We start from the raw sequence: 55,252 nt of genomic DNA on the forward strand, positions 1-55,252 counted from the left end.
AAAATCACCACGTCATGCCCGTGCTTCGCGCTGCGATGGGCGCAGGACAACCCGGCCGGCCCGGCGCCGACCACGGCGATACGTTTGCCCGTGGCCGGGGCGCGCTGGAAAGGGTGCTGGGCGAAATGCGCGTTGTCCACGGCGTAACGTTGCAGCAGACCAATCAGCACCGGCGCACATTCCTGCGCGTTGTTGCGCACGCAGGCCTGCTGGCAGAGGATTTCCGTCGGACAGACCCGCGCGCAACTGCCGCCGAGGATGTTTGCCGAGAGGATCTTTTGCGCCGCGCCCTGTACGTTGTCCTGATGGATGTTGCGGATGAACGACGGGATATCGATTTCGCTGGGGCACGCATTGACGCAAGGCGCGTCGTAGCAATACAGGCAGCGCGAGGCTTCCAGATGCGCCTGACGGGCATTGAGCGGCGGCGCCAGATCAGTGAAATGGCCGGCGAGGGCGGCCGCGCTTTCGTGCGGGTGGGGGAGGTGGTTCAGGGTCTCGATCACGGTTCATGGCCTCATGGCTAATTGAGGTGCTGCCTCTGGTGGGCAGTGGTTTTATGGCGTCAGGGAGGGCCTCTTCGCGAGCAGGCTCGCTCCCACATTTGCAATGCGCTCACCTGTGGGAGCGAGCCTGCTCGCGAAGGCCGAAGGCCTGGATTTCAGCGTTTAACAGCGCTCGGCTTGTGCAACTCCGCCCGCTTGCTCAACAAATCAAACACCGCCGGGTAGGCCGGCCGTTCGATGTAGCGCCCGGCGCCGCGTTCGGCGCGCAGGTCGCCGTCGGCCCAGACCACACGGCCCTGGCTGACGGTGTGGCTCGGCACGCCGCGCACGGTCTTGCCTTCGAAGATGTTGAAGTCCACCTGCTGATGGTGGGTCTTGGCGGAAATGGTCCGAGTGCCTTGCGGATCCCACAGCACCAGATCGGCATCGGCGCCCACGCGGATCGCACCTTTGCGTGGATAGAGATTGAAAATCTTCGCTGTGTTGGTGGAGGTCAGCGCAACGAAATCCTGCATCGACAATCGTCCGGAGTTGACGCCTTCATCCCACAACACTGCCATGCGGTCTTCGATACCGGCGGTGCCGTTGGGAATCTTGCTGAAGTCGTCGCGGCCGGCGGCTTTCTGCTCGGCGCAAAAGCAGCAGTGGTCGGTGGCGGTGGTGTGCAGATTGCCGTTCTGCAGCCCGTGCCACAGCGCCTCCTGATGGCCGCGTGGACGGAACGGCGGACTCATCACGTAGCCGGCGGCGGTCTGCCAGTCCGGGTGTTGATAGACGCTGTCGTCAAGCAGCAAGTGCCCGGCCAGCACCTCGCCGTAAACCGGCTGGCCCTTGCTGCGGGCATAGGTGATTTCGTCCAGAGCTTCCTTGGTGGAAACGTGCACCAGGTACAACGGCGTACCGATGGTTTCGGCAATGCGGATCGCCCGGCTCGCGGCTTCACCTTCGACCTGCGATGGCCGCGACAGCGGATGCGCTTCCGGCCCGGTAATGCCCTGGGCCATCAGCTTGCGTTGCAGGTGATAGACCAGCTCGCCATTTTCCGCGTGCACGGTCGGCACCGCACCAAGTTCCAGGCAGCGCTCGAAACTCGCCACCAGAGTGTCGTCGGCGGCCATGATCGCGTTCTTGTAGGCCATGAAATGCTTGAAGCTGTTGATGCCGTGGTGGCTGACCAGCTCGGCCATTTCCTCGCGCACCTGCTCGCTCCACCAAGTGATCGCGACGTGGAAGCCATAGTCCGACGCAGACTTTTGCGCCCAGCCGCGCCACTGATGAAACGCTTCCATCAGCGATTGCTGCGGATTGGGAATGACGAAATCGATGATCGAGGTAGTGCCGCCGGCCAGGCCGGCAGCGGTGCCGCTGTAGAAATCCTCGCTGGCAACGGTGCCCATGAACGGCAGTTGCATATGCGTATGCGGATCGATGCCGCCGGGCATCAGGTACTGGCCACTGCCGTCGAACATTTCTGCGCCGGCGGGAATGTCGAGGTTTTCACCAATGGCTTTGATCACGCCGTCAGCGCAATAGACGTCGGCGCGGTAACTTTCATCATGGGTAACAACGGTGGCGCCACGGATCAACAGAGACATTCCGGATTCCTCGCAGGCATGACCGACTTGTGCCGGTTCTAGATGTTTTATTGAAGTACAGCGGCGCAGTTCGTATTCCTGTCATCGCTGTCAGGAATAGAAACTAGTCGCGATTTCAAGAATGATCAAGAATATTTTTTATAAGCTTATAGCTATTTCAAGCTATTGATAAATAAGGATAAATAATGGAATTCACCAAAATGGTGAGGCTGCTCACCATTTTGACGCACTTGACAGGATGGAAATATGAGCAAGATTTCCTATGTGAAATCAGCCGCTTGAAGTTGTGCTGCGGTTGCGGGTTCACCGACAAAAATAAATGCAGTGCACCAGTTTGAGTCCTGACACTTCGGACAACTTGCCCGACGTTTAGCCTGAGCGTTCAGACAAGTTTTCCCGGACTCATCGAATATTCAATTAAAACTGATGAATATCAGAAAGTTGCAAAGCATCCAGTGCACCGCCCAAGAGTTTAGCGCCAGACCCGGCACGTTTATTGATGCCGCCGCTGACACCATGGCCGGTGCATGAAAGTTGTCAGTTCCTCCGGCCATCGTCCGGCTGGCGCCGTATGCGCCAGCCGCCTGATGAGCAAAAAATAATCAGAAGAACAGTGGAGCGGCCATGCAACAGACCAGATCACAAGTGACCGAGCGCGACGGCTTGTACGAGCTCGAAGCAGGCAGTGATGTCCTCGACAGTCCCCGTTACAACCACGACATGGCACCGACCAAGGTGCGCGAACGCACCTGGAACAAATGGCACATCACCGCGCTGTGGGTCGGGATGTCGATTTGCGTGCCGACCTACACCCTCGGCGGCGTGCTCACCGCTTATTTCGGGTTGAGCGTCGGCGAAGCACTGTTGGCGATTCTGTTTGCCAACGTCATCGTGTTGATTCCGCTGACCCTCAATGCCTTCCCCGGCACCAAGTACGGCATCCCGTTTCCGGTGCTGCTGCGCTCGTCGTTCGGCATTCTCGGCTCCAACGTGCCGTGCCTGATTCGCGCGTTGGTGGCGTGTGGCTGGTTCGGCATCCAGACCATGTTCGGCGGACTGGCGATTCACCTGTTTCTCGGCTCGGTGTTCGAGGGCTGGAAATCCCTCGGCGGCACCGGCGAGGTGATCGGTTTCATGGTGTTCTGGGCGCTGAATCTGTGGGTGGTGATTCGCGGTGCCGAGTCGATCAAATGGCTGGAAACCTTGTCGGCGCCGTTACTGGTGGCGGTGGGCATAGGCCTGCTGGTGTGGGCGATGCCCAATGTGTCGATGACTGAGTTGCTGGCGATCCCGCCCAAGCGTCCGGAAGGCGCCAGCGTGGTCAGTTACTTCGCGGCAGGGCTGACGGCAATGGTCGGGTTCTGGGCCACGCTGTCGCTGAACATTCCCGACTTCAGTCGCTACGCCAAGAGCCAGAAGGATCAGATCCTCGGGCAGATTTTCGGCCTGCCGCTGACCATGTTCCTTTTCGCTGCGCTGGGCGTAGTGATGACCGCCGCATCGGTGAAACTGGTCGGCGTCACCGTGTCCGACCCTGTCACGCTGATCGGCCATATCCAGAGCCCAGTGTGGGTCGCTGTGGCCATGGCGCTGATCATCGTTGCCACACTGTCGACCAACACCGCCGCCAATATCGTCTCGCCAACCAATGACTTCCAGAACATCGCGCCGAAGGTGATCAACCGCACCAAAGCGGTGTTGCTCACCGGTCTGGTCGGGCTGGTGCTGATGGGCCATGAACTGCTGAAAAAGCTTGGCCTGATCGTTTCCGACATCAGCCTGGAAACCGTGTATTCGAACTGGCTGCTGGGCTACTCAAGCCTGCTCGGGCCGATCGCCGGGATCATGGTGGTGGATTATTTCCTGATCAAGAAACAGCGACTGGACCTCGCCGGGCTGTACCGCGATGACGTATATCCGGCGTGGAACTGGGCGGGTTTTCTCGCCTTTGGCGTGCCGGTGGCGCTGACCTTGCTGTCGCTGGGCAGCGATGCGTTCAGCTGGTTCTACAGCTATGGCTGGTTCACCGGCTCGGCGTTGGGCGGGGTGATTTATTACGGGCTGTGTGTGATGCGCGCGCAGCCTTCTGCCGTGAAAACAGCGGTGTGAGCAAGGGCCTTTTCGTTAGCAGGCGATACGCCATACACCGCCGAAACTGATCGTTCCCACGCTCTGCGTGGGAATGCAGCCCGGGACGCTCTGCGTCCCAACAGCGGACGCAGAGCGTCCATGGATGAATGCCCACGCAGAGCATGGGCACTATCGGCATCAGCATTGAGGAGATCCCCATGAACGCAGCCGTAGACGTTCTGCAATCCACCCATCAGCACATCAACCGCGATCGCCTCTGGGCCTCGCTCATGGAACTGGCCAGACTCGGCGCCACGGTCAAGGGCGGGGTCTGTCGCCTGGCCCTGACCGACCTCGACCGCCAGGCCCGCGACCTGTTCGTGCAGTGGTGCAAGGACGCCGGTTGCAGCGTCACGGTCGATGCCGTCGGCAACATTTTCGCCCGCCGCGCCGGGCGCAACCCGAGCCTGCCGCCGGTGATGACCGGCAGCCACATCGACACTCAACCCACCGGTGGCAAGTTCGACGGTTGCTTCGGCGTGCTCGCCGGCGTCGAAGTGCTGCGCACCCTCAACGACCTTGGCGTGGAAACCGAAGCGCCGCTGGAAGTGGTGGTCTGGACCAACGAAGAGGGCTCACGCTTCGCCCCGTGCATGATGGGCTCCGGAGTCTTCGCCGAGAAATTCACCCTCGAAGAAACCCTCGCCAAGGTCGATGCCGACGGCGTCACCGTCGGCGAAGCGCTGAATGCGATCGGCTACGCCGGCCCGCGCAAGGTCAGCGGGCACGCGGTCGGCGCGTATTTCGAAGCGCACATCGAGCAAGGCCCGATCCTCGAGGACGAAGAGAAAACCATCGGTGTGGTACTCGGCGCGCTCGGGCAGAAGTGGTTCGACCTGAAATTGCGCGGCGTCGAAGCCCACGCTGGCCCGACGCCGATGCACCTGCGCAAGGATGCCCTGGTCGGCGCCTCGGTGATCGTCGGCGCTGTCAACCGCGCCGCCCTCGGTCATCAGCCCCACGCCTGCGGCACGGTTGGCTGCCTTCAGGCCTATCCCGGCTCGCGCAACGTCATCCCCGGCGAAGTGCGCATGACCCTCGACTTCCGGCATCTGGAGCCGGCGCGGCTGGATTCGATGATTGCCGAAGTGAAACAAGTGATCGATGCGACCTGCGAAGAGCACGGCCTTACCTACGAATTGACCCCGACCGCCGACTTCCCACCGCTGTACTTCGAAAAGGGCTGTGTGGAGGCGGTGCGCGGCGCCGCGAAAGCGCTGGGTCTGTCGCACATGGACATTGTCAGTGGCGCCGGGCATGACGCGATTTTCCTCGCCGAGTTAGGCCCGGCGGGAATGATTTTTGTGCCATGCGAGGGTGGGATCAGCCACAACGAAATCGAAAATGCAGCGCCGGATGATCTGGCGGCGGGGTGCGCGGTGTTGCTAAGGGCGATGCTCGCGGCTTCGGCGATGGTGGCGGACAGCGAGCGTGCCGCCTAAGGTAAACACTCCCACAGGGGATTTCTGGCGATTTTGAGGCCGTGGCACGATCCCGAACCGCTGCGGTCGTACTCTTCACCTAGCCGCATCACAGTGTGGAGATCCAATGAGCCAGGAAGTCCTGACCACCGAAACCAACCGTCGCCAGTTGCAGCAGATCATCGCCGGGCTGTCGGACGGGGTGATTCTGCTGGAACTCGACAAAAGCATCCTCTGGGCCAACGAAGCGGCGCTGACCATGCACGGTGTCAGCACCATCGGTGATCTGGGCAGCAACGCCGACGAGTACGCCAAACGCTTCACGCTGCGCTATCGCAACAATCATGTCTTGCCGCCGGACAACTACCCGATCAGCCGCGTCGCCCGCTGCGAGGCGTTCAATGATGTGCTGATCGAAGTCTCGTCCGTGGACGACCCGGAGCGGGTCTGGGTGCACAGCGTGCGCAGCATGGTGCTGACCGACCGCGTCGGCCAGCCCGAGTCGCTGGTGCTGATCATGAGCGACGTCACCGATTGGGCCAACGCCGAGCTGCGCTTCGAAAAAACCTTCAACGCCAACCCCGCGCCGGCAGTGATCTGTCGTCTCAGCGATTTGCGCTACATCAAGGTCAACCCGGGCTTTCTGGAAATGACCGGCTATTCCCGCGATCAGGTGATCGGCACCTCGGCGTATGAAATCGATATTTTCGAACAGGCCGATCAGCGCGATCTGGCCGTTCAGCGCTTGCGCGATGTCGCGACCATTCCGCAGATGCAGGCAGAACTGCGCCTCCCCGACGGTGGCAGTAAACAGGTGATCGTTGCCGGTCAGCCGCTGCTGCTCAATGACGAGAATTGCATGCTGTTCTCCTTCGTCGACATGGAGCCTCGGCGCCGGGTCGAAGTGGCCTTGCGTCAGAGCGAGGAGCGCTTTGCCAAGGCTTTTCGTCTGACTCCGGTGCCGATTCTGATCTGCACCGCTGAAAAGCAGGAGGTCATCGACGTGAATCAGGCGTTCCTAGATACCCTGGCCTATGACAGCGATGACGTACTCGGCAAAACCGTGACGCAATTGAGCTTCATCCACGATGACGGCGCGCGCACCCGGTTATTGTCGGCGTTGGCGAAGAACGGTCGGGTCGATCGGGTCGATGTGCCGGTGCGCAAGAAGGACGAGGAGTTGCTGGAGTGTGCGGTGTCGGCCGACACCGTGAACATTCACGACACCTCCTGCTATCTGCTGGTGCTGATGGACATGACCGAGCGCAAGCGCACGGAGCTTGAGCTGGTCGCGGCGATTGAAGAGGTGATGAAGGATGCATCGTGGTTCAGCCGGACGCTGATCGAGAAGCTGGCCAACGTGAAGAAGATCAACTCGCCGCAGCTGCCCAGTGCCTCGTTCACTGACCTGACGGCCCGTGAACGCGATGTGCTGGGCTTGATCTGTGAAGGACTGGCGGACAAGGAGATCGCCGCGCGGTTGAAACTGGCGCCCAATACCGTGCGCAATCATGTTGCCACTGTGTACTCGAAAATCGATGTGCATAGCCGCAGCGAGGCGATCGTCTGGGCTCGGGAGCGCGGTTTGTTTTCGGGAGAGTGGGGCACCAAGGGCCAGCGCTGAGGGGTGCAAATGCACTAGTTACAAGGGTGCAAATTCATGTATTGGCCAAGGCGTTGTGTTCTTAGGCTGGTGGGGTGCGGTGTAGACCATTTCGGGTTTGCGATCGTGCCCCTTTTGAAACAGTCATAGGAACAACGTCAATGATGAATCTTGCGCAGTTGCGCGCTCGGCTCGAGCACAGTTTTGCGCCGCTGGCTTGTGAGTGTTCGGTGGATGGTGATCATTCGCTGACGGTCAAGTTGTATCACCGGGATTCGGGGCAGGTGGATCTGGTGATCAGCGGGCTGGATCTGGCTTCGCTGCGTACGCCTGGGGCGGTCGAGGCGTTGGTGGATGAGTTGCGGTATGAGCTTGAGAGCAATTCCTTGCGTTCTTCGCGGGATCCGGATTTGGCTTAAGCGCGCTTTGGTCTTGGCGGCCTTTGGGCCGGCCATGCTCTGGGGGGTTGGGTGTATATCCGTTTCTGCGGGTGTTGCGATTTACGGTTTCGCCCTTACGGCGAGGCACTTTTTCCAGACGCCGAAAAAGTACCCAAAAAGGCTTCGCCCTGACGTTCGGCCCGCTCGCTGAGGCTCGGGGTTCCTTCGCTCCGGGATCGATCCTGGCGCAGCGGCTACGGTTTGCTTCGCTGCACCTCCTTCCGCTGTGTACGACTGCGTCGTACGGTCGCTGCGCTCCCACGCCCGGATCAATCCCTCCGCTCAGCCTGCCGACGGGCTCTGAGATCAAGGTCAAAAGCGGTACTCGAGCTAATGCTCATCGTGTGTAGGAGTTGCCGAAGGCTGCGATCTTTTGATTTTGATTTTGATTTTCTGTGGGAGCGAGCCTGCTCGCGATGAGGCCCTCGCCGACGACCATAATCCCAATCCAGCCCTCTGCCGGAAAATCCCCGCAAAAACCGACAGCCCAAACCAGCCAATCTCCCCAATCCACTGGCGCTAACAAGGCACTCAGCTATAAAGAATGAGTGGTCAGGTCTTCCGCGGCCGGTTGGGTTGCGGGAGTTTGTCTCTCTTTACCGCGGGTCGTCCTATGAATAATCCTGGGAAACGCGTATTGCCGTTGGCTTTTCTTGCAGTGTTGTTGGCCGGTTGTGCCAGTCCTCCACCCCCTGCGCCTGTCGCGCCGCCGCCTCCGCCGGAACGTCGGTGTGAGGTGCTGGAGAATACTGAGGTTGCCGGGGATATGTATGTCGATGGGCAGGTAACGCGCCACATCACCACTACCCGTTGCATAACCCAATAACACTCGCGATTCCTCGATTGCACGAGGCCTGGAACCCAGCAGTGACCCTGTGGGAGCGAGCCTGCTCGCGAAGGCGTGGTATCAGTCAAAACACAGCTGACTGACCCAACGCCTTCGCGAGCAGGCTCGCTCCCACACGGGACAGATATCAGGACAGGAACCCGCCATCCACATTCAGCGCCACGCCGGTGGTGTAGCTCGACGCATCGCTGGCCAGGTACAACACCGCGCCGGCCATTTCGCTTGGGTCGGCTACGCGTTTGAGCGGGATCTGCGTCAGTGCCTGTTTCAGAATCGCATCGTTCTTGACCAGCGCCGAGGCGAATTTGGTGTCGGTCAGGCCGGGGAGCAGGGCGTTGCAGCGGATGCCGAATTGCGCGCATTCCTTGGCGAAGACTTTGGTCATGTTGATGACCGCCGCTTTGGTCACCGAATAGATGCCTTGGAAGATACCCGGGGAGATGCCGTTGATCGAGGCGACGTTGATGATGCTGCCGCCACCGTTTTCGCGCATCAGCTTGCCGGCTTCGACCGACATGAAGAAATAGCCACGAATGTTCACATCGACGGTCTTCTGGAACGCGCCCAGATCGGTGTCGAGTACGTTGCAGAATTGCGGGTTGGTCGCGGCGTTGTTGACCAGGATGTCGAGGCGGCCGAATTGTTCCTTGATCCCGGCGAAGACCTGGCTGATCTGCTCCATCTCACCGATGTGGCAGGCCACGGCTGTTGCCTTACCGCCGGCGGCGGTGATGGCGTCGGCGACGTGTTGGCAGCCTTCGAGCTTGCGGCTCGAGACGATCACATGGGCGCCTTGCTGGGCCAGCAGTTTGGCGATGGCTTCACCGATGCCACGGCTGGCACCGGAGACGAAAGCGATTTTGCCGTCGAGGTCGAACAACTGAGTCTTGGACATGGGTTTCCCTTGTTGGAAGTCTTGTTATTGGCCCGGATCAGAGGCTGGATTTCTGGATGACCTGCAGGCTCATCTGCTCCAGCAGTTTGTTCATGTGAATGAACTGCGCGAAGCGTTTGTCCTGCGTCTGGCCATGGTAGAAGCGGTAGTAGATCTGCTGCACGATGCCGGCCAGGCGGAACAGGCCGTAGGTGTAGTAGAAGTCGAAATTGTCGATGCGGATGCCCGAGCGCTCGGCGTAGTAGTCGACGAATTCGCGGCGGGTCAGCATGCCCGGTGCGTGGCTTGGCTGGCGGCGCATCAGTTGCACCGGTGCCGGGTCGCCGGCTTCGATCCAGTAGGCGAGGGTGTTGCCCAGGTCCATCAGCGGGTCGCCGAGGGTGGTCAGTTCCCAGTCGAGCACGCCGATGATCTGCATCGGATTGGCCGGGTCGAGGATGACGTTGTCGAAGCGGTAATCGTTGTGGACGATGCTCGAGGTCGGGTGGTCGGCCGGCATCTTGTCGTTGAGCCAGGCTTTGACTGCTTCCCAGTGCGGCGCGTCCGGGGTCAGGGCTTTTTCGTAGCGCTCGCTCCAGCCCTTGATCTGCCGCGCGACGTAGCCTTCGGGCTTGCCCAGATCGCCGAGGCCGCAGGCGTTGTAATCAACCCGATGCAGTTCGACGAAGCGGTCGATGAAGCTTTTGCACAGCGCTTCGGTTTTCGCCGAATCAAGGCCCAGTTCCGGCGGCAGTTCGGCGCGCAGGATGATGCCTTTGACCCGTTCCATCACATAAAACTCGGCGCCGATGACGGCCTCGTCAGTGCAATGCACGTAGGCCTTCGGGCAATACGGAAAGCCGTCGCGCAGTTGGTTGAGAATGCGGAACTCACGTCCCATGTCGTGGGCGGATTTGGCCTTGTGGCCAAACGGCGGACGGCGCAGAACGAATTCCTGCTCCGGGTATTCCAGCAGGTAGGTCAGGTTCGACGCGCCGCCGGGAAACTGGCTGATCTGCGGCGTGCCGGTCAGGCCGGGAATGTGCGCCTTGAGGTACGGATCGATCAGGCTGGCATCGAGTTCTTCGCCCGCGCGGATCCGGGTGGACTGGTCAGTAAGCGCCATGCTTATCCCTTCTGCTTATTTTGGAGGCCAGACATCATTGGCTAATCTAATGGCGCGCTCGGGTGCTCACAAGCGCGGGTCGGTCTTATAGGTTAGCGTGTTGCTTGATAATCAACTTTGAGAATGGGGCGAGCAGCGGCGCAGACCGAGGATCCTGCGCGCTTTAATGCACGCGCTGGTTACTGAGTTTTGGCGGCAGGGCGACAGGCGTCAGCACCGGTTGCCCGGAGAAAAACGCCATCAGGTTTTTGCCGACCAGTTCGACAGTGCCTTGCGTGGCTTCAGGGGAAAGCCCAGCGACGTGGGGAGTCAGCACAACGTTGCTGAGGTGTTTCAGGGCATCGGGCACTTCCGGTTCGTGATCGAACACATCCAGTGCAGCGCCGGCGATACGACGTTGTTCAAGTGCGGTGATCAGGTCTGCCGTTGCGATAACGCTGGCGCGGGCGATGTTGACGATAAATCCCTTGGGGCCGAGGGCATCGAGCACGGCTCGCGTCACCAGATGTTGAGTAGCAATGCCACCGGGCGTGGCAACGACCAGAAAGTCCGAGGCTCGCGCCAGATCGGTCGGTGTCGAGCAGAACGCATAAGCGACGTCGCTGCGCACCTGGCGGTTGTGGTAGCTGATCTGCATGTCGAAACCCAGCTCCGCACGCTTGGCAATCGCCATGCCCACGGCGCCCAGCCCGAGGATGCCCAGACGCTTGCCGGCCAGCGACGGGCGCATGATTTTCGGCCATTCACCGCGGCGCACGGCGGCATCGCAGCGCGGGATGTCGCGGACCAATGCCAGCAGCAATGCCATCGCATGATCGGCCACTGACGAGGCGTTGACTCCGGCGCCATTGGTGACGGTGATCCCGCGGTCGCTGGCTGCTTGCAAATCGACCTGTTCATAACCTGCACCGATCACAGTGATGATTTTCAGGGCGGGCAGGGCGCTGATCTCTTGCGCAGTCAGGCCCAGTGGGCCGCGAGTGAGCACGGCGTCGATGCGACTGCCATGAGTGGCGATGGCTTGCGCGCGTTCGGCTGGCGTTGGTGCAAGGATCAGGTGGAATCCCTGATGCTCAAGAATCGGCAGATAGTCATTGATCGTTTCAACCAGTACCAGAACGGTTGCGGGCATTGCGCGGCTCCTGTGATTGGCGGCGGGTGGGTCGCGAAAGTCGACTCAGAGTGCTGAATCCGCAGCGGCTTGGCAATCGTTGCATTCACACAGTGGTGCTTTGATTCTGGACGGGTTCGTGGAACAAGCAAGTACGCAGGCATGGCGCGCGACCCATCAGCTGACGTATTGCGCAACACCATTACCGAACGACCAGTTCTCTTTCTTTACCTCCAGCAGATTGATGAACACATCCTCCAGGCGAATACCCAGTTGCGCATGCAGGCTCTCGGCAATGGTTTTGAACAGCAATTGTTTCTTTTCCACGCTGCGCCCTTCGCTGATGGTGATCTGGATGAACACCACGCCGTCGCTGCGCTGGATGCCGAGGTATTGCGCGTCATAAACGACATGCTGGGCGTCATGTTCGTTGAGGATCTGGAAATTGTCGTGTTCGGGGACATCGATACAGCTGCGCAGGGCGGCGTAGATCTGTTCGCCGACGCGCCTGGCGAAAGTGGGGTCGGGGTTTTGCTGGATGTCGACGCGGACCAGTGGCATGGGAGGCTCCTTGGGTTATGGCTTCTCACACGCTAGATCAAGGGCAGGGTTCTGGCAGGTAGTTGGTCTGGAATATTGCAAATTCCGTGTATGAGGAGGCTTACGTGACTCGCGGATTTTGCCTACGGGAATGGCAGATGCGTCTGCTGGTCAGCACCCGTATGGATGCGAAATCATCACGCCACAGAGCAGCTTGCGCGATAGCTGCCACCAGCCAGGGAAGGCGAATGCTTCAAAACGATCGGGAAAACCTCGAACTGGACAAGCTGATCAATGAAATACGCAAGCTTGTGGCCGAGAGGAAAAAACTTGTGGCGGAAGAAAAAAAGATGAAATGGGAAACCTATTTCTACCCGGTTGCGGTAGTGGCCGGAATGTTGACCGCGACAGCGGCCTTGATCGGCCTTTCGCTCAAGTTATGAATGTGCGCGTTTCGCTCTATCCAACCCGTTACCCGCGAAAAAGGAAATCACCATGAGTACGTTCGACCGCCAAGCCATGATTGACCGTTCCGATCGAGAGCACGACGAGTACGTAGAAAGGTTACGCCTCAAGCAGCGAGGCGACATCGTTCCGATCCTCGCATTGCTGAGTCTTGCCTTGCTTTGCATGTCGTTTGGCTTTCTGGTCGCTCGATTGATCTGATCGTTCCGGCTGCGCACGGTGCCGGAAAAACTGCCAGAGAACGACATGCAGCGTAGCTGGAAACGGCCAAAAGCATTCCGAAAACGACTCCCCATCGGTCTGCTCCGCACAACCATTCCTCAGCTAAGTCTTTGCTTGCATTGATTTATCACGGAGAATCGCGCCCCTGTTTCGGCCGGAGCATGTCTGTCGGTTTTTTCCGACGCGTCCTGACCGAGTGGCAAGTGACCGGAAAGCGGAGATCCGACCGGATGAATGATCAGGCCAATAGCCTCGAAAAGCGTTTCGACGCAGCAGCACCCGCTGAACTTTCGAGCTGGAATCGCCAGGACACCACCTGGATGCTGGGACTGTTTGGGACGGCCATTGGCGCCGGCACCCTGTTTTTGCCGATCAACGCAGGGCTGGGGGGCTTCTGGCCGCTGGTGATCCTCGCGCTGCTGGCCTTCCCGATGACGTTTTACGCGCACCGTGGCCTGACCCGTTTTGTGCTGTCCGGTCGCGAAGGTGCCGATATTACCGAAGTGGTCGAGCAGCATTTCGGTATCAAGGCCGGTGCCTTGATCACGCTGCTGTACTTCTTTGCCATCTTCCCGATCCTGTTGATCTACAGTGTCGGCCTGACCAACACGGTCGCCAGTTTCCTCGAACACCAACTGCACATCACGCCGCCACCGCGCGCGTTGCTGTCGTTCGTGCTGATTCTCGGCCTGCTGGCCGTGGTGCGTTGCGGTGAGCAGGCGATCGTCAAAGCCATGAGCCTGATGGTCTATCCGTTCATCGTTGCGCTGCTGTTCCTTGCCGTGTACCTGATTCCGCACTGGAATGGCGGCATCCTCGCCACCGCGTCGCAAGTGCCGGCGCCGTCAGCGCTGCTGCACACGCTGTGGCTGGCGATTACGGTGATGGTGTTCTCGTTCAACCATTCGCCGATCATCTCGGCGTTCGCGATGGACCAGAAGCGTCGTTACGGTGTGCACGCCGACGAGCGCAGCTCACAGATCCTCGCGCGCGCTCATGCATTGATGGTCATTTTGGTGCTGTTCTTCGTATTCAGTTGCGTGCTGACCCTGTCGCCAGAGCAACTGGCTGAGGCGAAAGAGCAGAATCTTTCGATCCTGTCGTACCTGGCCAACCACTTCAGCAACCCGACCATCGAGTTTGCGGCGCCGTTGATTGCGTTTGTGGCGATATCCAAGTCGTTCCTCGGTCATTACATCGGGGCCAGCGAAGGCCTCAAGGGCCTGATCGTCAAGAGCGGCAAACGTCCGGGCGCCAAGGCGCTGGATCGCATCGTGGCGGCGTTCATGCTGGTGATCTGCTGGATCGTCGCAACGCTTGATCCGAGCATCCTGGGCATGATCGAAACCGTCGGTGGGCCGGTGATTGCGGCAATCCTGTTCCTGATGCCGATGTACGCGATTCGCAAGGTGCCAGCGATGGCGCGCTATCGCGGTCAGGCGTCGAACGTGTTTGTTACGGCGGTGGGACTAGTGGCGATTTCGGCGCTGGTTTACAAGCTGGCTGTGTAATGACTGATCGTTCCCACGCTCTGCGTGGGAACGCCTCTTGTGACGCTCTGCGTCACGCTTGGGGACGCAGAGCGTCCGGGGCTGCATTCCCACGCGGAGCGTGGGAACGATCAAAAAAAACGCCGCTCATCTCACGATGGGCGGCGTTTTTTATTGCTTTGCAGCGTTAGGCTTGAACGACCGGGATCTTGGCGTTCGCAGCAGCTTCACGGAACTCGGCGATCTGGTCGAAGGACAGGTAGCGGTAGACATCGGCCGCCATGCTGTCGATCTTGCCAGCGTATTCCATGTACTCCTCGACGGTCGGCAGGCGACCCAGGATCGAAGCAACGGACGCCAGCTCGGCCGAGGCCAGGTAGACGTTCGCGCCGTCGCCCAGACGGTTCGGGAAGTTACGGGTCGACGTCGAGACCACGGTGCTGTTCGGCTCAACGCGTGCCTGGTTACCCATGCACAGCGAGCAGCCTGGCATTTCCATGCGAGCGCCGGCCTTGCCGTAGATGCCGTAGTAGCCTTCTTCGGTCAGTTGGTGAGCGTCCATCTTGGTCGGCGGCGACAGCCACAGACGGGTTGGCAGCTGACCCTTGACCTGATCCAGCAGTTTACCGGCAGCGCGGAAGTGACCGATGTTGGTCATGCACGAGCCGATGAACACTTCGTCGATCTTCTCGCCAGCAACGCTGGACAGCAGACGGGCGTCGTCCGGGTCGTTCGGCGCGCAGAGCACAGGCTCGTTGATCTCGGCCAGATCGATTTCGATGACTTCGGCGTATTCGGCGTCGGCATCGGCTTCCATCAGCTCAGGATTGGCGATCCAGGCTTCCATCGCTTGAGCGCGGCGTTCCAGGGTACGCGCATCGCCGTAGCCTTCGCCGATCATCCAGCGCAGCAGGGTGATGTTGGACTGCAGGTACTCGGTGATCGACTCTTTCGACAGCTTGATGGTGCAACCGGCAGCCGAACGTTCGGCCGAGGCGTCGGACAGTTCGAACGCCTGCTCCAGGGTCAGACCTTCCAGGCCTTCGATTTCCAGGATGCGGCCGGAGAAGGCGTTTTTCTTGCCTTTCTTCTCGACGGTCAGCAGACCGTTCTGGATAGCGAAGTACGGAATGGCATGAACCAGGTCACGCAGGGTGATGCCAGGTTTCATCTTGCCTTTGAAGCGCACCAGGATCGATTCCGGCATGTCCAGCGGCATGACGCCAGTGGCAGCGGCGAACGCGACCAGACCGGAACCGGCCGGGAACGAGATGCCCATCGGGAAACGGGTGTGCGAGTCACCACCGGTACCGACGGTGTCCGGCAGCAGCATGCGGTTCAGCCACGAGTGGATGATGCCGTCGCCCGGACGCAGGGAAACGCCGCCGCGGGTCATGATGAAGTCAGGCAGGGTGTGGTGGGTGGTCACGTCGATCGGCTTTGGGTAAGCCGCGGTGTGGCAGAACGATTGCATCACCAGATCAGCGGAGAAGCCCAGGCACGCCAGGTCTTTCAGTTCGTCACGGGTCATGGGACCTGTGGTGTCCTGCGAACCCACGGTGGTCATCTTCGGTTCGCAGTAGGTGCCAGGACGCACGCCCTGGCCTTCTGCCAGACCGCAAGCCTTGCCGACCATTTTCTGCGCCAGGGTGAAACCCTTGGTGCTTTCAGCCGGAGCTTCAGGCTTCTTGAACAGATCGAACGCTGGCAGACCCAGTTCGGCGCGAGCCTTTTCGGTCAGACCACGGCCGATGATCAGCGGGATACGACCGCCGGCACGGACTTCGTCCAGCAGCACCGGGGTTTTCATTTCGAAAGTGGTGATGACTTCGTCGGTACCGTGCTTGCAGACTTTGCCAGCGTGCGGGTACAGATCGATCACGTCGCCCATGTTCATGTTCGACACGTCGAACTCGATCGGCAGGGCGCCGGCATCTTCCATGGTGTTGTAGAAGATCGGAGCGATCTTGCTGCCGAAGCAGAAACCGCCAGCGCGCTTGTTCGGTACGTACGGGATGTCGTCGCCGAAGAACCACAGCACCGAGTTGGTCGCCGATTTACGCGACGAACCGGTACCGACCACGTCACCGACGTAGGCGATCGGGAAGCCCTGGCCGCGCATTTCTTCGATCTGCTTCATCGGGCCGGTCTTGCCTTGCTCGTCCGGAACGATGCCGTCACGGGCCATTTTCAGCATGGCCAGGGCGTGCAGCGGGATGTCAGGACGCGACCAGGCGTCTGGCGCAGGGGAGAGGTCGTCGGTGTTGGTTTCGCCGGTGACCTTGAATACGCGCAGGCTGATCTTGTCGGCCAGAACAGGGCGCTTCTTGAACCACTCGCCGTCAGCCCAGGATTGCAGCACGGCCTTGGCGTGAACGTTGCCGTTCTTGGCTTTTTCAGCGACGTCGTGGAAGGCATCGAACATCAGCAGGGTGTGCTTGAGTTCTTCGGCGGCGACTGGCGCCAGCTCGGCATCGTCCAGCAGTTCAACGAGGGTGACGATGTTGTAGCCGCCCTGCATGGTGCCGAGCAGTTCTACAGCGCGTTTCTTGTCCAGCAGAGGGGAGGTGGCTTCGCCCTTGGCCAGGGCAGACAGGAAACCGGCCTTGACGTAAGCGGCTTCGTCCACTCCAGGTGGTACGCGATTGGTGATCAGGTCAACGAGGAAAGCTTCTTCGCCAGCCGGAGGGTTCTTCAGCAGCTCGATCAGGCCTGCTGTTTGTTCGGCGTTAAGCGGCTGGGGAACGATACCCAGGGCTGCACGCTCTTCGATATGTTTGCGGTAGGCTTCAAGCACAGTTATTACCCTCATCAGTGGTCCCAAATGGGTGTCCGGGACGCTCATCCCGAAATTGCCGTACTCATGCGCCTCACGACGTTGTGGGTCGTTCGGCCAGAATTACCGGCAATTCCTTACAGAAGCTGCTTTCAAAGTTTTACGCCTGCAGAACGGGGAGCTGATGAGGGTTGGCGTTGAGCTTTTCCCCGCTGGAAAAACCCTTCGCCAACACCGCTCTGAAGGAACGACTGTGCTCGTGACGCTTTGAAAACAGCTTCTAACGGACATTGGCGCCTTAAAAGGCTGGCTGATTCTACGGCAAAAAAAATTTAAAGGTAAGTCGCGCTCTATTGGACTTTCGTGGCAATCAGCGCGGCCGGAGCAAACCTGCGACGCTGGCGAGACCTTGCTGTTTGAGGGGTGATCAATGCCCGACAAAGGGCTAACATGCCGGCCTGTTCCGCGTTTCAGTGTTCTGCCCATTTATGCCCAATCAGACCATCAAGACCCCCTGCGTCGGCCTCTGCTCCACCGTTTACGGTGACCTGGTGTGCCGTGGCTGCAAGCGTTTCCACCACGAAGTGATCCATTGGAACGGGTACAACGAGGAGGAAAAGCGTGCGGTCTGGCTGCGTCTGGAGCAATTGCTGTCACAAGTGATGGCGAGCAAAGTCGAGATCTTCGATCCGGCGCGCCTGCGCGAGCAGCTCGAACAGCGCAAGATCCGCTTCGTACCGCATCAGTCGGAATATTGCTGGGCCTATCAGCTGATTGCCCGGGGCGCGCGGGTGATCATTAATCTTGAGGCGTACGGGATGGTATTGCTGCCGGAGTTCCGCGACTGGAACCTGCCGGAACTGCGCGATGCCATTGATCGGGAATTCTTCCTGCTGTCGGAAGCGCATTATCAGCGCTATATCGCCCCGGGCTTTCTGAAAGACGCCTTCGGCGCCTGAACAGCAAAAGATCGCAGCCTTCGGCAGCTCCTACATGGGAATGCGTTCTACCCGTAGGAGCTGCCGAAGGCTGCGATCTTTTGCTCTTAATGTTTCACGGCCAGTTCCACCAGATGATCCTCAACCTCCTGCGGCTTGAGCACCAGCACATCGCTTTCCAGCGTATCCAGCACCGCTTCCGCCGTATTGCCGATCAACGCGCCTGACAGACCACTGCGCGCCACCGTGCCAATTACCGTCACCGCTGCCTGGAGCTTGTGCGCCATGAACGGGATCAGCACATCTGCCGGGCCTTCCTCGACGTGCAGGTGCTCGTCATCGACATCGAACTCCGCCTGAAACGCCCGGCACTGCTCGCGGTATTTGGCTTCTATGGTCGATTTCAGCTGAAACGTCGGGTCCGCCGCCGAGAGCATCGGCGACGGATGCGCGGTAATCACATGCAGGTGCGCCTTGGCCAGACTGGCGATGTCGTAGCCGTGATCGATGATGGTGCTGTGCAAATGCCGATGCTCACCGTCGGCATTGCCGACATCGACCGCAGCCAGGATTACTTTGTCTTTCCACGAACCGGCGGTTTTGACCAGCAGCACCGGGGTAGGGCAGTGGCGCAGGAGTTTCCAGTCGGCCGGGGTCAGCAGGGCCTTTTTCAGCGAGCTGTCGGGAAAATGCTGTTTGATCACCAGGCCGCATCCCTCGGCCTGCTGCACATCGATGATGGTTTCGTGCAGGCTCTCGTTCCACGCCTGTTCGGTGGTCACGCTATAGCCTTCGGCGAGCAATGCAGCCTTGAGCACGCTGAGCAGGCCGGCGTGGTCATGCTTCTTGTCACACACCAGCAGATGCAGATGGGCCTGGGTGACACCGGCGATCAACTTGGCGCGCTTGAGCGCCAGGCTTTCTGCATGTTCAGGTTCGATGACCACCAGAATGCTACGAATGGCTTGCATGAGCGGAGTCTCCAGCAAAGAAAAGGCACGGCGTTGCACAACTATAGTTGCTACCCGAACGTCTGCGACTTGATGCATATCAACAGCCGCCGCTGGTGGTCTGCGGGCAGGCCGGTATAATCGGCGCCCTTCGCTCGAACACCTTTACCGTGAGCCCCATGATCCTTCCCGAAATCCACGAATTCCTTGGCTGCCGCACGCCCGACGCCTGGGTCCAGGCGGCACTGGCCGACCAGGAAACCCTGCTGATCGATCACAAGAACTGCGAGTTCAAGGCCGCCAGCACGGCGCTGAGCCTGATAGCCAAGTACCACGCCCATGTCGACCTGATCAACATGATGTCGCGCCTGGCCCGGGAGGAACTGGTGCACCACGAGCAAGTCATGCGCATCATGAAGCGGCGCAAGATCGAGTTGCGTCAGCTGCATGCCGGCCGCTACGCCTCGGGCCTGCGCAAAGTGGTGCGCAGCCATGAGCCGGTGAAACTGGTCGACACGCTGGTGGTTGGCGCTTTCATCGAAGCACGCAGTTGCGAACGCTTTGAAGCATTGGTGCCGCATCTGGATGAAGAACTGGGCAAGTTCTATTTCGGTTTGCTGAAAAGCGAGGCGCGGCACTTTCAGGGTTATCTGAAACTGGCCTATCAGTATGGTGATGCCAAGGATGTCGCGCAGGTGATTGAGCGCGTCCGTGCGGCCGAGCAGGAACTGATCGAATCGCCGGACGAGGAATTCCGCTTCCACAGCGGTGTGCCGGTCGCCGCATGACTGGGTAGGAGCTGCCGAAGGCTGCGATCTTTTGACCTTGTTTTTAGAAATCAACATCAAAAGATCGCAGCCTTCGGCGGCTCCTACAGAGGTCTGCATTTCAAAAAGGACATCATTGCTTGATTGTAAAAAACTCTTAAGAGTATGAAACATCACCGAAACCGGCCCGAGTGGCCGGTTTTTGCTGTCTGCCGTCATCGCCTGTTCGATGAATGCCAGCATAATATCGGCCCTTCCACGTTTGGCTTGGCAACGGTTGTTATGGATAACCTGGGTTTCGGCAAAGTTCTGCTGGTCGAAGACGATGAGCGTCTCGCCGCACTGATCGCACACTTTCTAGAACAACACGGCTACGAGGTACGCACGGTGCATCGCGGTGATCTGGCCATGGCTGCGTTCCTGGAATTCAAGCCGAAAGTGCTGGTGCTCGACCTGATGTTGCCGGGGCAGAGCGGTTTGCAGGTCTGCCGGGAAATTCGCAGTGTCTCGGACACGCCGATCGTGATCCTTACGGCCAAGGAAGACGATCTCGATCACATTCTCGGTCTGGAGTCCGGCGCTGACGATTACGTGATCAAACCGATCAAACCGCCGGTATTGCTCGCGCGGCTGAGGGCGTTGCAACGGCGGCAGACGCCGGACACCAGCGTGGTCAGTTTCCTCGAGTTCGGGCAATTGAGCATCGACCGCAGTTGCCGTGAAGTGCGCCTGACCGGTGAGCTGATCGAGCTGACCACCATGGAGTTCGAATTGCTCTGGTTGCTCGCCAGCGCGGCGGGCAAGATTCTTTCCCGCGATGACATTCTCAATCGCATGCGCGGCATTGCCTTCGACGGCCTCAACCGCAGCGTCGACGTCTACATCAGCAAATTGCGCAACAAGCTCAAGGACAATCCCCGCGAGCCGGTGTGCATCAAGACCGTGTGGGGCAAGGGCTATCTGTTCAATCCATTCGCGTGGGAGCTGTAGATGCTGCGCTTGTTCCTCGGCCTGTTTCTGGTAATGACGGTAGGGCTGGTGCTGGCCTTGCAGGCGGTCGAGCACACCTTCAATGCGTTGCTCGACAGCCAGATGCAGGATTACAACCGTGAAGCCGTGCGTGGTCAGGCGTGGTCGCTGGTCGATCATCTGCAAGGCCGCCAGGGCTCCGAGCGTGAACAGAAACTCGATTCATTGCGTGCGCACTACGGTCTGTCGCTGAGTCTGGTCGAGGCCGATCAACTGGCCCTGACACCGCAGGAAAAAGCCGAGCTCGCGCGGAACCTGTTGGTGATCCGCGACGATTACACGCAGTTCATCAGCAACATTGATGGCGGCTCGCAGTTGCTCAGCATCAAGCTGCCGCCAGAGCCGAGCCTGATGCCGTTCTACATCACCGCGGCGTACATGATGCTCGCGGTACTGATCGGCATCGTTCTGTTTTTCTGGGTGCGCCCGCACTGGCGCGATCTGGAAAAGCTGCGGCTGGCGGCCGAGCGTTTCGGCGACAACGATCTGTCGGTGCGCATTCAATTGTCACGGCGCTCGAACATCCGCGATCTGGCCGAGCACTTCAATCTGATGGCGGCGCGTATCGAGGGCTTGATCGCCAACCAGCGCGAACTGACCAACGCGGTGTCTCACGAATTGCGCACACCGATTGCGCGGCTTTCGTTTGAGCTCGATCAGCTCAAGCAGCAACCGGACGCGAGCCAGAATCGCGAGCTGATCGCCGACATGTATGCCGACCTTGGTGAGCTGGAGGAGATGGTCTCGGAATTGCTGACCTACGCCAGCCTCGAGCATGGCGCGACGGTGATCAAACGGGAAAATATTCACGCGGCCGATTGGCTCGACAGCGTCGTCGGCAGTGTGGCGCTTGAGGCCGAAGCAGTGGGCGTGCAGTTGTCGATCGCCGGTTGCCAGGTCGACACGGTAAGCATCGAACCGCGGTTCATGGCGCGGGCGGTGATCAACCTTTTGCGCAATGCCATTCGCTATGCCGAACAGCGCGTCGAGGTGTCGCTGCTGCGCAATGGCGATGACTATGAAGTGCGGGTGAGTGATGACGGCCCGGGTGTGCCGCTGGAGGGACGGGAGAAAATCTTCGAACCGTTTTCACGACTGGATGCCAGCCGGGATCGGCGTACTGGCGGTTTCGGGCTGGGCCTGGCGCTGGTGCGGCGGGTTTCCCAGTCCCATGGCGGGCAGGTTGAGGTTGGCGATTCGGTGTGGGGTGGAGCGCTGTTCAGAATGACCTGGGCGCATCTGGACTGATTGATATTGCGTGAGTCGGCCCCTTCGCGAGCAGGCTCGCTCCCACAGGTGATCGCAATCCAAATGTGGGAGCGAGCCTGCTCGCGAAGGGCGCGGTATTTAGCGGGTCACGCCGAGTCGCTCATGCCACTGGGCGATCGATTCTTCGGGATATTCATCAAACTGCTGATCCTTCGGCTTGGCCTCCACCTCGACCCACGGCGCTTTCGAGCCGAGCATCAGGTGCGTGCGTTCCGGCGGCACCGGCAGCGGCGTATCGATTGCCGAGGCGAATGGATGAATCAGCCCCGGCCACTCCGGGCTGAACAGCCACAGGCCGCTGCCGCACAGCGAGCAGAAGTGACGCTCGGCGCTGCTGCGATGGGCGCGTTTATCGCCGTCGGCTTTCATTTTTGCGTGGTAGATATTGATGTTTTTGCGTCCGCGAACCTGGAGAGTGGTCGCGTCACCGCCAAGGTTGATCGCATAACCGCCGCCGCCCTGGGTCTTGCGGCAGATCGAGCAATAGCAGCGTTGATAGGGATAAGGATGGGCGCTGTCGAGGCTGAACGTGACTTCGCCGCAATGGCAGGAGCCTTCGAGGTGCATGGTGCTCTCCTGTGTCTGAATGGTCCGCTTCAGCCTAGAACATTCTGCCTGATGCTTGCCGGTGTGATGCGACCGGCGGGCGCAGCGTCTAGCCCCAGTGTCCCCGCGATCCCATGGGGCGAGACTTTCGGAACCCGGCATGCAAGCGCTGTTGAACGAGATCCTTGACGCCGTCCGGCCCCTGATCGGGCAGGGCAAAGTTGCTGACTATATTCCCGCCCTCGGCACGGTGCCGGCCAACCAGTTGGGCATCGCCGTGTACAGTAACGATGGCGAAATGTATTGCGCCGGCGACGCTGAAACGCCGTTCTCGGTGCAGAGTATTTCCAAGGTGTTCAGCCTGGTGCAGGCCATCGATCACTCCGGCGAAGCGATCTGGGAACGGCTAGGCCACGAGCCGTCCGGCCAGCCGTTCAATTCGCTGGTGCAACTGGAAATCGAGCGCGGCCGCCCGCGTAACCCGTTCATCAACGCCGGGGCGCTGGTGATCTGCGACATCAACCAGTCGCGATTCGCTGCGCCGACACTGTCGATGCGCGACTTCGTCCGACGCCTGTCGGGCAACCCGCAGATCATGATCGACGGCAAGGTCGCCGACTCCGAATATCAGCATCGCGCGCGTAATGCGGCGATGGCCTATCTGATGCAGTCGTTCGGCAACTTCCACAACGATGTCGAAGCGGTGCTGCGCAGCTATTTCAGCCATTGCGCACTGCGGATGAATTGCATCGATCTGGCCCGAGCGTTCTGCTTTCTGGCCAATGACGGGTTCTGCAAGCACAGCGGCGAGCAGATCCTGACGCGCCGCCAGACCCAACAGGTCAACTCGATCATGGCCACCAGCGGTTTGTACGACGAGGCAGGCAATTTCGCCTATCGCGTCGGCCTGCCGGGCAAGAGCGGGGTCGGCGGCGGCATCGTTGCGGTGGTGCCGGGGCAGTTCAGCGTGTGCGTGTGGTCGCCCGAGCTGAATACCGCCGGCAACTCGCTGGCGGGGATGGCGGCGCTGGAGTTGCTGAGCTCGCGGATTGGCTGGTCGGTGTTCTGAAGACACACCACGATTTCCAGTGTGGGAGCGAGCCTGCTCGCGAAGAGGCCGGTACATTCAGCATCGATGTCGTCTGACTGGCCGCTTTCGCGAGCAGGCTCGCTCCCCCGGGTGCAGTGTTGCTTTGCAGGATCGTGTTCTATACATTTTCCGGCCGCCCTCTGCATGGTGAATCCGCTTCATGTCTCTTGCGCTCGAACGTCTAGTCGCTGGCACGCCGATCCCTTTCGCTGGTAACCGCGTCACCGTGGTCAGCCCCGAACTGGCCGCGCGGTTTCAGCCCGGTGACCATCTGCTGGTCGAGCAGGTCAGTGGCGAGTTGTTGCTGATCTCCGTGGCTGATCAACAGGCCGCCTCGGTGGCAATCGAGCGTGCGGCTGCGGCATTCACAGCGTTGTCGGCGGTGTCCGATGAAGCCATCAGCCAGTTTTTCGATCTGTTTGCTCAGCGCCTGGAAAGTCCTGAATGCTGGACGCAGATCGAAGCCGCCAACCGCGCCGACATCGAGCGAGCCAAGGCGCGCGGCCGCTCGACCACACGCTTGCTCGCTGATGAACGCATGCGCCGCGACATGATCGCCGGGCTGCGCGCCTGGCGTGATGCGCCACCGACGCGGGGCAAAGTGATCAGCAGTGTTGAGCACGATGGCTGGAAGGTAGAGCAAGTGGTCTCGCCGCTGGGCATCGTAGCCTTTGTCTTCGAAGGCCGACCCAACGTATTTGCCGACGCCGCCGGAGTGTTGCGCACCGGTAATACGGCTGTGCTGCGCATCGGCAGCGATGCGTTGGGCACTGCGCAAGCCATCGTCACTCACGCCTTGAACCCGGCACTGGCCGAAGCCGGCTTGCCGGTTGGCGCGGTGTCGTTGGTGGAGAGCGTCAATCACGCCGCCGGCTGGGCGATGTTCGCCGATCGGCGTCTGTCGCTGGCGGTGGCGCGCGGCTCGGGCCGTGCGGTCAGTCAGTTGGGCAGCATCGCCCAGCAGGCCGGCACTGCCGTCAGCCTGCACGGCACCGGCGGCGCGTGGCTGATCGCCGACCGTGACGCCGACGCCACTCGCTTCGCGGCAGTGGTGCGCAACTCCCTGGACCGCAAGGTCTGCAACACCCTGAACGTCTGCCTGATTCAGCGCGAACGCGCCGATGAGCTGGTGCCGCTGTTCCTCAATGCCATGAAAGACGCCGGTACTGCACGCGGCCAAGGCTGCAAATTGCACATCGTCGCGGGCAGTGAAAATTGCCTGCCAAGCGAATGGCAGAACGCAACGGTCGAGGTTTATCGCGCCGAGGGTTACCAGACCGAAGCGCTGGCCGAGTCTTTGCCCGAGTCGGAGCTGGGCCGCGAGTGGGAATGGGAAGAAACCCCGGAAGTCAGCCTGATGATTGTCGACGATCTGGATCAGGCGATTGCGCTGTTCAACCGTTACAGCCCGCAATTCACCGTGTCGTTGATCAGCGAGGCGGCGGCGGTTCAGGAACGCTTCTACAACGCGGTGAATGCGCCGTTCGTGGGCAACGGCATCACCCGTTGGGTCGATGGCCAGTACGCGTTGAACAAGCCGGAACTGGGCCTTTCGAACTGGGAGAGCGGGCGCCTGTTCGCGCGCAGCGCGATTCTTTCCGGCGATGGCGTATTTACCGTGCGTAGCCGGATGACTCAGGTTGATGTCACGGTGAAACGCTGATCTGTTGATCGTTCCCACGCAGAGCGTGGGAACGATCACCGGCCGGGGGGTCAGGCTGCGTTGGAAGTCCTAGCGCTGATTGCGCAAGTGGTTGGTTGCTCGACCAGCGCCACAAAGGTGCGACGATCGGAAGTGAGTGCGTCGATCGAACCGGTCTCGATGTCGTACACCCAGCCATGCAGATTCAGCCGCCCTTGCTCCTGGGCCAGGCGCACACTCGGGTGGGTCTGAATATTCGCCAGTTGCGCGATCACGTTCTCGCGCACCATCGAACTTAATTTCGCCGCGTCGCTGCCATGCACGCGCGCTTCGTTCATCACCTTCGCCGACTCGGCATGCTGCAGCCAGCCGCTGACGGCGGGCAGGTGATCCATGCATTTGCACTGGGCAATCGCCGTCATTGCGCCGCAATCGGAGTGGCCGCAAATCACGATATCGGTCACCCCCAGTACCGCCACCGCATACTCCACCGTCGCCGAGACCCCGCCCGGATGCGGGCTGTAGGAGGGCACGATATTGCCGGCGTTACGGATTACGAACAGTTCGCCGGGCTCTTGCTGGGTCAGCAGCTCAGGCACCACGCGGCTGTCGGAGCAGGTGATGAACAGCGTGCCGGGTTGCTGAGTCGTGGCCAGATGTTTGAACAGCTCGCTGCGTTGCGGGAAGGCTTCGTTCTGGAATTTCAGGAAGCCGTCGATCAGGGCTTTCATGGGCGTGTCCTCGTGGCAGAAATGAGATGGCCCGCACGCAGGATGCGGGCCGGGCGCATCAGAACGGGCGCAGCGGCAGGAACTTGCCGTCGAGCGTCACCACCGCGCGGGAGCCGCCTTCCGGGTCTTCGACTTTCTTGATGTCCAGTTTGAAGTTGATCGCACTGATGATGCCGTCACCGAACTGCTCGTGAACCAGCGCTTTCAGCGTGGTGCCGTAGATCTGGATCATTTCGTAAAAACGGTAGATGGTCGGATCGGTCGGCACGCCGCTGAGGCTGCCGCGCAAAGGAATGATCTGCAGTGCGGCGACGTCATCGGCGCTGAGGTCGAGCTTGTCGCCGACCACTTGAGCAGCGTTTTCCGGCAGCGGATGCTGGCCGAGCAGGGCGGCGGTGACGTAGGCCAGGCTGAGGCCGGTGCCGTCAGCAAGATTCTGCCACGACAGATCTTTTTTCGCCTTGGCGTCGAGAACGCGGGTGGTCAGGGCCAGGCTGTTGTCGTTGTAGGCGTGGGACTGTTGCATGGTGTCACTCCTTTCAGGGGTTGGCTTGCTTGTGTGGAAACAATGTTGCGCCGGTTGATTCATAGCGTCCAAGACCGATATACAATGCTTCGCATAAGCCCTGCCTATAGATGGTGCCCTCATGCTGTTGCGACATTTGCGTTATTTGCTCGCCGTTGCCGATCACGGTGGCTTCACCCGCGCCGCCGAAGCGCTGCATGTGTCGCAGCCGACGTTGTCGCAGCAGATTAGGCAACTGGAAGAAACCCTCGGCGTGAGCCTGTTCGATCGCACCTCGCGCACGGTGAAGCCGACGGATGCAGGCGCGGCTTATATTGAATGCGCACGGCGCGTGCTGGTGGAGCTGGAGGCCGGGCAGCGCGCCTTGCACGACGTGAAGGACTTGTCCCGCGGCACGCTACGTCTGGCGATGACGCCGACGTTCATGGCGTATCTGGTCGGGCCACTGGTGCGCGACTACGGGGCACGGTTTCCCGGGATTCATCTGGAAGTGTTCGAACTGTCGATGGACGACATCGAGGCCGGGCTGGCGGATGACTCGCTGGATGTCGCGATCGCGTTTACCCCGGTGCGCAATGCCGATATCGAATGCATACCGGCGTTTACCGAGACGCTGGGGATCATGGTCGGGCCTGGGCATCCGCTCTATGACAGCCCTTCGGTGTTGACGTCGACGGAATTGGCTTCAATGGATTTCGCCTTGCTGGCGCCGGGCTTCATTACGCGGTTGTTGGTGGATGAGTATTTCCGCGAGCACGGGATTACGCCGCATGTGCGGATTGAAGTGAATTCGGTGAGTACGTTGCTGGAAGTGGTGCGGCATGCGCCGCTGGCGACTATGTTGCCCGAGGCGATTGCCAGCGAAGACCGCGCGTTGCGCCGCTTGCGGGTCGAAGGGGAGGCGCCGCAGCGGGGAGCGGCGTTGTTGCGGCGCAGGAATAATTATCACAGTGCGGCGGCGTTGGCGTTTGTTGATCTTGTTCTGCAAACGCGTACGACATGAACAAGACCTGTGGGAGCGAGCCTGCTCGCGAATGGGGTGTGTCAGACACTGATGTTTGCGCCTGAAGAGTGCATTCGCGAGCAGGCTCGCTCCCACAAAGTTGCAGTGTGAGTTCTGGATGTAAAAAGGGCCTGTTTCTTATCAATGCAGGCCCTTTTTTACTGAAGTGTTATTCAATACAACCGATCAATCACCCGAACTTCATTCTGATTCTGCATCGAATCCCACGCCTGTTTCAGCGTCTGCAGCACACTGCCGATGAAGTCCTTGTCGGCCGCAGCCTTCTTGCCGACATAACCGTGGCCGCGGCGGTACATCTTCAGGCGGGCCAGCAGGTTTTGGTGGTTGCGGTCGAATTCCTCTTCGCCAGCGTGAGGCGACAGGCAGTCGATGTGTACCTGGCCCGACTTGCTGATCCAGAGAATATGGCTGTCGTGGCTGTCTTTCTGCGCCGCGAACATACGCGCCAGTTCTTCGATAGTGGGTTGATTGTTCAGATTCATTGTTATGCCCCTTGACCAGTCTGGTGATCTTTCAAAGTTGGTTCGCTAATACAGGTAGCCCATCGGTTAGTTGATCCCTGGCACCGAAACCAGGACGTCAGCGCTCGCCCGTATGAAGTACGGGGTCATGCATCTGTTGCATGTAGTCGTGTTGAATAACTGCTACGCAATAGCGTCACAACGAGGAGAAGCAGCGAAAACCGGGAGGCTCCTTGACGACAATCCAGTGTCGGCCACAAGCGTCTTGAGAATTTTCGCCAGCGCTTCTCGTCCTTGTACTGGACGTTCAGGCCAGGTCAGCTTCTTCAATCTGCCTTGTGGGCAGCGTGTATCCGGAAAAAACAACTCGGCGGTCAGACGAGTTTGCTCAAGCATGTTACCAGTGCTCCCGATCGGGGAGCGTCTTCATCATGCAAAAGCAAAACGATGCCGTCAACGGTTTTGTAGTGATTATTTTCAAGCACTACATATTGTCGGACAAAGCTGTTTTGGAATGAGAAAAGGTCCGTTTCGACAAAGTCGAGAAGGGAACCGCGAGGGATTCAGCGAGTCGTCGGACGCGCCGTGCGTTTGCGCGTACCGGCGGCTTTGCTCGCCGTCGACTTGCGCTTTTTCTTCCACGGCGCTGCGGCTTTGCCGGCAGGCGGCGGGCCGCTGATGGTCAGGCTGAGGGCGGAGCAGCGGCTGACCTGCTTGCTCATCCACGCAGCCTGTTTGGTGACGAATTCTTCCAGACTCATCTCGCCGCTTTGCACCATGTCCAGCGCCTGTTCCCAGATCGCCGTAGTGCCAGGATCGGCGATCGCGCGCGGCACTGCATCGATCAGGCTGAACGCCGCAGGTGTCGCCGCCAGCGCCTTGCCGTTCTTCACCAGATAACCACGATCCAGCAGCCCTTGGATGATCGATGCGCGGGTAGCTTCGGTGCCGATGCCGGTGGTGTCCTTGAGTTTCTGTTTGAGCAGCGGATCCTCGACCAGTTTGGCGACGTTCTTCATCGCCTTGATCAGATCGCCTTCGGTGTAGGGTTTTGGCGGTTGCGTCCACAGATCCTTGAGATTCACTTTCGCCACAGCGCATTCGACGCCCTGGCTGAGGGTCGGCAAGGTTTGCGGCGCGGGGGCTTCGCGGCCCTTGGCCGGGGCCAATGCCTCTGGCAGTGCACGCTTCCAGCCCGCTTCGATGATCTGCTTGCCCACCGCGCGCAGGGCCTGCCCGTTGCAGTCGAAATCAGCCTGAGTGCGATCGTATTCGTGATTGGGCAGGAACTGCGCCAGGTAGCGCGCGCGAATCAGCGTGTACACCGCGCGATGCTTGCCGGTCAGACGTTCGAGGTTCTTCGCGGCGATGGTGGGGATGATGCCGTGGTGAGCGCTGACCTTGGCGTCATTCCAGGCCCTTGAGCGCCGCTGCGGTTCGAGAAAATCCTGCAACGCTTCAAGGCTCGTATCGGCCTGGCGCAACGCTATGAGGATCGACGGCGCCTCACCGTGCTGGCTCAACGGCAGAAAGCCGCAATCACTGCGCGGATAGGTGATGACTTTGTAGGTTTCGTAAAGGGCCTGGGCGATGTCGAGGGTTTCCTGGGCGCCGAGGCCAAGCTTTTTCGAGCAGACTTCCTGCAAGGTGCCGAGATCGAAGGGCAGGGGCGCCACTTCGCGCATGCGCTCGGTTTTCAGCTTGATCACCCGTGCGCTGTCTGCACTGCTGATCGCCGCCGCTGCTTGTTGCGCCAACGCCTGATTCAGGCAGCGATCCTGATCATCACAAACGTCTGATGGTGCGCGCCACTGTGCGGTAAACGTCGTGCCATTGTGCAGCAAATCCATGTCGATTGCCCAGAACGGTACGGGCACGAAATCGGCGATGCTGCGGTCGCGGTCGACCACCAGTCGCAGGGTGGGCGTCTGCACTCGGCCCACAGGCAGCACGCCCTGATAACCCGACTGCCGGCCCAACAAGGTGAACAGTCGACTCATGTTCATGCCGATCAGCCAGTCCGCCCGTGAACGGCCCAGCGCCGAGTGATACAGGCTGAATGTTTCGGCTCCCGGTTTCAGCGCGGCCAAGGCCTTGCGAATCGATGCCTCGTCCAGCGCCGACAGCCACAAGCGGCGGATCGGCCCGCGATAGCGGCAGTGCTCGACCAGTTCCCGGGCGATCATCTCGCCTTCACGGTCGGCGTCGGTGGCGATGATCAGTTCGCTGGCCTCGCCAAGCAGACGCTTCACCGCTTTGTACTGGCTGGCGGTGCGCGGCTTGACGGTCATCTTCCACTTGTCCGGAATGATCGGCAGATCGGCCAGCACCCAGCGCTTGTAGCGCGCGTCGTAGGCATCCGGCGGCGCTGTTTCGAGCAAGTGGCCAATGCACCAGGTCACTGTGACGTCCGTCCCCAACCAGCAGCCGTCGCCGCGCCGTTTGGCGCCGAGCACGGCCGCAATGTCTTTGGCCTGGGAAGGTTTTTCACAGAGGTACAGCCGCATAGCTACCATCGCTGGTTGGTGTGTGGAGAGGGCACAGAATGGCGGGAGTTCGCGGCGGGAGCAACTTTTATCTGTATGGATATACAGATAAAAGCGTTGCAGGAGGTTTAGCCGTTCGGCCGTAATCCAGTCGAGCTGCGCAACCATCAGCTATACCTGAACCGGTCTCTTCGCTGTGCTCAGGAGAACCTCATGAAAAGCCCCAGTCCCGTGATCAGCCTGGAACAACTTGCCGGGTGCCTGCTGGTGAAATTCCACGGCATCCAGGTCGCCGCGTCCTCCCACGCGCTGATCCTCAACGAAGCCAACTATCCGCCGGTGTACTACATCCCGCGCGAAGACATCGACGAAAAATACTTCGCCCGCACCGACCACACCAGCTATTGCCCGTACAAGGGCGACGCCAACTATTTCAGCCTGCAAGTGCCCGGACATGAGGGTGCCAACGCGGTGTGGACGTACGAAAACCCGAAGGTCTCCGTCGCATCGATCCGCGACTACGTGGCCTTTTATCCGGACCAGGTGACATTCGAAGTGATCAAGGCGGACGCCTGAGCAAAAAAATGGCGAGAGAATCGCTTCCCTCGCCATTGTGTCAGCGGGTTTTTCAGTTCTTGTCGAGATCGATATTCTTCGTCTCACGCAGACAGATCATCCCTACCACCAGGCTCACCCCGGTGATCAGCACCGGATACCACAGCCCGTAGAAAATATCCCCGGTGTACACCACCAGCGCAAACGACACGGTGGGCAGGAAGCCGCCGAACCAGCCGTTGCCGATGTGATAGGGCAGCGACATCGAGGTGTAGCGAATGCGGGTCGGGAACAGTTCGACCATCAACGCGGCCAGCGGGCCGTAGCACATGGCCGAGATGATGATCAGCGCGACGATCAGGGCGACGATCATCGGTTTGTTGATCTGCTGCATATCGGCTTGTTGCGGGTAGCCGGCGAGGGTGATCGCGCCGCGCAGTGCCGCCTCATCGAAACCATCCAGCTTCACGTCGCCGACACTCACTTGCACGGCGCTGCCCGCAGGCGCTGCGACGCTGGAGTAGGGCAGGCCTTGTTTGACCAGGAAGGTCTTGACCTTGTCGCAGGGGCTGTCGAATTTAGCCTTGCCCACCGGATCGAACTGGAAGGTGCAAGTGGCGGGGTCGGCGAGGACGGTGATCGGCGCCTGACGGCTGGCCTGATCGATCGCCGGATTGGCGTAGTGGGCCAAGGACTTGAAGATCGGGAAGTACAGCGCGGTCGCCAGCAGCAGGCCGAGCATCAGCACCGGTTTACGCCCGACCTTGTCCGACAGCCAGCCGAAAAAGATGAAGAATGGGGCGCCGATCACCACACTGATGATCAGCAGACTGTTGGCCACCGCCGGGTCCATTTTCAGGAACTGGGTGAGGAAGAACAGCACATAGAACTGCGCAGCGTAAAAGGTCACCGCTTGCCCGGCGTTGATGCTGAACAGCGCGATCAGCACGACTTTGAGGTTTTCCCATTTGCCGAAGGATTCGCGGATCGGCGCCTTCGAGGTTTTGCCTTCTTCCTTCATTTTCAGGTAGGCCGGCGACTCGTGCAGGCTCAGGCGAATCCAGGTGGAAATACCCAGCAGCACGATCGACAGCAGAAACGGAATGCGCCAGCCCCAGACTTCAAACTGGTCGCCGGTGAAGTAGCGGCAACCGAGCACTACCAGCAGCGAGAGCAGCAGGCCGAGGGTCGCGGTGGATTGAATCCAACTGGTGTGGAAGCCGCGTTTGCCGATGGGCGCGTGCTCGGCCACGTAGGTCGCCGCACCACCGTATTCGCCACCGAGCGCCAGGCCCTGAAGCATGCGCAGCACCACCAGAATGATCGGCGCGGCGATGCCGATGCTGGCGTAGGTCGGCAGCAGGCCGACGCAGAACGTCGCCACGCCCATCAGAATGATCGTCGCCAGAAAGGTGTATTTGCGCCCGATCATGTCGCCCAGGCGGCCGAACACCAACGCGCCGAACGGCCGTACGATGAAGCCGGCGGCGAACGCCATGAGCGCGAAGATGAATGCCGTGGTGTCGTTGACCCCGGCGAAGAACTGCTTGCTGATCACCGCCGCGAGGGCGCCGTAGAGGAAGAAGTCATACCACTCGAACACCGTCCCGAGTGATGAGGCGAAGATGACTTTCTGCGTGGCGTTGCTGGTCTCGGCGCTGCCCGCAGCGTCCAGCGGCTGAACGTGTTCTGACATATCGGTATCCCTCACAGTGATTGTTTTTGTTGTTCCACTGGTGTTGCGTGTCCGGTAATGCGCGATGCCTTGAATCTAACGCGGTGTCCTGTAGGAGCTGCCGAAGGCTGCGATCTTTTGATCTTGTTTCAGATCTGGAAGAAACAAAGTCAAAAGATCGCAGCCTTCGGCAGCTCCTACCGGGTCTGAGCCAATTCCAGTTTTGGGGTGTTGCTCCTGGTGTTGGGTTTGAGCATGAGTTGTGCTGCCTTCTCGGCAATCATCAGCGTAGGCGAACAGGTATTGCCCGAGGTAATTCTTGGCATGATCGACGCATCGGCAACGCGCAGACCCGGCACGCCATGCACGCGCAATTGCGCATCGACCACTGCGTCACCGTCGTTGCCCATACGGCAGGTGCCGACCGGATGGAAAATCGTCGTGCCGATTTTCGCCGCCGCTTCATGCAGTTGTTCTTCGCTTTGCAAGCTGTCGCCGGGCAGGTATTCCACCGGTTTGAACGCTTGCAGGGCTGGGGCGCTGACGATGCGCCGGGTCAGGCGAATTGCATCGGCGGCCACGCGCAGATCTTCTGGATGGCTGAGGTAATTGGGCTGGATCAGCGGCGCCGCCTGCGGATCGGAGGAGCGAATCTCGATGCGCCCACGGCTCTGCGGGCGCAAGTCGCACACCGAGGCGGTGAACGCCGGGAAGCTGTGCAGCGGCTCGCCAAAGCGCTCCAGCGACAGCGGCTGCACGTGATATTGCAGGTTCGCCGAAGTCTGCTCAGGGCCGGAGCGGGCAAACGCGCCCAACTGGCTCGGTGCCATCGACAGCGGCCCGCTGCGGTCGTACAGATAACGCAGGCCCATGCCCATCTTGCCCCACACGCTGCCGGCGATCTGGTTCAGGGTGCGAGCGTTTTCCAGCTTGTAGATCAGGCGCAGTTGCAGGTGATCCTGCAGGTTGCCGCCGACGCCCGGCAGCTCATGAATCACGCCGATGCCCAAACGTTCGAGCAGCGGCCGCGGACCGATCCCGGAGCGCTGCAGAATGCTCGGCGAGCCGACCGAGCCGGCGCACAAGACAATCTCCTTGCGCGCCTTGAACTGTCTGGTCTGGCCTTCATGCTGCGCGCTGACTTTCGCCGCGCGGCCATTCTCCAGCAAGACACGATCAACCTCGACGCCGGTCAGCACAGTCAGGTTCGCCCGGCTGCGCAGCGGTTTCAAAAAGGCCTTGGCCGCGTTCCAGCGCACCCCGGCTTTCTGGTTGACCTGAAAGTAACCGCAGCCCTCGTTGTCGCCCTGGTTGAAGTCATTGATGCTGGCGATGCCGCTTTGCTCGGCAGCGCTGCGAAAGGCATCCAGAATCGGCCACGACAGGCGCTGCTGCTCGACCCGCCATTCACCCTGATCGCCATGAAATTCAGCGCCGCCGGCAAAGTGGTTTTCGCTCTGTTTGAACAGCGGCAGCACGTCTTTCCAGGCCCAGCCCGGATTGCCCGCCGCCGCCCAGCCGTCATAGTCGCCGGCCTGGCCGCGCATGTAGATCATGCCGTTGATCGACGAACAGCCGCCCAGCACCTTACCCCGCGGATAACTCAGCGCGCGGCCATTGAGACCCGGTTGTTGTTCGGTTTTGAAGCACCAGTCGGTGCGCGGGTTTCCGATGCAGAACAGGTAACCCACAGGAATGTGAATCCAGGCGTAGTTGTCGCGTCCGCCGGCTTCGAGCAGCAACACCCGTTGCTGTGGATCCGCTGAGAGCCGGTTGGCCAGCAAGCACCCGGCAGGGCCGGCGCCGACCACGATGTAGTCGAATTCATCCAGGGACGTCTGCATGCCCTGACCTCGCTTTTTGTTTTTATTGTCGGACACTCTAGTTGTTAGCTTTCGTTAAAAGAATGTTAGTTTTTGCGCAGCCGCTGTGCGTTTTCAAACAGCCCGAAGTGACGACAGCTGACAAGGACCTGCCATGTTCGACTGGAACGACCTGCGCTTTTTTCTCGAGCTGCAACGCAGCGGCCGCCTGCTCACCGCCGCGCGCCGGCTCAACACCACCCACGCGACGGTGGCGCGGCATATTGAATCGATCGAGAAAAGCCTCGGCACGGCGCTGTTCGTCCAGCACGCCCAAGGCTATGAAATGACCCCGGCGGGGGAGGCGCTGCTCAAGCACGCCGAAGCGATGGAAAACGTCGCGCTGCTGGCGCAGGAAGAAATCACCCAGTCCACCGCGCCGCTGGGCAAGATCCGCGTCGGCGTCACCGAAGGCCTCGGCATTAAGTTTCTCGCCAGTCGCATGATTGGCTTGTTCGAACGTTATCCGGGGCTGGAAGTGGAACTGGTCGCCGTGCCGCGCTTTGTCAGCATCCTCAACCGTGAAGCGGAGATCAGCATCCACCTCGAACGGCCGTCCGCCGACATGCTGGTCACGCGCAAGCTCACTGACTATCGGCTCGCGCTTTACGCCAGCCAAACCTACCTCGACAACGCACCGCCACTGCACAGCCGCGAAGACCTGGGCCGACATGCTTGGATCGGTTACGTTGACGACCTGCTGTTCAGTCAGGAACTGATGTTCCTCAACAGCTTCTGCCGCAGCCCGCGTGTGGTGTTTCACAGCACCAGCGTCATCGCCCAACAGGAAGCCGCTCGGTCAGGATTGGGCATTGCGGTGTTGCCTTGCTACATGGCCGCTTCCGACCCGGATCTGGTGGCGCTGTTGCCCGATGAAAGCATCGAGCGCAGCTACTGGATCAGCACCCGCCGGGAGCTGCACAAATCCGTGCGGCTGCGAGTGGTCTGGGATTATGTGGTGGGGTTGTGTGAGGCCGAGCAGGGCCTGTTGCGCGGTTAAACCTGCCGCATCCAAATCCCCCTGTGGGAGCGAGCCTGCTCGCGAAGGCAGTCTTTCAGCAACATCGATGCTGACGGAACCACCGCTTTCGCGAGCAGGCTCGCTCCCACAGGGTTATACACCGTGGCTGCTTTCGCGGATTGATAAATATATGGATATCCGTATATTCGTTATCCCGCATATGGCGAGCCGATCACCATGATCACCCCCACCGAAGTCTTCAAAAGCCTCGCCGACGAAACCCGCGTCCGCGCCATCCTGCTCATCGCCGAGCAAGGTGAACTCTGCGTTTGCGAGTTGATGTGTGCGCTCGACGACAGCCAGCCGAAAATCAGCCGCCATCTCGCGCAACTGCGCAGTAACGGTTTGCTGCTCGACCGCCGTCAGGGCCAGTGGGTGTATTACCGCCTCAATCCGGAACTGCCGGCATGGATCGGCGAAATCCTTCAGCTGACATCCAAGGCCAATGCCGATTGGCTCAAGGACAACGCCGCGCGCCTGCAAAACATGGATGGCCGTCCCGTGCGCGAACGCGCCTGCTGCTGAATCTTCCACTATCTACGGAGCGCATCGATGCGAGTCCTGTTCATGTGCACGGCCAATAGCTGCCGCAGCATTCTTTCCGAAGCCATGTTCAATCACCTGGCTCCCGCTGGTTTCCAAGCGGTGAGTGCCGGCAGTTTTCCCAAAGGCCAGGTTCTGCCGCGCAGCCTGTCGACGCTGCAAAAGCACGGCATCGCCATCGACGGGTTGCACAGCAAAGGCAACGATGCCTTCGCAAACAACCCGCCGGATATCGTCATCACTGTCTGCGACAAAGCCGCCGGCGAAACCTGTCCGGTGTATTTCGGTCCGGCACTGAAAACGCATTGGGGACTGGAAGATCCGTCCGAAGTGCAGGGCGACGAGGCGGCAATCGACGCGGCATTCCAAGCCACTCTGATGCGCATCGGTGAACGCTGCCAAGCCTTCCTCGATCTGCCGTTTCACTCGCTCAGTCGCGAGCAACTGAAAGCCGAACTCGATCGCATCGGCACGCTGTAAGGAGGCTTCATGACAAATCATTTGCCCAACCTCGACGCCAGCCTGATCGACGCTGTTAAGCCATCGAATGTCGGCGAACACAAACCGCGCATCCTTCTGCTCTACGGCTCGACCCGCGAGCGCTCGTTCAGCCGTTTGCTGGTCGAGGAGGCCGCGCGCCTGCTCGAACACTTTGGCGCCGAAACGCGGATCTTCAACCCATCCGGTTTGCCATTGCCCGACGACGTCCCGGTCGACCATCCCAAGGTGCAGGAATTGCGCGATCTGGTGTTGTGGTCGGAAGGCCAGGTCTGGTGCTCGCCGGAACGCCACGGCGCGATGTCCGCCGTGTTCAAAGCGCAGATCGACTGGATCCCGCTGGAACTCGGCGCTGTGCGCCCGACCCAAGGCAAAACCCTGGCGGTGATGCAAGTCTGCGGCGGCTCGCAGTCGTTCAACGTGGTCAACCAACTTCGCGTCCTCGGCCGCTGGATGCGCATGTTCACCATCCCCAATCAGTCCTCTGTACCCAAGGCCTACATGGAGTTCGATGAAGAAGGGCGGATGAAACCCTCGCCGTTCTACGATCGGGTGGTGGATGTGATCGAGGAGTTGGTGAAGTTCACCGTGCTGCTGCGGGGGCAGCAGGCGCATCTGGTCGATCGTTATTCCGAGCGCAAGGAGAGTGCTGAACAGTTGATGGCGCGGGTGAATCAGCGGTCGATTTGACCCGCCATCCCCAGCCAGGCTCATTCCTTTTTGGGAGTGAGCCTGCTCGCACTGACGCTCCATGGCTGGCACACCGCCACGGCTTGCACCGCCCCCTCTCGACTGTCACTCTTCTGGCCGTTCTTCAAGGATCAGAAGGAATCAAGGATTGAGTGGCTACGTTCCAAACCCGCCGAAAAACTATCGCTACGAAGAAGCCAAACCCGTCGACATACACGCCCAGCATTGGGCCGAGTATGAGAAGCATGGGAAAGAGCCTGCGCGCGAGCCTGAGAAAATCGGGATTGCGTTGAGGATCGGGGTGTTCTTTGATGGCACGGGCAACAACGCGAACAACTCAGCTGCGGGGTTGTTGTGTGGGGCTCAGCATCCGATTGCGCCTGAGGATATTCCCGCCAGTTGCCAGCCTTATATGGGTGATCCGGATAGTAGTTATGGTAACGATGTCAGCAATGTGAAGAAGCTGAGCGACTTGTACTTCGCACCGCAGCAGGCCGAAGGTGATGGTCTTCAAAAACAAGCGTTTCGTATGATCTATGTCGAAGGGATCGGAACTCGAGCAGGAGAAGAGGACAGCACGTTCGGTGCGGGTAGCGGTCGAGGAGAAACAGGCGTAGCTGGTCGAGTTCAGCTGTCATTTACAGACATCAAACTACGTATCAAGGACGTTTTGGATAGCCATCCAAATAGCGAGATTACCTCGCTCACGTTTGACACTTTTGGCTTTAGCCGTGGCGCTGCTGCTGCTAGACACTTCGCGAACGAAATCGTACGGGGAAAACAAGGTCCGCTAGGTGATGTTCTGCGCAGTAACGCCCGAGCATTTAGCCGAACCTTCGTTGAACAGTACAACGGCAGTATCAGGATGGGATTCATTGGTCTTTTCGACACTGTGCCGTCGGTTGCAGGCTGGTCAAATCTGGGCAACGTAAAAAGCCCCATCGCGACGGGCATTAAGTTGTACCTCGACCGGCGTTTTTTTACAGATGTGATTCAACTCTCTGCTCGCGACGAGTGCCGAGCTAACTTCGCCTTGAGTCGCGTCAAAGCAGACCATTTGGAAATCACCCTGCCAGGTGCTCATTCCGACATCGGCGGCGGCTACCTTGATGAGGTCCAGGAGTGCGTGCTCGTAACTCCCATGCAGACACTTGAGGTCTCGCAGTTTACCGATGTCTCGACCACCTCGATCTACCTCGACGCGATGGCTATCAAAGACCAGTGGCTGGCGCAGGGTTGGCCTGCAGAGATGCTAGAAGTCGTCACCCCAAATGCATTGCTTCTGCCAATCGATAGACAGGATCGACTTGGTCCTCGCAAGAAACGTGTTTACGCAGCACTTCAACTCAAGCGCCCAGTGAGTGGCATGCTGTCCAGGGTATATCTTCGAGTGATGCTCCAGTTCGCAAAAGAAAAAGGGGTGAAGTTCAACGACATTCCAGACACCCCGGAATTGGCAGTGCCAGCGGAACTTCGTGCGCTATGCGATCGATTCCTGGCAGGTGATTACAGCACCACCCCGCAGGAGGAAAAACAACTGAGGCTGAAATACATTCACATGTCCGCAAACTGGAACCATCCCCTTGGGCGAAGGGATGGCAGTGGTATCCGTGCCGTCTACATCAATGCACCTACGGCCGACTCGATTCGCGTGCAGCATCCCCATGTACCTGACTGGACACTTTGGTAATGAAAATATTTATACCCTTGCTGTGCGCGCTGGTCATTGCCGGTTGCCAGTCTGCTGATCCACTCTCAGCCAAAAATGACCCGAAGTCCGAATGGTGGGAGCTGGCGTTCATTGAGCCGGCTTATATGAAGGTATGGGTAGAGAACAGTTCGGTGCAAGACATTAGAGGAAGGATTTTCTATAAAACCGGCGGCGGTACCGCTGCTGGGGGCGAGCCTGAAGATGGTACAGAGTCAGGCCGGGGGTGGACGGGTGGAGTAGGTGGCAGTGGGAAGAGAGTAGTGGGAGCCGATTTACCTGTTCGCATCTGGGTCCGTTGGCAATCAATCGTCGAACAGAAAACCTGGCAAGCGTGGGTAGACATTCCAGAGGAGGCCCGGCAGTTGATGGTGACGTCCGTTAATCAACGTTGCCCGATGACCCCGGACCAAGAGGCGAGATCCATGGCCTCGGTCTATCTGGGCCTGGCTCCCGGTGGTGTCGTACAAGTCTGGGTCAGAGACTCATGCCACCATCCTGTAAAAGTCGCCAGAGCACAGGCAGAGATCGAGCCTTTAGGACCGAGTCAGGGTAAGAACCAAGGACGCTACGCCTATCCCGTCAGCGAAAAGTCCAAGCGCTATATCGAGAAATTCGGCATTCCATACGGAAGTTGGTAAGCGCTGACGCCGTGAGTCGTCCACTGTGCCGCCGCGCGCAATGTCGATTCACGGCTGCCAGTGCACTGATCCGCTACCGGCTCTTTTGGTGAATAAACAACTCACCTCAAATCAAAACCTCAAACGCCGCACTCCCCAGCACCTCTCCATTAACCATCACCTGCACCCCATGTCGCCCGGCAAAATGCTTGCGCGTCGTAAAATCCTTGATGACTTGATTCCGTCGCACTACATCAGTCCCGAAACCCGCTAATGCCAGAGTCTTCAACTTGAAAACCTTCCTCGAAACCCCGCCATTCGCCTTCACATACTCAATCGCATAATCAATCACCAGCCTTTGCTCGTGCGCCACCATGGACTTCACCGTAAACGACAAAGTAATCGCTTCCCCCAACCTCACCACCGCCGGCTCGACCCGCACATCCAACAACTCAACCTCAGCCTTCGCCCCTGCGCCAATCACCGTCAGCGCGCGCACGTCGCCCTGTTTGATCAAACTGCGCAGCGCATGCTTGGCAATCCAGGCCGTGTGCTTGTTCTCCAGCGACCAACCTTCAATCGTGTCCAGCACCCACTCCGGATGCACCTTCGTCACGTCATTCAAATGATTTGCCACCGACTTGCGCACGTAAAAGCTCTCGTCCGCCTTCAATTGATCCAGTATCCCGGCGGCCAGCCGCGGATCAGCCTGCACCGCTTCCAGGCGGAACGACCACGGCAGGCGAGGGCGGCTGCCTTCGCTGGCTAGGCGTCGAACGTGGTGGTTTTCTTCGCGGGTCCACTCGTGCATCCGTTCCAGCGAGCGCTCGAGGTCGCTGCGCAAAAAGTAGCGGATGGCGAATTCGGAGGAGCCGAAGGTGGTGAAGTACTTCAGCGCGTCCATTGAGGTGTCGAACGCATGGGCGCCGTAGCTCGCGACGTAGTGTGGAAGGCACATGCTGACAAAGCCGCTGTTCAGCCTTGGTGCGAGTTCACGTAACACATGTAAGGAATCTTCGTAGTCCAGCGGCAGCACGGCATGCAGGCTTTCGCTGACACGCGCCATGCGTTGCATCACTGATAGTTCAGCGAGTCCGTCCTGGGCGTGTTTGAGAAAGGTCCTGGCCTTGAACGCCGGGTACACCGCGCTCATTTCGTCAGCGATGTGCTGCAAGCGCTCGGCGTTGAAGATTTCCTTTAACGCCGGGGCGGCGGTGTCGGTGGAGCTCATGATCAGTTCATCGGTGTGCTGATGAACGCATCGGTGCCTTCTGCGTAGGCGGTGTACTCGGCGATACGCGCAAAGCGTGCTGCGTCGATCTGATCGGGTACGACGAGTTCGGTGAAGCTCCAGGCAACCGCCAGGCTGATGCCGGTCTGGGCGAGGGAGCCGTCGACAGGCAAGTCACTGTGTTCAAGTTCTTTTTCCAGCGCGGTAAATGCGGCGGCGAGCTGGCTTTCGACGCGTTCGACCCACGGCTGATATTGAATGTCGGCCGGGCGCAGGTTGCGTTCGTAGTAGAGCTGCACGGCTTTTTCGCAGGCGGCGAGGCTCAGGCCGATCAGGCGCAGAGCCTGGGCGCGTTGTTTGAGATCGCTTGGCAGCAGGCTTTTGCCGGAGCTGGCTTCGAGGTAATCGAGGATGAGGGTCGAGTCCATCAGGACCACGCCGTCGTCGAGGATCAATGTGGGCGCCTTGACCACAGGGTTGATCTGCTGGAATCGTTCGAAGTGGCGGAACACCGAGACCGACTCGTGTTCGAGGTCGATTCCCAGGCATTTGGCGGAGATTGCTACGCGGCGCACATAGGGAGAGTCGAGCATGCCGATCAGTTTCATGACGCGTTCCTTCAAGTCGAACCGGTGGGAACGCATAACCTAGCCGAGAGAGAGGCAATTGTCAGTCGTCGAATCCGGCCTGCTCGTGAATTTCATCGACGTTCAAGCCCAGCCGATACGCCACTGCCACAAACAGCGCCTGGCACAAACACAGCGTTGCACTGAGCGAACGAAAGGCCAGCGCACTGCCTTCATTGACCAGCAACACGCTATTGGCAAGTTTCGCCAGTGGCGAAAGAGGGCTGTCGGTGATGATCAGGGCATTGGCGTTCTGCTGCTGTGCGAAGCGCAGGCAGTGTTGGGTTTCCTTGGCGTAGGGCACAAAACTGATGGCGATGACCAGGTCGTTGGCGCGCACGCTGCGCATTTGTTCGCGATAGCTGCCGCCGATGCCGGAAACCAGATGAATGCGCTTCTGCGTGTGCTGCAGGTTGTAAACCAGATAATCGGCGACGGCGAACGAACGGCGGACCCCGACAACGTAAATGTCGTCGGCATTGACGATGAGATCGACGGCTGTATCGAACGCCACCTCGTCCAGTTCGCGGCCCAAGCGTTCGATGCCCGAGAGCGTTGCGTCGATGCACTCGCGGGCCAGGTCGACGCTGTTGGCGGTCTGCGAGTTGTTGGCGATCAGGCTACGGATGCGTTGCTGATAGGTTTGCGCTGGTGTGGTTTTGTGCGTCCAGGCCTGGCGGAACAGCGCCTGCATCTCGCTGAAGCCGCTGAAACCGAAACGTTGCGAGAAACGCACAATGGCTGACGGATGCACTTCGCACTCGCGGGCGATGTCGCTGATGCGCTCGACCATGATTCGCTCGCTCTGCTGGCTGATGTAGCTGGCCACGCGTTTGAGCTGGCGCGGCAGGGCGTCGTACTCTTCGCTGATCATTTGCAGCAGGCGCTCGACGTTGACCGGCGCGCTGGCGAAAGAAATTTCGTCTGTGGCCGGCAGAGCGGGGCGGGGCATGGGCAGCATCCTTCAGGCGAGTTGAGCACGCGGTGGGCCTGATAATAGAAGGGCTGCGTAAGCTCTGCCGGGCTGAAACGATGCACCTAGCGAGAATAATCTCGGCTGTCGCTGGCGGGATGGTTAGCCGTTTGTCTTCTATATACAGCCGCTGGACTGAATTTCTTGCTATAAACGCACTCCGATGGCCGTGTGAAGCCTGTGTCAGAGCAGTTTCCAGGTCCTGTCGGACAAATTCCCTGTATTTACAGTTGCTGAGGTCTTGATCGGGCCTTAGACTGCCGCCCCTCGTAAATTGAGTGCCGGGTGGCGTTTGCAATAAAACGATGCCTTTTCGACGGCCGACACGGTTCGCCGAAACGCTCCCTTATTCGCCTTAATGCACGTTTTTTTATAGAGATATCAATGACAAAGGACAAGTTGCTGGCTATGCCGGCAGATGACTACATGAATGCAGAGCAACACGCTTTCTTCACTGAGCTGTTGCAGAACATGAAAGTCGAAACCCACGAGCGCATTGAGCAAAATCGTATCGCCATCGAAAGCCTGGACACCCCGGCTGACCCGGCGGACGCGGCTTCGGTTGAAGAAGAGCGCACTTGGCTGGTCAACGCGATCGATCGCGACCAGCGCATGCTGCCGCAACTGGAACAAGCCCTTGAGCGCATCAAGGACGACAGCTTTGGCTGGTGCGACGACAGCGGCGAGGCCATCGGCCTGAAGCGCCTGCTGATCAGCCCGACCACCAAGTACTGCATCGAAGCTCAAGAGCGTCACGAGCAGATCGACAAGCACCAGCGTCAGGCCTGATTCCATGGCGGCCCCTGAATAGGGGGGCGCCTGCAAGAGATCGCAGCCTTCGGCAGCTTCTACATGGAGTTGCGGGAGGCTGCGATCTTTGTTTTTGCTCGTCTGCGCTATTTCCCCCGTCGTTCCATTGACCTGCCACAGACCCCACGACTAACGGACCATGGATAATGGCGTTGTAGTGGCGTTTAATGCAGTCACAACAATGAGAACAAACGTGGGGTGATCAAGATGACGAGAGATGGATCTCTGGTTGCGGCGCTGCCTGCACCAGTGCTTTTGCCGAAAAACCGCTGGATCGCGCCGACCCTGCAAAGCATCGCCCTGATGCTGTTGCTGGCCGGCATGGTTATGGCCGAGTGGTCGCTCTACCTCGGCATGCCGCTGGCGGTGCTGATTGTCTGGCTGCCGCGCCTGCGTTCGCGCAACGTTCCAGCTGCTGTCCCGGTCGATAGTGCGAGCGCATTGTCCGCACTGACTCGCGATCTCTCCTACACCACCAGTCACAACGCACTGTCTGCCGCCGGCGTGGCGTTTTCGGTCAAAGCGCTCGCCAGCAAACTTGAATCGCAACTCGACGCGGCGGCGCAGATCGTCAGCAATGCCGAGGTGATGATCGCCACGGAACAGGCGACTTCACAGCTCAGTCGCGACGCGCTGGACGCCGCCAGCCAAGCGCATCACAGCAGCGCGGCGGGGCGCAGCGAACTGCTCGACTCGATTTCGCGCATGCAGCAACTCAGTCAGCGCGCCAACGCCAGCCGCGAATTGATCGAGGCCCTGAGTGTGCGCAGCGACGACATTCAGCGGGTGACGCTGGTGATCCAGTCGATTGCCAGCCAGACCAATCTGTTGGCCTTGAATGCTGCGATTGAAGCAGCCCGGGCCGGTGAGCATGGTCGCGGTTTCGCTGTGGTCGCCGACGAGGTGCGCGGATTGGCGGCGCGGACGGCGGCGGCCACGGGCGAAGTCGGTGAGATGGTTGCAGACATTCAGCAACGCACCGCGCAAGTGGTGGCGCAGATTCGCGAGTTGTCGAGCGATCTGCACACCGGCGTCGAACAGGTCGAGCACACCGGTCAGCATCTGGAAAACATCGCACGACTTGCCGCCGGAGTGGAAACCCAGGTCGGCGAAATCGCCCGTGGCGCGCAAACCAATCGCGAGCAGCTTGATGCGCTGTTCAGCGCGATTGAGCAAATGCGTAGCGATCTGGCGATCAGCGATCAGCAGACCCGCCGCCTCGCCGACGCTGCGGTGCAGATGGAAGGACAGGCGGAAACTATCAGCGAGCGCTTGGCCGAGGTCGGCCTGGATGACTATCACCAACGTATCTACGACTTGGCCCGTGAAGGTGCGAGCCAGATTGCCGCGCGTTTCGAAGCGGATGTTGAACAGGGGCGGATCAGCCTGGATGACCTGTTCGATCGCAGCTACCAGCTGATTCCGGGCACCGAACCAGCCAAATTTCAAACCCGCTTTGATCGATACACCGATCAGGTCTTGCCGGCGATTCAAGAACCTTTATTGGCGCGTCATGAAGGGCTGGTTTTTGCGATTGCCTGCACGCAGCAGGGTTATGTACCGACGCATAATCAGGCATTCAGCCAGCCGTTGACCGGTGATGTGCAGGTCGACACGGTAAATAATCGCACCAAACGCAAATTCGCTGACCGCACCGGTATCCGCTGCGGCAGCCATCAGCAACCGGTGCTGTTGCAGACTTACACGCGCGATACGGATGAGCTGATGCATGATTTATCGGTGCCGATCATGATCAAGGGCCGCCACTGGGGCGGGTTGCGTCTGGGCTATAAACCTGAGAATCCGCGCTGAGATTATTACCGGTGACGCAATGAATCTGTGCACGGCGGTTGCTGTTTCCTCTCGAAGGAAAGCTTTAATCTGACGACTTAGTTAGGTAGCTAATTATTTCGGAGGGCACATGCAGTGCAGGGTAGACGTGGCAGTGATGATCGGCAGCGGTGTTCCGGCCGGCTTACGCGCGATGGGGCGCAGTGTTTGCTGGGTAGTTTTGCTCAATGGTGAGCGACGCGGCACAGCCTTCGCCAGTCGCGATGAAGCGGAGGAGTGCAAGGCTGCCTGGCTCGAACAGTTGAACATCGAGCCCGGCGACAGCCTGCACTGATCGTACTTACTTGCCGCGATGCAAACGTACGTTCAGCTCATCGACGATCGGCGCTTCTTCGCCATCGGCCCGCAGCCATTCCTTGAGTAATTGTGCCTGCTGGGGTGACCAGAAGTCGGCATCGATGAGTTTAGTGTCCGGATCCAGCGGATGTGCTTCGACAAAGTCATTTATCGACGCCTCATCCGAGGGCAGGCCCAGCTGTTCGAAAAGGGTGGTCAGGTTAAGCTCGGTTGGCAGTTCCATCATCTACTCCTGGGTCGGTGCCGGTGCGGCTTGTTCGTTCACTCCCCTTATCAGAGGCAGGCGCTGGCGCGGAGTTCGATTTTTGATTCAAGCGAGCGGGCGAGGGCGCAGGCTTCGTTGTGATTGCCGCGGAAACCTCTGACACGTCCCGTGGATATCTCCTTGATGTGAAAGAACGCAATACCCGCTGGCACCACTTGAAAGTGTGGGGTTCGATGATTGTTAGAAGATGTCGGAAGGTTGTCGGGGTCGGCAACCTTCATCGTCAGAGGTGTGTTGATTCGCGCGTCGGCCGACGTGGCAAAATGAGTCAAAGTGCACATATGAAGTCCTTTTCATCAGTCGGCCGGGATTTAACGGCCGTTGCGGGTAGTCGTAAGGAGCATCGCTGCTCTAGAATCGCCAGTACCTGTTGACGACCGGGCTTATCTAAAGCAATTTTTCGCCAGCGATATGTCGGAAAAGTGCTTTTTTTCGTGAGAAATTTCCCTGAAGTTCGTAGTCAGATCTTGCTCCAGTCGCACTTGAGGCTTTTTCCTTCAAGGTTTGCAGACTTCAGAGCGGGTTTCACTAATGACAATCCAGTAGTCTACGAACCTCGCGATCAAGAGCGCTTCGCTCGCTTCGGGTTTTTGAGTGATTTTGCAGTTTTCATCGGCATTGCCGTTTTTTGCCGTGCGTGTTTTCCGCTGCACGGTTTTTCAAATGTGGGGATGTTTCTTTGGCAGTCAGTAACCTCGATATGCATGCTTTGTTCGTGCTGGGTGATTTGCGTGCAAAGCTGGTCAAGCTATTCCAATCACGTTTTGTTTACATCACCGAGCAAAACGCCGAAGGCATTTACATCGCCGAAATCGATACCGAAAGTGCATTGGTAGTCGATGACAAACCGGGGCTCAAGCTCAAGGTCGGCGACCATTTCATCGCGTCAGTGTTGCCCAGCCGTGAAGGCGGCAAGATGGACATTCGTTTTCGCGACATCAAACTGACGGTTTACGGCTTGGGCGACTACGCATTTGTCAGTACGGCCGACGGTCACGCGATTCTGTTCAAGGAAGGTCATAGCGTCGTCACGGTGTTCGCCGCCAGTGAACAATTGCAGGAAGGCCTGACCAAAACCTTGAAAGCCGTCACCGCCAAGGCTGCCAAATGGCGCAAAGGTGAACTGATTTCCTTCAAGGCCAGCGAGTGAGCCGCGCGCACTTCCATTCGCAAAATCTCGACAGCGCACGCGAAGACGCTCAGCGCCTGTTCGCCCGCAAGGCCGAACTGCAAGGTGCCTGGCTGAGTTGGGTGGCGTCGCAGCTCTACGCATTGCAACCGGCGGCATACGCCAGCATGGTCAGACGTGAGCTGCAAAGCCTGCAGGAAAAGTCTGAAACGTAACCTCGCACGCAGCGGACCCCGGAAAAAGCAGGAACCTCGGCTAAAGTCAGTTGACTGAGTCATTCAGAGGCTTGCGTTTCTGTCAGGCCAACTGCCATTGCTGTGAACAGCACGAGGTGCGATGCATGAACGGATTTCGACGGTTACTGGCCGCCAGCGTGGCCACCTTTGGTTTGCTGACGTCAGCGCAATCGCTGCAGGCGGCTCAGGCGCCTATCCACTTTGCTGACCTGAACTGGGAAAGCGGCAGCCTGATCACCGAGGTGCTGCGGGTGATCGTCGAGAAAGGCTACGGCTTGCCGACCGATACCTTGCCGGGTACCACGATTACCCTTGAGACCGCGCTGGCCAATAATGACATCCAGGTGATTGGCGAGGAGTGGGCCGGGCGCAGTCCGGTCTGGGTCAAGGCCGAAGCCGAGGGCAAGGTCGTCGGTCTGGGCGATACGGTAAAGGGCGCCACTGAAGGCTGGTGGGTGCCGGAATACGTGATCAAGGGCGACCCGGCCAAAGGCATCAAACCGTTGGCGCCGGATCTGCGCAGTGTCACTGATCTGAAGAAATACAAGGACGTATTCAAGGACCCGGAAAGCCCGGGCAAAGGGCGTTTCCTCAACAGCCCGATCGGCTGGACCTCGGAAGTGGTAAACAAGCAGAAGCTCACGGCGTATGGCTTGCAGGACGACTACACCAACTTCCGCAGCGGTTCCGGCGCTGCGCTGGATGCCGAGATCAGCTCTTCGATCCGTCGCGGCAAACCGGTGCTGTTCTATTACTGGTCGCCGACGCCACTGCTTGGCAAATTCAAACTGGTGCAACTGGAAGAGCCGCCGTTCGATGCCGAGGCGTGGAAGACGCTGACAGACGCCGATAATCCCAATCCGAAACCAACCCGCTCGCTGGCATCGAAACTGTCGATTGGCGTGTCTACGCCGTTTCAAAAGCAGAACCCGCAAATTGCCGAATTCTTCAGCAAGGTCGATTTTCCCATCGAGCCACTGAACAAGGCATTGGCGGATATGAGTGACAAGCACACCGCGCCTCGTGAGGCGGCGGTCGCGTTCATGAAGGCGCATCCGGATGTGTGGCAGGCGTGGCTGCCCAAGGATGTGGCCGACAAGGTGACGGCTGATCTGAAATAACGCGGTCAACGCCGTGCACCGCCGACCGGTCGTGCACGGCCAAAAAATCCGACTACGATGGTTTGTTCAAATCCCTTTGAAGGATTTCAACCATGACCTTTGTGTTGGCTCAATGGCTGGTGACTGTGTTCGCGGCAATCGGCCTGATGCATGTGTATTGGGCGTTGGGTGGGCAATGGGCGGCTGCGGTGGTGGTGCCGCAGGTGCCGGTGTCGGGCTTCGTCGCCACGGTACGCCCGGCCTTCAAGCCCTCAGGCTGGCTGACGCTGGCAGTCGCCGCTGCGCTGCTGATAATTGCGGCGCTGGTTTGTATGCGGGTCGGTTGGGGCGTGCCGGCGGTGCAGCACAAGGCACTGCAATGGGTGATCAGCGCGATCGCGTTGCTGATGTTCGCTCGGGCGATCGGTGATTCGAATCTGGTCGGGTTCTTCAAGGAAGTGAAGGATTCGCGATTTGCGCGGCTGGATACCTGGGTGTATTCGCCGTTGTGTGCGCTGCTGGGGGCGGGGTTGTTGGCAGTAGCGTGGGTTTGAGCCGATCCGGAATTGGCGACGCCCCGACTGGCCTCTTCGCGAGCAGGCTCGCTCCCACAATCGAGGGCGCGTTCCTACTGTAGCGATGGCGCCATCACAGGCGCCACAAAATCATCAGTTACCACTTTCAGTCTGACGACTGCTCACCTCGGCCGGCACATCATCCCCGGCCATACGTTTGCGGAACAACGCCGCCCGCGCCAGCAGCAGGGTGGTCACCGGCACGGTGATCGCCAACAGAATCGGAATCAGCCAGGCATGCACCACTGGCCCGGACTTCAGCGCTGAAAAGCAAATGATCGACGCCAGTGCCACACACCAGGCACCGATTGTCGAGGCCAGCGCTGGCGGGTGCATACGCTGGAAGTAATCCTTCATGCGCAGCAATCCGGTTGCGCCCAGCAGGGTAAACACGCCGCTGAGCACCAGCAGCACCGCCACCGGAATCTCGACCCATAAAGACAATTCGGTATTCATTCGATCACCTCGCCACGCAGCAGGAATTTTGCCAGGGCAAACGAGCCGACGAAGCCGAACAGCGCGATCAGCAGCGCCGCTTCGAAGTAGGTATCACTGGCGTAACGAATGCCCAGGGTAAGCATCATCAGCATGGCGACGATATACAGGTAATCCAGCGCCAGTACCCGATCCTGAGCTGACGGGCCTTTGAACAGGCGCACCAGGGTCAGCACCATCGCCACGCAGTACAGAAACAGCGTCAGCAGAATCGCATTCGACAGCAATGGGCTCATTCGAAAATCTCCATCAACGGTCGCTCGTAAGTACTTTTGAAGTGCTCGATGAACTGCGCTTCGTCGTGCAGATCCCAGACGTGCAGCAACAGAACGCTGCGGTCCAGCGCCAGTTCTGACCATACGGTACCGGGCACCACGGTGCAGATCATTGCCAGTGCCGCCAGACCATGAGCATCGCGCAGATCCAGCGGCACTTTGATAAAGCATGAGTTGGGCGGACGACGTCCGGCGTTGACTACGCCCCAGGCGACGATCAGGTTGGACATGATGACGTCGCGGCCGACCAGGAAGAACAGACGCAGGATGGCGATGGGGTTGCGGATGCGCGCACGTTTCGGCCGCAATTTGCGCATCATCAGCGGCGCAGCAAAACCCAGCGCGGCACCGAGCAGCAGATTGCCCGGGCTGACGGACAGGTTCAGGGTCAGCCACAGAATCCACAGGGCCAGCGATAACCACGGAGCCGGGAACAGTCGATTCATGGCTGCACCTCGAGCATGTCGGCTCTGGCTTGCGGGCTCGGCACCGCCCGAGTGCCTAGAACTGCGAACACATATTGCTGCGGATTGTTCAGCGCATCGGCCGTGGCCTGGGTGTAGCGCAGCAGCGGTTCAGCCTTGAACGTAAGGGCAATGCTCAGCCCGAGCAGCAGGAAAATCGGCGCGCATTCGAGTTTGCGCAGCAATGGTGACGGGCGCTCTTCCGGCGTCCAGAAGCGCTGAATGCCGAGGCGCGAGAAGGCCATCAGCGAGGCCAGACCGGTCAGGATCAACAGCGCCAGCAATCCCCATGCGCCGGGAGGCAGCGGCGCCGCAGTGCCAAGTCCCAACGGGTTGAGCAATGCCCCGATCAGGCTGAGCTTGCCGATAAATCCGGACAGCGGTGGCATGCCGATGATCAACAGCGCGCAGGCAATAAAGCTCAAACCAAGAAAGGCCATGGTCCACGGGATGACTTGGCCGACCACGGCTTTCTGCTCGTCGTCGAGGTTGATGCCCTTGGGCGGTTGCAGCGATTCCTGTGGACGCGGCAGCAGTTCGCTTTCGTCTTCCAGCGGAATTTCGTTGGCCGAGCGCGAGCGCTCGATCAGTTCGGCGAGCATGAACAATGCGCTCAGCGCCAGGGTCGAGCTGACCAGATAGAACAGCGCAGCGCCGATCAGGTTCGGCTGGGCAAAGCCGATCGCCGAGAGCAGGATCCCTGCCGACACCAGAATGCTCAGGCTGGCCATGCGCTCCAGGCGTTGCGCGGCGATAATCGCCAGCCCTGCGCAAGCCATGGTCGCCATGCCGCCGTAAATCAGCCAGTCGCCGCCGAAGAATGCCGAGGCGCCGGCCTGACCAGAAAACAGCAGGGTCCACAGGCGCAGGAGGGTGTAGACGCCGACCTTGGTCATGATCGCAAACATCGCCGCCACCGGCGCGCTGGCCGAGGAATAGGCCGGCACCAGCCAGAAATTCAGCGGCCACATGCCAGCCTTGGCCAGAAACGCTACCGCAAGAATTCCCGCGCCAGCATGCAGCAGGCCACGATCGGCTTCCGGCACCAGCGGGATCTTCATCGCCAGATCGGCCATGTTCAGCGTGCCGGTCACCCCGTAGATCAACGCAGCGCCGATCAAAAACAGTGACGATGCCAGCAGGTTGATCGAAATGTAATGTAACCCCGACGACACCCGCGCCCGGCCCGAGCCGTGCAGCAACAAGCCGTAGGATGCGGCGAGCAACACTTCGAAGAACACGAACAGGTTGAACAGATCCGCCGTCAGGAACGCGCCATACAGGCCCATCAATTGAATCTGGAACAGTGCGTGGAAACTCGACCCGGCACCGTCCCAGCGGGCCATGGCAAACAGCAGGGCGCTGACGCCGATGATTCCGGTCAGCACCAGCATCAGTGCCGACAGGCGATCAACCACCAGAACGATGCCGAAAGGTGCCTGCCAGTTGCCCGGCAGGTACACGCCAATGGATCCGGGCACGCCGGTGGTCTGCGTCCATTGCAGCAGCATCACTGAAATGAACAGGCCGAGGAGGCTGGAGAACAGATTGATTTTCGCCTTCAGCGGCCGGTGCTTTTCGCCCAGCATCAGCATGATCGCAGCCGTCAGCAGCGGCAGCAGGATCGGTGCAGCGATCAGGTGAGTCATCGCCATCATTCTTTAGGCTCCCGGCCGTCGACGTGGTCGGTGCCGGTCAAGCCGCGCGAGGCGAGCAATACGACGAGAAACAGCGCGGTCATGGCGAAGCTGATGACGATCGCCGTCAGTACCAGCGCCTGGGGCAGCGGGTCGGTGTAATGCAGCAAGTCCTGAGTCACGCCGTCCTTGATCACCGGTTCCTTGCCGATGAACAGGCTGCCCATGCTGAAAATGAAGAGGTTGACTGCATATGACAGCAGGCACAGGCCCATGACCACCTGAAAGGTTCGCGGGCGCAGGATCAGCCAGACCCCGGACGCGGCGAGAATGCCGATGGCGATTGCGATGACTTCTTCCATCAGACGGCTCCTTTGCTGGCGACGGACTTGGGCAGCGATGCAGTCTTGTGACCACGCACCGATTGGTGGGCGAGGGCGGTGAGGATCAACAACGTCGATCCCACCACCACGGCGTACACGCCGATGTCGAAGAACAGCGCACTGGCGATATGGATATCACCGAGCAACGGCACGCTGATGTGCCAGGTGTGAGTGGTGAGGAACGGATAACCGGCGAGCAGCGCACCGAGACCGGTGGCAGTGGCGAACAGCAGCCCGGTGCCCATCCAGCGCAATGGCCGCAGGCTCATTTGCGCCTCGACCCACTGGGTGCCGGCAACCATGTATTGCAGGATAAAGGCTACCGACATCACCAGCCCGGCGACAAAACCGCCGCCCGGCTGATTGTGCCCGCGCATGAACAGATAGAACGACACCACCAGCGCGACAGGCAGCAGCAGGCGCACCAGTACCGCCGGCACCATCATGAAACCGAGCGCGGTGTCGCTGGCCGAACGCGGGTTGACCAGATCGGTGACCACGTCGGGCGCGAGCAGACGTTGCTGGGCCGGCAACTGCAGGCTTTCCTTCGGCGGACGGAAGCGGCGCAGCAGGGCGAACACGGTGAGCGCCACGGCGACCAATACGGTGATTTCGCCGAGCGTGTCGAAACCACGGAAGTCCACCAGCATCACGTTGACCACATTGCTGCCGCCGCCCTCGGGCAGGGCGCGACTGAGGTAGAACGAGGAAATATGGTTCGGCGTCTGCCGGGTGAGCATGGCGTAGGACAGCAGGGCCATGCCGGCGCCGACGGCAATCGACAGCAGCAAGTCGCGCAGACGACGAATACGCGCCTTGCGCAGGCTGCTCGGCAATGGTGAGACTTCTTCGATACGTCGCGGCAACCAGCGCAGGCCAAGCAGGATCAGCACTGTAGTCACCACTTCGACTGCCAGTTGCGTCAGCGCCAGATCCGGCGCCGAGAACCAGACAAAGGTCACGCAGGTCATCAAGCCACAGACGCTGACCATGGTCAGTGCAGCTAGACGGTGATATTTCGCCTGCCAAGCGGCGCCAAGCGCACAGGCGATCGCCAGCAGCCACAGGGTCACGAAGACGATGGATCCTGGGATTTTCGGCCGGTCGCCCCAGGTCAGCGTGCTGTGCAGCATCGGGATCAGACCGGCGAGCACGGCGGCCGAAACCATCAGGAACAGCTGCATCTGCAAACGCTTGGTGCCCAGGCGCCGCTCGACGCGCCGGGCGATGCGCATCATCACGACCAGACTGCGCTCGAACAAACGCTTGCCGTTGAAGCGGCCGACCAACGGCGGGTACTTGAAACGGCCCAGCTTGAACTGCTTGCGCAGCAGCAGATAGAGGAGGATGCCGCCGGACATGGCGATCAGGCTCATGATCATCGGCGCGTTCAAGCCGTGCCAGATGGCCAGGCTGTATTCCGGCAACTCCCCGCCAACTACGGGCAGCGCTGCAGCGGCGAGCAGTGGCCCGACGATCTGCGCCGGGAAAATCCCCACCAGCAGACAGGTGAATACCAGCAACTCGACGGGTGCGCGCATCCAGCGTGGCGGCTCGTGCGGCGTGTGCGGCAGGTCAGTGGCGGCGGGGCCGAAGAACACGTCGACGGTGAAACGCAGGGAGTAGGCCACGCTGAACATGCCGGCGATGGTCGCGACGATCGGCAGACTGGTTTCGACCCACGCGGTGGCGTTAATGAACACGGTTTCGGCGAAGAACATTTCTTTCGACAGGAAACCGTTGAGCAGCGGCACGCCGGCCATCGAGGCACTGGCGACCATGGCCAGCGTCGCCGTATAGGGAATGAGTTTGATCAGACCGCTAAGCTTGCGAATGTCACGGGTGCCGCTTTCGTGGTCAATGATGCCGGCGGCCATGAACAGCGAAGCTTTGAACGTCGCGTGATTGAGAATGTGAAAAACCGCTGCGACCGCGGCCAGTGAACTGTTCAGGCCCAGGAGCAAAGTGATCAGGCCGAGATGGCTGATGGTCGAGTAGGCCAGCAAACCTTTGAGATCGTTCTGGAACATCGCGCAGTACGCCCCGAGCAAAAGCGTACAGGCGCCCGCTCCGCTGACGATGTAGAACCATTCCTCACTGCCGGACAGCGACGGCCACAGACGTGCCAAAAGGAAAACTCCGGCCTTGACCATGGTCGCCGAGTGCAGATAGGCCGAGACGGGCGTCGGTGCCGCCATCGCGTGGGGCAGCCAGAAGTGAAACGGGAATTGCGCGCTTTTGCTCAGCGCGCCGATCAGGATGAGTGGCAGAAGAACGGGGTAGAGGGCATGTGCGCGAATCAGATCGCCGGCGGCCAGGACCTTGTCCAGGTCATAGCTGCCGACGACATGGCCGAGAATCATGACCCCGGCCAGCAGACATAACCCGCCAGCACCGGTGACCATCAGCGCCATATAAGCACCGCGCCGCGCATCGGCGCGGTGGTGCCAGTAGCCGATCAGCAGGAACGAGAAGAGGCTGGTCAATTCCCAGAAGAACACGATCTGAATCAGGTTGCCGGAGATCACCAGCCCGAGCATGGCGCCCATGAACGCCAGGAAAAATGCGAAAAAGCGCGGCACCGGGTCGTCCGGCGACATGTAGTAACGGGCATATAAAGAGACAAGTGTGCCGATGCCGAGCACCAGCATCGAGAACAGCCAGGCGAAGCCGTCCATACGCAGAATGAAGTTCAGCCCGAGGCTGGGCAACCACATGAATTCTTCGCGGATCACGCCGCCGTGGGCGATTTGCGGGTACAGCATCGCGACCTGAACGGTGCCGATCAAAGCGACCAGACCCGCCAGCAGCGATTCGGCATTGCGCGCATTGTGCGGCAGCACCGCTGCCAGACAGCTGCCGATGAACGGCAGAAGCAGTAGAACTATCAGGGACATAGGCTTCTAATCTGCGGAAGTTTGTGAAGCATCATACGTGCCAGCTCCCTGATCACCAAACGCGAGGATGTCTCAGAATCCTACAAAGTAGTCTGGAATTTTGTGTTTGGCGTTGTTTCCGCTTGGTCAGACAACCGCAGAATCCAATTGCAAGGATGAAATTTCACTCAAAGGCGGCGTTTGGTTATCGACCGTTCATCGGGAAAAGCTCTTTACCTGTAATTTCTGACA

At 59.7% G+C, this 55,252-nt stretch carries 54 protein-coding genes (1 of these 54 only partly in view); 28 read left to right on the forward strand and 26 right to left on the reverse strand.

The window, feature by feature from the left end:
* Nucleotides 1–506: the 5' portion of an NAD(P)-dependent oxidoreductase gene (locus AB4N47_RS07570; protein ID WP_341637242.1), read on the reverse strand. The gene continues 862 nt to the left of window position 1, outside the view; only the first 506 of its 1,368 coding nucleotides appear in the window; its start codon is at nt 504–506; the stop codon falls past the left edge of the window.
* Nucleotides 507–661: 155 nt separating this feature from the next.
* The gene (gene hydA, locus AB4N47_RS07575) at nt 662–2,101 is read right to left on the reverse strand and encodes a dihydropyrimidinase (protein ID WP_460154451.1); all 1,440 of its coding nucleotides are present in this window, start codon (nt 2,099–2,101) and stop codon (nt 662–664) included.
* Between the two features lie 624 nt (nt 2,102–2,725).
* Between hydA and AB4N47_RS07580 the strand changes: the two genes are divergently transcribed.
* The 4 genes from AB4N47_RS07580 (at nt 2,726) to AB4N47_RS07595 (ending at nt 7,674) form a co-directional block, all read left to right on the forward strand.
* Nucleotides 2,726–4,210: an NCS1 family nucleobase:cation symporter-1 gene (locus tag AB4N47_RS07580; protein ID WP_122602775.1), complete on the forward strand. Its 1,485-nt coding sequence runs from the start codon at nt 2,726–2,728 to the stop codon at nt 4,208–4,210.
* A 179-nt stretch (nt 4,211–4,389) separates the two neighbouring features.
* Nucleotides 4,390–5,673 carry a Zn-dependent hydrolase gene (locus AB4N47_RS07585; RefSeq protein WP_460154452.1) on the forward strand — a complete coding sequence of 428 codons (1,284 nt, stop codon included), beginning with the start codon at nt 4,390–4,392 and terminating at the stop codon, nt 5,671–5,673.
* 106 nt (nt 5,674–5,779) lie between these two features.
* On the forward strand, nt 5,780–7,276 hold the full coding sequence (locus AB4N47_RS07590) for a helix-turn-helix transcriptional regulator (RefSeq protein WP_122703911.1): 1,497 nt from the start codon (nt 5,780–5,782) through the stop codon (nt 7,274–7,276).
* Between the two features lie 140 nt (nt 7,277–7,416).
* Nucleotides 7,417–7,674 (forward strand): DUF1652 domain-containing protein, encoded by a 258-nt coding sequence (locus AB4N47_RS07595; protein WP_024013284.1) that lies wholly within the window; start codon nt 7,417–7,419, stop codon nt 7,672–7,674.
* A gap of 995 nt (nt 7,675–8,669) precedes the next feature.
* Here the strand turns inward: AB4N47_RS07595 and AB4N47_RS07600 are convergent.
* From AB4N47_RS07600 to AB4N47_RS07615, 4 genes are all read right to left on the reverse strand, one after another.
* Nucleotides 8,670–9,437: an SDR family oxidoreductase gene (locus AB4N47_RS07600; RefSeq protein WP_024013283.1), complete on the reverse strand. Its 768-nt coding sequence runs from the start codon at nt 9,435–9,437 to the stop codon at nt 8,670–8,672.
* A gap of 37 nt (nt 9,438–9,474) precedes the next feature.
* Nucleotides 9,475–10,542: a phosphotransferase family protein gene (locus AB4N47_RS07605; protein WP_095180255.1), complete on the reverse strand. Its 1,068-nt coding sequence runs from the start codon at nt 10,540–10,542 to the stop codon at nt 9,475–9,477.
* Nucleotides 10,543–10,705: 163 nt separating this feature from the next.
* Entirely contained in the window at nt 10,706–11,674 is a 969-nt protein-coding gene (locus tag AB4N47_RS07610) for a 2-hydroxyacid dehydrogenase (RefSeq protein ID WP_024013281.1), read from the reverse strand.
* Nucleotides 11,675–11,830: 156 nt separating this feature from the next.
* Nucleotides 11,831–12,214, reverse strand: a complete 384-nt coding sequence (locus AB4N47_RS07615; RefSeq protein WP_341637244.1) for a tautomerase family protein — start codon at nt 12,212–12,214, stop codon at nt 11,831–11,833.
* A gap of 137 nt (nt 12,215–12,351) precedes the next feature.
* Here AB4N47_RS07615 and AB4N47_RS07620 point away from each other — a divergent pair, with 137 nt between their 5' ends.
* The 3 genes from AB4N47_RS07620 to AB4N47_RS07630 all read left to right on the forward strand — a co-directional run bounded on the left by AB4N47_RS07620 (nt 12,352) and on the right by AB4N47_RS07630 (nt 14,391).
* A complete protein-coding gene (locus tag AB4N47_RS07620) occupies nt 12,352–12,636 on the forward strand; it encodes a hypothetical protein (protein ID WP_425054103.1) in 285 nt (94 codons plus the stop codon).
* Between the two features lie 52 nt (nt 12,637–12,688).
* A complete protein-coding gene (locus tag AB4N47_RS07625; protein ID WP_016775119.1) occupies nt 12,689–12,859 on the forward strand; it encodes a hypothetical protein in 171 nt (56 codons plus the stop codon).
* A gap of 251 nt (nt 12,860–13,110) precedes the next feature.
* Nucleotides 13,111–14,391 (forward strand): HAAAP family serine/threonine permease, encoded by a 1,281-nt coding sequence (locus AB4N47_RS07630; protein WP_041480843.1) that lies wholly within the window; start codon nt 13,111–13,113, stop codon nt 14,389–14,391.
* Between the two features lie 166 nt (nt 14,392–14,557).
* On the opposite strand, the gene acnB is transcribed toward AB4N47_RS07630, so the two are convergent.
* A complete protein-coding gene (gene acnB, locus AB4N47_RS07635) occupies nt 14,558–17,167 on the reverse strand; it encodes a bifunctional aconitate hydratase 2/2-methylisocitrate dehydratase (protein WP_024013276.1) in 2,610 nt (869 codons plus the stop codon).
* Nucleotides 17,168–17,634: 467 nt separating this feature from the next.
* Here acnB and AB4N47_RS07640 point away from each other — a divergent pair, with 467 nt between their 5' ends.
* The gene (locus tag AB4N47_RS07640) at nt 17,635–18,105 is read left to right on the forward strand and encodes a DUF1289 domain-containing protein (RefSeq protein WP_024013275.1); all 471 of its coding nucleotides are present in this window, start codon (nt 17,635–17,637) and stop codon (nt 18,103–18,105) included.
* An 86-nt stretch (nt 18,106–18,191) separates the two neighbouring features.
* On the opposite strand, the gene AB4N47_RS07645 is transcribed toward AB4N47_RS07640, so the two are convergent.
* Nucleotides 18,192–19,055, reverse strand: coding sequence for a universal stress protein (locus tag AB4N47_RS07645; RefSeq protein WP_122507981.1), 864 nt, complete (start codon nt 19,053–19,055; stop codon nt 18,192–18,194).
* 158 nt (nt 19,056–19,213) lie between these two features.
* On the opposite strand from AB4N47_RS07645, the gene AB4N47_RS07650 reads away from it, so the two are divergent.
* The 3 genes from AB4N47_RS07650 to AB4N47_RS07660 all read left to right on the forward strand — a co-directional run bounded on the left by AB4N47_RS07650 (nt 19,214) and on the right by AB4N47_RS07660 (nt 22,078).
* On the forward strand, nt 19,214–19,822 hold the full coding sequence (locus AB4N47_RS07650; protein WP_041480839.1) for a MiaE family protein: 609 nt from the start codon (nt 19,214–19,216) through the stop codon (nt 19,820–19,822).
* Nucleotides 19,823–20,083: 261 nt separating this feature from the next.
* On the forward strand, nt 20,084–20,791 hold the full coding sequence (locus tag AB4N47_RS07655; RefSeq protein ID WP_016775114.1) for a winged helix-turn-helix domain-containing protein: 708 nt from the start codon (nt 20,084–20,086) through the stop codon (nt 20,789–20,791).
* Complete coding sequence (locus AB4N47_RS07660; protein WP_341637245.1) at nt 20,792–22,078, forward strand: ATP-binding protein; 1,287 nt, start codon at nt 20,792–20,794, stop codon at nt 22,076–22,078.
* Between the two features lie 99 nt (nt 22,079–22,177).
* Here the strand turns inward: AB4N47_RS07660 and AB4N47_RS07665 are convergent, their stop codons facing one another.
* Nucleotides 22,178–22,666 carry a GFA family protein gene (locus tag AB4N47_RS07665; protein ID WP_341637246.1) on the reverse strand — a complete coding sequence of 163 codons (489 nt, stop codon included), beginning with the start codon at nt 22,664–22,666 and terminating at the stop codon, nt 22,178–22,180.
* Nucleotides 22,667–22,805: 139 nt separating this feature from the next.
* Between AB4N47_RS07665 and glsB the strand changes: the two genes are divergently transcribed.
* Both glsB and AB4N47_RS07675 read left to right on the forward strand, forming a co-directional pair.
* Complete coding sequence (gene glsB / locus AB4N47_RS07670; RefSeq protein ID WP_460154453.1) at nt 22,806–23,714, forward strand: glutaminase B; 909 nt, start codon at nt 22,806–22,808, stop codon at nt 23,712–23,714.
* A 181-nt stretch (nt 23,715–23,895) separates the two neighbouring features.
* Nucleotides 23,896–25,398 carry an aldehyde dehydrogenase family protein gene (locus AB4N47_RS07675; RefSeq protein WP_460154454.1) on the forward strand — a complete coding sequence of 501 codons (1,503 nt, stop codon included), beginning with the start codon at nt 23,896–23,898 and terminating at the stop codon, nt 25,396–25,398.
* Between the two features lie 50 nt (nt 25,399–25,448).
* Here the strand turns inward: AB4N47_RS07675 and AB4N47_RS07680 are convergent, their stop codons facing one another.
* Both AB4N47_RS07680 and cynS read right to left on the reverse strand, forming a co-directional pair.
* Nucleotides 25,449–26,108, reverse strand: coding sequence for a carbonic anhydrase (locus tag AB4N47_RS07680; RefSeq protein WP_341637248.1), 660 nt, complete (start codon nt 26,106–26,108; stop codon nt 25,449–25,451).
* 58 nt (nt 26,109–26,166) lie between these two features.
* Complete coding sequence (gene cynS / locus AB4N47_RS07685; protein ID WP_341637249.1) at nt 26,167–26,634, reverse strand: cyanase; 468 nt, start codon at nt 26,632–26,634, stop codon at nt 26,167–26,169.
* A 121-nt stretch (nt 26,635–26,755) separates the two neighbouring features.
* Between cynS and cynR the strand changes: the two genes are divergently transcribed.
* A complete protein-coding gene (gene cynR, locus AB4N47_RS07690) occupies nt 26,756–27,637 on the forward strand; it encodes a transcriptional regulator CynR (protein WP_341637250.1) in 882 nt (293 codons plus the stop codon).
* Between the two features lie 173 nt (nt 27,638–27,810).
* On the opposite strand, the gene AB4N47_RS07695 is transcribed toward cynR, so the two are convergent.
* Nucleotides 27,811–28,140, reverse strand: a complete 330-nt coding sequence (locus AB4N47_RS07695) for a hypothetical protein (RefSeq protein ID WP_041480831.1) — start codon at nt 28,138–28,140, stop codon at nt 27,811–27,813.
* Between the two features lie 542 nt (nt 28,141–28,682).
* Entirely contained in the window at nt 28,683–30,626 is a 1,944-nt protein-coding gene (locus AB4N47_RS07700) for a DNA topoisomerase III (protein WP_341637251.1), read from the reverse strand.
* 192 nt (nt 30,627–30,818) lie between these two features.
* On the opposite strand from AB4N47_RS07700, the gene AB4N47_RS07705 reads away from it, so the two are divergent.
* Nucleotides 30,819–31,181 carry a DUF427 domain-containing protein gene (locus tag AB4N47_RS07705; RefSeq protein WP_341637252.1) on the forward strand — a complete coding sequence of 121 codons (363 nt, stop codon included), beginning with the start codon at nt 30,819–30,821 and terminating at the stop codon, nt 31,179–31,181.
* Between the two features lie 52 nt (nt 31,182–31,233).
* Here the strand turns inward: AB4N47_RS07705 and AB4N47_RS07710 are convergent, their stop codons facing one another.
* Entirely contained in the window at nt 31,234–32,856 is a 1,623-nt protein-coding gene (locus AB4N47_RS07710) for an MFS transporter (protein ID WP_024013261.1), read from the reverse strand.
* A gap of 176 nt (nt 32,857–33,032) precedes the next feature.
* Nucleotides 33,033–34,679: a GMC family oxidoreductase gene (locus AB4N47_RS07715; RefSeq protein WP_341637253.1), complete on the reverse strand. Its 1,647-nt coding sequence runs from the start codon at nt 34,677–34,679 to the stop codon at nt 33,033–33,035.
* Nucleotides 34,680–34,812: 133 nt separating this feature from the next.
* Between AB4N47_RS07715 and AB4N47_RS07720 the strand changes: the two genes are divergently transcribed.
* From AB4N47_RS07720 to AB4N47_RS07745, 6 genes are all read left to right on the forward strand, one after another.
* Nucleotides 34,813–35,697: a LysR family transcriptional regulator gene (locus AB4N47_RS07720; protein ID WP_016775104.1), complete on the forward strand. Its 885-nt coding sequence runs from the start codon at nt 34,813–34,815 to the stop codon at nt 35,695–35,697.
* Between the two features lie 198 nt (nt 35,698–35,895).
* Nucleotides 35,896–36,243 carry a metalloregulator ArsR/SmtB family transcription factor gene (locus AB4N47_RS07725; RefSeq protein WP_016775103.1) on the forward strand — a complete coding sequence of 116 codons (348 nt, stop codon included), beginning with the start codon at nt 35,896–35,898 and terminating at the stop codon, nt 36,241–36,243.
* A 27-nt stretch (nt 36,244–36,270) separates the two neighbouring features.
* Nucleotides 36,271–36,741, forward strand: coding sequence for an arsenate reductase ArsC (locus AB4N47_RS07730; protein WP_073471176.1), 471 nt, complete (start codon nt 36,271–36,273; stop codon nt 36,739–36,741).
* Nucleotides 36,742–36,750: 9 nt separating this feature from the next.
* Nucleotides 36,751–37,449, forward strand: coding sequence for an arsenical resistance protein ArsH (gene arsH / locus AB4N47_RS07735; RefSeq protein WP_212616558.1), 699 nt, complete (start codon nt 36,751–36,753; stop codon nt 37,447–37,449).
* Nucleotides 37,450–37,597: 148 nt separating this feature from the next.
* Nucleotides 37,598–39,139: a DUF2235 domain-containing protein gene (locus tag AB4N47_RS07740; protein WP_341637254.1), complete on the forward strand. Its 1,542-nt coding sequence runs from the start codon at nt 37,598–37,600 to the stop codon at nt 39,137–39,139.
* Nucleotides 39,139–39,798 carry a DUF2931 family protein gene (locus AB4N47_RS07745; protein WP_341637255.1) on the forward strand — a complete coding sequence of 220 codons (660 nt, stop codon included), beginning with the start codon at nt 39,139–39,141 and terminating at the stop codon, nt 39,796–39,798. The genes AB4N47_RS07740 and AB4N47_RS07745 overlap by 1 nt, the downstream gene beginning before the upstream one ends.
* 106 nt (nt 39,799–39,904) lie before the next feature.
* Here AB4N47_RS07745 and AB4N47_RS07750 read toward each other — a convergent pair whose 3' ends face one another.
* The 3 genes from AB4N47_RS07750 to AB4N47_RS07760 form a co-directional block, all read right to left on the reverse strand.
* Complete coding sequence (locus tag AB4N47_RS07750; RefSeq protein WP_341637256.1) at nt 39,905–41,008, reverse strand: DNA alkylation repair protein; 1,104 nt, start codon at nt 41,006–41,008, stop codon at nt 39,905–39,907.
* A 2-nt stretch (nt 41,009–41,010) separates the two neighbouring features.
* Complete coding sequence (locus AB4N47_RS07755; protein ID WP_341637257.1) at nt 41,011–41,616, reverse strand: glutathione S-transferase; 606 nt, start codon at nt 41,614–41,616, stop codon at nt 41,011–41,013.
* A 61-nt stretch (nt 41,617–41,677) separates the two neighbouring features.
* Nucleotides 41,678–42,586 carry a MurR/RpiR family transcriptional regulator gene (locus tag AB4N47_RS07760; protein WP_341637258.1) on the reverse strand — a complete coding sequence of 303 codons (909 nt, stop codon included), beginning with the start codon at nt 42,584–42,586 and terminating at the stop codon, nt 41,678–41,680.
* A 405-nt stretch (nt 42,587–42,991) separates the two neighbouring features.
* On the opposite strand from AB4N47_RS07760, the gene AB4N47_RS07765 reads away from it, so the two are divergent.
* From AB4N47_RS07765 to AB4N47_RS07775, 3 genes are all read left to right on the forward strand, one after another.
* Entirely contained in the window at nt 42,992–43,396 is a 405-nt protein-coding gene (locus AB4N47_RS07765; RefSeq protein ID WP_016775095.1) for a TraR/DksA family transcriptional regulator, read from the forward strand.
* A gap of 609 nt (nt 43,397–44,005) precedes the next feature.
* Nucleotides 44,006–45,229, forward strand: a complete 1,224-nt coding sequence (locus AB4N47_RS07770) for a methyl-accepting chemotaxis protein (protein ID WP_445941191.1) — start codon at nt 44,006–44,008, stop codon at nt 45,227–45,229.
* Between the two features lie 109 nt (nt 45,230–45,338).
* Nucleotides 45,339–45,542 carry a hypothetical protein gene (locus AB4N47_RS07775; protein WP_016775093.1) on the forward strand — a complete coding sequence of 68 codons (204 nt, stop codon included), beginning with the start codon at nt 45,339–45,341 and terminating at the stop codon, nt 45,540–45,542.
* Nucleotides 45,543–45,548: 6 nt separating this feature from the next.
* On the opposite strand, the gene AB4N47_RS07780 is transcribed toward AB4N47_RS07775, so the two are convergent.
* Together AB4N47_RS07780 and AB4N47_RS07785 are read right to left on the reverse strand one after the other, a co-directional pair.
* Nucleotides 45,549–45,788 (reverse strand): DUF2789 family protein, encoded by a 240-nt coding sequence (locus tag AB4N47_RS07780; RefSeq protein WP_016775092.1) that lies wholly within the window; start codon nt 45,786–45,788, stop codon nt 45,549–45,551.
* Between the two features lie 50 nt (nt 45,789–45,838).
* Nucleotides 45,839–46,051, reverse strand: a complete 213-nt coding sequence (locus AB4N47_RS07785) for a hypothetical protein (RefSeq protein WP_445941192.1) — start codon at nt 46,049–46,051, stop codon at nt 45,839–45,841.
* Nucleotides 46,052–46,530: 479 nt separating this feature from the next.
* Between AB4N47_RS07785 and AB4N47_RS07790 the strand changes: the two genes are divergently transcribed.
* The 4 genes from AB4N47_RS07790 (at nt 46,531) to AB4N47_RS07805 (ending at nt 48,849) form a co-directional block, all read left to right on the forward strand.
* Nucleotides 46,531–46,980, forward strand: coding sequence for a hypothetical protein (locus AB4N47_RS07790; RefSeq protein WP_341637534.1), 450 nt, complete (start codon nt 46,531–46,533; stop codon nt 46,978–46,980).
* Entirely contained in the window at nt 46,977–47,174 is a 198-nt protein-coding gene (locus tag AB4N47_RS07795) for a hypothetical protein (protein WP_016775089.1), read from the forward strand. The genes AB4N47_RS07790 and AB4N47_RS07795 overlap by 4 nt, the downstream gene beginning before the upstream one ends.
* A 125-nt stretch (nt 47,175–47,299) precedes the next feature.
* Nucleotides 47,300–48,316: an ABC transporter substrate-binding protein gene (locus AB4N47_RS07800; RefSeq protein WP_076562406.1), complete on the forward strand. Its 1,017-nt coding sequence runs from the start codon at nt 47,300–47,302 to the stop codon at nt 48,314–48,316.
* A 92-nt stretch (nt 48,317–48,408) separates the two neighbouring features.
* Nucleotides 48,409–48,849, forward strand: coding sequence for a DUF3995 domain-containing protein (locus AB4N47_RS07805; protein WP_071172759.1), 441 nt, complete (start codon nt 48,409–48,411; stop codon nt 48,847–48,849).
* 114 nt (nt 48,850–48,963) lie between these two features.
* On the opposite strand, the gene AB4N47_RS07810 is transcribed toward AB4N47_RS07805, so the two are convergent.
* The 6 genes from AB4N47_RS07810 to AB4N47_RS07835 are packed head-to-tail and all read right to left on the reverse strand — an operon-like array spanning nt 48,964 to nt 55,021.
* Entirely contained in the window at nt 48,964–49,326 is a 363-nt protein-coding gene (locus AB4N47_RS07810) for a Na+/H+ antiporter subunit G (protein WP_130901912.1), read from the reverse strand.
* Entirely contained in the window at nt 49,323–49,601 is a 279-nt protein-coding gene (locus tag AB4N47_RS07815; RefSeq protein WP_024013247.1) for a K+/H+ antiporter subunit F, read from the reverse strand. Before AB4N47_RS07815 ends, AB4N47_RS07810 begins: the two co-directional genes overlap by 4 nt.
* Nucleotides 49,598–50,086 (reverse strand): Na+/H+ antiporter subunit E, encoded by a 489-nt coding sequence (locus AB4N47_RS07820; protein ID WP_071172756.1) that lies wholly within the window; start codon nt 50,084–50,086, stop codon nt 49,598–49,600. The genes AB4N47_RS07815 and AB4N47_RS07820 overlap by 4 nt, the downstream gene beginning before the upstream one ends.
* Nucleotides 50,083–51,762: a monovalent cation/H+ antiporter subunit D gene (locus tag AB4N47_RS07825; RefSeq protein WP_243241135.1), complete on the reverse strand. Its 1,680-nt coding sequence runs from the start codon at nt 51,760–51,762 to the stop codon at nt 50,083–50,085. Before AB4N47_RS07825 ends, AB4N47_RS07820 begins: the two co-directional genes overlap by 4 nt.
* Nucleotides 51,759–52,103, reverse strand: coding sequence for a Na+/H+ antiporter subunit C (locus AB4N47_RS07830; protein WP_016775082.1), 345 nt, complete (start codon nt 52,101–52,103; stop codon nt 51,759–51,761). The genes AB4N47_RS07825 and AB4N47_RS07830 overlap by 4 nt, the downstream gene beginning before the upstream one ends.
* Nucleotides 52,103–55,021 carry a monovalent cation/H+ antiporter subunit A gene (locus AB4N47_RS07835; protein ID WP_341637261.1) on the reverse strand — a complete coding sequence of 973 codons (2,919 nt, stop codon included), beginning with the start codon at nt 55,019–55,021 and terminating at the stop codon, nt 52,103–52,105. The genes AB4N47_RS07830 and AB4N47_RS07835 overlap by 1 nt, the downstream gene beginning before the upstream one ends.
* Nucleotides 55,022–55,252: the final 231 nt, after the last annotated feature.

The sequence above is a fragment of the Pseudomonas sp. S3_G06 genome, assembly GCF_054667565.1.

Coding starts and splice junctions, on each gene's coding strand:
- AB4N47_RS07585 (WP_460154452.1), top strand. CDS start 4,390: ATGAACGCAGCCGTAGACGTTCTGCAATCCACCCATCAGCACATCAAC.
- AB4N47_RS07775 (WP_016775093.1), top strand. CDS start 45,339: ATGCAGTGCAGGGTAGACGTGGCAGTGATGATCGGCAGCGGTGTTCCG.
- AB4N47_RS07620 (WP_425054103.1), top strand. CDS start 12,352: ATGCGTCTGCTGGTCAGCACCCGTATGGATGCGAAATCATCACGCCAC.
- AB4N47_RS07665 (WP_341637246.1), bottom strand. CDS start 22,666: ATGCACCTCGAAGGCTCCTGCCATTGCGGCGAAGTCACGTTCAGCCTC.
- AB4N47_RS07730 (WP_073471176.1), top strand. CDS start 36,271: ATGCGAGTCCTGTTCATGTGCACGGCCAATAGCTGCCGCAGCATTCTT.
- AB4N47_RS07645 (WP_122507981.1), bottom strand. CDS start 19,055: ATGCAAGCCATTCGTAGCATTCTGGTGGTCATCGAACCTGAACATGCA.
- AB4N47_RS07710 (WP_024013261.1), bottom strand. CDS start 32,856: ATGTCAGAACACGTTCAGCCGCTGGACGCTGCGGGCAGCGCCGAGACC.
- arsH (WP_212616558.1), top strand. CDS start 36,751: ATGACAAATCATTTGCCCAACCTCGACGCCAGCCTGATCGACGCTGTT.
- AB4N47_RS07590 (WP_122703911.1), top strand. CDS start 5,780: ATGAGCCAGGAAGTCCTGACCACCGAAACCAACCGTCGCCAGTTGCAG.
- cynR (WP_341637250.1), top strand. CDS start 26,756: ATGCTGTTGCGACATTTGCGTTATTTGCTCGCCGTTGCCGATCACGGT.
- AB4N47_RS07695 (WP_041480831.1), bottom strand. CDS start 28,140: ATGAATCTGAACAATCAACCCACTATCGAAGAACTGGCGCGTATGTTC.
- AB4N47_RS07655 (WP_016775114.1), top strand. CDS start 20,084: ATGGATAACCTGGGTTTCGGCAAAGTTCTGCTGGTCGAAGACGATGAG.
- glsB (WP_460154453.1), top strand. CDS start 22,806: ATGCAAGCGCTGTTGAACGAGATCCTTGACGCCGTCCGGCCCCTGATC.
- AB4N47_RS07830 (WP_016775082.1), bottom strand. CDS start 52,103: ATGGAAGAAGTCATCGCAATCGCCATCGGCATTCTCGCCGCGTCCGGG.
- AB4N47_RS07680 (WP_341637248.1), bottom strand. CDS start 26,108: ATGAAAGCCCTGATCGACGGCTTCCTGAAATTCCAGAACGAAGCCTTC.
- AB4N47_RS07705 (WP_341637252.1), top strand. CDS start 30,819: ATGAAAAGCCCCAGTCCCGTGATCAGCCTGGAACAACTTGCCGGGTGC.
- AB4N47_RS07810 (WP_130901912.1), bottom strand. CDS start 49,326: ATGAATACCGAATTGTCTTTATGGGTCGAGATTCCGGTGGCGGTGCTG.
- AB4N47_RS07640 (WP_024013275.1), top strand. CDS start 17,635: ATGCCCAATCAGACCATCAAGACCCCCTGCGTCGGCCTCTGCTCCACC.
- AB4N47_RS07615 (WP_341637244.1), bottom strand. CDS start 12,214: ATGCCACTGGTCCGCGTCGACATCCAGCAAAACCCCGACCCCACTTTC.
- AB4N47_RS07650 (WP_041480839.1), top strand. CDS start 19,214: ATGATCCTTCCCGAAATCCACGAATTCCTTGGCTGCCGCACGCCCGAC.
- AB4N47_RS07780 (WP_016775092.1), bottom strand. CDS start 45,788: ATGGAACTGCCAACCGAGCTTAACCTGACCACCCTTTTCGAACAGCTG.
- AB4N47_RS07720 (WP_016775104.1), top strand. CDS start 34,813: ATGTTCGACTGGAACGACCTGCGCTTTTTTCTCGAGCTGCAACGCAGC.
- AB4N47_RS07820 (WP_071172756.1), bottom strand. CDS start 50,086: ATGAATCGACTGTTCCCGGCTCCGTGGTTATCGCTGGCCCTGTGGATT.
- AB4N47_RS07630 (WP_041480843.1), top strand. CDS start 13,111: ATGAATGATCAGGCCAATAGCCTCGAAAAGCGTTTCGACGCAGCAGCA.
- AB4N47_RS07805 (WP_071172759.1), top strand. CDS start 48,409: ATGACCTTTGTGTTGGCTCAATGGCTGGTGACTGTGTTCGCGGCAATC.
- AB4N47_RS07595 (WP_024013284.1), top strand. CDS start 7,417: ATGATGAATCTTGCGCAGTTGCGCGCTCGGCTCGAGCACAGTTTTGCG.
- AB4N47_RS07750 (WP_341637256.1), bottom strand. CDS start 41,008: ATGAGCTCCACCGACACCGCCGCCCCGGCGTTAAAGGAAATCTTCAAC.
- AB4N47_RS07765 (WP_016775095.1), top strand. CDS start 42,992: ATGACAAAGGACAAGTTGCTGGCTATGCCGGCAGATGACTACATGAAT.
- AB4N47_RS07725 (WP_016775103.1), top strand. CDS start 35,896: ATGATCACCCCCACCGAAGTCTTCAAAAGCCTCGCCGACGAAACCCGC.
- AB4N47_RS07600 (WP_024013283.1), bottom strand. CDS start 9,437: ATGTCCAAGACTCAGTTGTTCGACCTCGACGGCAAAATCGCTTTCGTC.
- AB4N47_RS07770 (WP_445941191.1), top strand. CDS start 44,006: ATGATCGCCACGGAACAGGCGACTTCACAGCTCAGTCGCGACGCGCTG.
- AB4N47_RS07815 (WP_024013247.1), bottom strand. CDS start 49,601: ATGAGCCCATTGCTGTCGAATGCGATTCTGCTGACGCTGTTTCTGTAC.
- AB4N47_RS07800 (WP_076562406.1), top strand. CDS start 47,300: ATGAACGGATTTCGACGGTTACTGGCCGCCAGCGTGGCCACCTTTGGT.
- cynS (WP_341637249.1), bottom strand. CDS start 26,634: ATGCAACAGTCCCACGCCTACAACGACAACAGCCTGGCCCTGACCACC.
- AB4N47_RS07660 (WP_341637245.1), top strand. CDS start 20,792: ATGCTGCGCTTGTTCCTCGGCCTGTTTCTGGTAATGACGGTAGGGCTG.
- AB4N47_RS07835 (WP_341637261.1), bottom strand. CDS start 55,021: ATGTCCCTGATAGTTCTACTGCTTCTGCCGTTCATCGGCAGCTGTCTG.
- AB4N47_RS07625 (WP_016775119.1), top strand. CDS start 12,689: ATGAGTACGTTCGACCGCCAAGCCATGATTGACCGTTCCGATCGAGAG.
- AB4N47_RS07610 (WP_024013281.1), bottom strand. CDS start 11,674: ATGCCCGCAACCGTTCTGGTACTGGTTGAAACGATCAATGACTATCTG.
- AB4N47_RS07715 (WP_341637253.1), bottom strand. CDS start 34,679: ATGCAGACGTCCCTGGATGAATTCGACTACATCGTGGTCGGCGCCGGC.
- AB4N47_RS07700 (WP_341637251.1), bottom strand. CDS start 30,626: ATGCGGCTGTACCTCTGTGAAAAACCTTCCCAGGCCAAAGACATTGCG.
- AB4N47_RS07755 (WP_341637257.1), bottom strand. CDS start 41,616: ATGAAACTGATCGGCATGCTCGACTCTCCCTATGTGCGCCGCGTAGCA.
- hydA (WP_460154451.1), bottom strand. CDS start 2,101: ATGTCTCTGTTGATCCGTGGCGCCACCGTTGTTACCCATGATGAAAGT.
- AB4N47_RS07675 (WP_460154454.1), top strand. CDS start 23,896: ATGTCTCTTGCGCTCGAACGTCTAGTCGCTGGCACGCCGATCCCTTTC.
- AB4N47_RS07760 (WP_341637258.1), bottom strand. CDS start 42,586: ATGCCCCGCCCCGCTCTGCCGGCCACAGACGAAATTTCTTTCGCCAGC.
- AB4N47_RS07580 (WP_122602775.1), top strand. CDS start 2,726: ATGCAACAGACCAGATCACAAGTGACCGAGCGCGACGGCTTGTACGAG.
- AB4N47_RS07790 (WP_341637534.1), top strand. CDS start 46,531: ATGCATGCTTTGTTCGTGCTGGGTGATTTGCGTGCAAAGCTGGTCAAG.
- AB4N47_RS07825 (WP_243241135.1), bottom strand. CDS start 51,762: ATGATGGCGATGACTCACCTGATCGCTGCACCGATCCTGCTGCCGCTG.
- AB4N47_RS07605 (WP_095180255.1), bottom strand. CDS start 10,542: ATGGCGCTTACTGACCAGTCCACCCGGATCCGCGCGGGCGAAGAACTC.
- AB4N47_RS07745 (WP_341637255.1), top strand. CDS start 39,139: ATGAAAATATTTATACCCTTGCTGTGCGCGCTGGTCATTGCCGGTTGC.
- AB4N47_RS07785 (WP_445941192.1), bottom strand. CDS start 46,051: ATGAAGGTTGCCGACCCCGACAACCTTCCGACATCTTCTAACAATCAT.